A 56,676-nucleotide genomic window follows, 5' to 3' on the forward strand; every position below is an offset into this window, starting at 1 on the left:
GGCTGTTAAAATTCGTCTGGCACGTCACGGTAAGAAGGGTTACGCCTTCTATCACATCGTTGCCGCAGATAGCAGAGCGCCACGTGATGGTAAGTTCATCGAGAAGTTGGGAACCTACAACCCCAACACGAATCCTGCTACGATCGATCTGTGCTTCGAGAAAGCACTGGATTGGTTACAGAAAGGCGCACAACCCACGGATACCTGCCGGGCTATCCTCTCCTACAAGGGCGTTCTCTACAAGAAGCACCTGCTGGGCGGCGTAGCCAAAGGCGCATTCACCGAGGCCGAGGCCGAGGCCCGCTTCAACAAGTGGCTCGAGGCCAAGAACGGCAAGATCGAGGCCAAGGCCAACAAGCTGGCCACCGACGCCAAGTCGGCCGAGAAGGCCCGTCTGGCCGCCGAAGCCAAGATCAAGGAGGAGCGCGCCGCAGCGATCGCCGAGAAGAAGGCCGCCGCTGAAGCCGCAGCCCGCGAAGCCGCAGAGGCCGCCGCTGCCGAAGCGGCTGCAGAGGCTCCCGCAGAGGAGGCTGCCGCCGAAGCTCCCGCCGCCGAATAAGCGAGATCCCGATCCGATAGAAACAGTAGATCGCCCGGTGCGGGGGATTTACTGTTTTTTTTCGTATTTTCACCCCGTAATACCATTTTACCGCAATGACAATTCCCGCAGGCAGAATCACCCGACTTTTCGGCACGGACGGGGGCGTGATGCTCTCGCTCTACCCCGCTTTCCCCGAGGATTTCGACACCGACACGCCGCTCGTCGTCACGATCGACGGGCTGGACGAGCCGCTCTATTGCGACCGGTTCGAACGGCGCGGCGTCTCGGGCGCCGCCGCAGCCTTCGCCGACTTCGACACCGAACGGCGCGCACAGGAGCTGCTCGGGCTCGAATTCCGCATCGACACGGCGGACGGGGAGGAGGACGAGTTCTACCTCGAGGACCTCATCGGATTCGCGGTCGAGGCCGAGGAGGCGGGATCGGCGGAGAAGCGCTCCGGAATCCTCGCGGACTACTACGACAGCGACCTCAACCCGCTCTTCGAGCTGGAGATCGCCGGACGGCGGGTGCTCGTGCCCGCCGCCGAGGAGTTTATCGCACACATAGATTTCGAAGGGCGCACGGTGCACCTCGTGCTGCCCGGGGGACTGCTCGACCTGCAATGACATGGCACACGTGGTGATCGGACTTTCGGGCGGCGTCGATTCTTCGGTGGCCGCCTGGCTCCTCAAGGAGCAGGGGCATGAAGTGACGGGGCTGTTCATGGTGAACTGGCACGACACGACGGGAACGCTCGAGGGCGACTGCCCGTGGCGCGACGACCGGGTTTTCGCCGAACTGGTAGCCCGCAAACTGGACATCCCGCTGCATGTCGCGGACCTCTCCGCGGAGTACCGCACGCGGGTGGTGGACTACATGTTCGCCGAGTACGAACGGGGGCGCACGCCCAATCCCGACGTGCTGTGCAACCGCGAAATCAAGTTCGACGTCTTCCTGCGGGAGGCGCTCGCGCTCGGGGCCGACTACGTGGCCACGGGCCACTACTGCCGCAAGGCCGAGGAGCGGCTCCCGGACGGACGCACCGTCTACCGGCTGCTCGCGGGCAGCGATCCCAACAAGGACCAGAGCTATTTTCTCTGCCAGCTCTCGCAGGAGCAGTTGCGCTACGCCCTCTTCCCGGTGGGCGGCCTGCTCAAGCCCGAAGTGCGGCGCATCGCCGAAGAGCAGGGACTCGCCACGGCCAGGCGCAAGGATTCGCAGGGAATCTGCTTCGTGGGAAAGGTAGATCTGCCGGTCTTCCTCCAGCAGAAACTCGCGTCGAAGCGGGGGAACATCCACGAAATCCTCCCCTCGTGGCCGAAATACCGCAGAAGCGGCCTTCCGGGTGCGGGGCCGGAGCTTCCGGAAACGAGACCTTCGGGAACAGGGGGACCGGAGACAGAGGCAGGGCATCCGGAGGCAGGCCAGACGGCATGGTCCGCCGAACGGCCGGATACGGCGGTCGGTCATACGAGAGCGACGGGAAAGGAGCAACCGACGCGAACGGAGCAACCGGCGGATGCGGCGACGGAAACGGCCGTTCCGGCCGCCGGAGAGGGTACTACGGAGCCGACGGACGCCGAACTGGCCGCATTGGCCGCACCGTGGCGGTACACCGTGCGCGACGGCAAGAAGATCGGCGAACACAACGGCGCGCATTTCTACACCATCGGCCAGCGCAAGGGGCTGGGCATCGGCGGCCGCAGGGAATCGCTGTTCATTCTGGCCACCGACGTGACGCAGAACGTGATCTACGTGGGCGAGGGAGACGCGCATCCCGGTCTGTGGCGTCCCGCGCTGCACATCGCACCCGGCGATGTGCACTGGGTCAATCCCGCCCGGGCGATGGCGCCGGGCGAAAGCCGCCGGTTCCGGGTCCGCATCCGCTACCGCCAGCCGTTGCAGGAGGCGCGGCTCTTCATGCGCGGAAACGGCGTCTATCTGCTCTTCGACACCCCCCAGCGGGGTATCACCCCGGGGCAGTTCGCGGCATGGTACGACGGCGACGAGCTGGTGGGATCGGGGGTGATCGAAGCCTGAGAGAAGCACGGAACCCTCTTTTTTCAGACGCGGCCTACCCGTTTCCACACCCAGCGGAAAGAATAAGCGGCGGCACCTGGCCATAGCCAAATATTACCAAGACATGCATATCCGACATAGAAAAAGTGCGGGGTTCCCGGTTTTGTCCCGTTAAAACGAAGAGCGTATGGCGCAGAAAATATCGCAGGCGACATCAGCCTATGGAATAGACATATCCGACAGGTTCTCCGGACAAGTGGAAAATCCGAAACACCGGGCCAAATACGATCCGAAACACGTCAACGGAATCGCCCGATTCCCCGGCTGCCCGCCGCGCGGTTTCCTGCCCGAAAAATCCCTTTGATCCCCACGGCATGACGCTTCGCCGAACGATACGCCACACCCTCGCGGCAGCCGGACTGCTGCTGGCCGCCGCACAGGCGGCACGCCCCGCAACGGCCGTCCCGCCGTCAGCCGGGGCAGACGGACGATCCGTCCCCGTCCGGGAAGCCGCGGCCGGCCGAACGCCGCAGCGATCCGGCGGCATGCAGAGAGCCGCGACCAGCCGCCCGGCCGACGAAAGGACGGTCGGCATCGCCTTTTACGACGTGGACCGGCTCTACGACACCCTTCCGGCGCTTTTCTACGACGACGAGGAGTACACGCCCCGGGGACGCCTGCGCTGGACGGCCGAACGCTATGCCCGCAAGATCCGCAATACGGCGGCCGTCATCGACTCGATGGCCCTGCCCGTCGTGGCGCTCCGGGGCGTGGAGAACGAACGGGTCGTGCGCGACCTGGCCGCCGCCTGCCGGGGCGACTACTCCTACCTGCACCGCACGCTCAACACGCTCGACGGCCTGGATTTCGCCCTGCTCTACTACGGCGACCTCTTCTATCCCCACTACGCCGAGCCGGGACGCCACTACCTCTACATCGAGGGGACGATGGGGCGCGACACCGTGGGACTGGTCCTGAGCGCCGACACGCGCATGAGCGAATGGGTCGTCCGCGACCTGCGCGCCGAAAGGCCCGGAGCGAAGCTGCTCGTCCTGGGACGCTCCGCATCGCTCGAACCCGCCCGCTACGGACTGCGCGACGCCACGGCACGGGCAGCGCGCGCCGGACGGGGCACGGTCCGCAGCCGCGGACGCTGGGTGATGCGCGACCGCATTCTGGCGGACACGGCCTTCACCGTCGTCGGAGGCGACGTGTTCGCCCGCCGATACCTGCTCGATCCCCGAAGCGGCAGTCCGACGGCCACCTACTCGCGGCGGGTCTATACGGGCGGCTACGGCTATTCGCTTCCGGTGTTCGTCCACATCCGGTGACGGCGGCGCGGCCCCCGGCGCCCCGGAAATTCCGCTCCGTTCCGGTTCCCGGAACGAAAACCGGGCGCATTTTCCGACGAATATTGAAAAAAACGCACGCCGGAGACCCGGAACGTACAATCGTCACGGCAATTTATTTGGAGTTTGCGAAAAGTTTTCTTATATTCGCAATCCCTTTGACGGATAAGAGGTTCCGAAATGCGGTAACGGCGACGTCACCGCAATTTTTTCCGCCTCCGGGCAAGCGGATTTTTTGAAAAACTTTTTAAATTCACATACTAAATCGAAAAATTATGGCAGACGTTAAACGAGTCTACACCTTCGGCAACAAGGAGGCCGAAGGCAACGGCAAAATGCGTGAGTTGCTCGGCGGCAAGGGTGCGAACCTCGCGGAGATGAACCTCATCGGCATCCCCGTTCCCCCGGGCTTCACGATCACCACGGAGGTATGCGCGGAGTATTACAGACACGGCAAGCAGGCCGTGATCGAGATGCTCCGCCCCGAGGTCGAGAAGGCGATGCACAACATCGAACGCCTGACGGGCATGAAGTTCGGCGACGCGCAGACGCCGCTGCTCGTCTCCGTGCGTTCGGGCGCGCGCGCCTCGATGCCGGGCATGATGGACACGATCCTCAACCTCGGCATGAACGACCAGGCCGTGGAGGCCGTTTCGAAACGCACGGGCAATCCGCGCTTCGCATGGGACTCGTACCGCCGTTTCGTGCAGATGTACGGCGACGTGGTGCTGGGCATGAAGCCCGTCTCGAAGGAGGACCACGATCCGTTCGAGGAGATCATCGACGCGCTGAAGGCCAGGCGCGGCGTGAAGAACGACACGGACCTGACCACCGACGACCTGAAGGAACTGGTACGGAGCTTCAAGGAGGCCGTGAAGCGGCAGACCGGCGAGGATTTCCCCGCCTGCCCTTGGGAGCAGCTGTGGGGCGCCGTGTGCGCCGTGTTCGGCTCGTGGATGAACGAGCGCGCCATCCTCTACCGCAAGCTCAACAACATCCCCGCCGAGTGGGGAACGGCCGTTTCGGTGCAGGCCATGGTCTTCGGCAACATGGGTGAGAACTCGGCCACGGGCGTGGCTTTCTCGCGCGACGCCGCGACGGGCGAGAACATCTTCAACGGAGAGTACCTGATCAATGCGCAGGGCGAGGACGTCGTGGCCGGCATCCGCACCCCGCAGCAGATCACGATCGAAGGCTCGAAGCGCTGGGCCAAGGCGCAGAACATTCCGGAGGCGGAGCGCGCCGCGAAATACCCCTCGCTCGAGGAGGTGATGCCCGCGGTCTACAAGGAGCTGGACGAGATTCAGCACCACCTCGAGCAGTACTTCAAGGACATGCAGGACATCGAGTTCACGATCCAGGACGGCAAGCTCTGGATGCTCCAGTGCCGCAACGGCAAGCGCACGGGCGCAGCGATGGTCAAGATCGCCATGGACATGCTGCGCGAGGGGCTGATCGACGAAAAGACCGCCGTGCTGCGCTGCGAACCCGCGAAGCTCGACGAGCTGCTGCACCCCGTATTCGACAAGAAGGCCATCGCTTCGGCGCAGGTCATCACGAAGGGGCTGCCCGCCTCGCCGGGCGCGGCGACGGGTCCCGTGGTGTTCTTCGCCGAGGACGCCGAGAAGGAGCTGGCCAGGACGGGCCAGAAGGCGATCCTGGTGCGCATCGAAACCTCGCCCGAAGACCTGAAGGGCATGCTCGACGCGGCCGGAATCCTCACAGCGCGCGGCGGCATGACCTCGCACGCGGCCGTCGTGGCGCGCGGCATGGGCAAATGCTGCGTCTCGGGTGCCGGCGAGCTGGAGATCGACTACAAGGCCCGCACGATCAAGGTGAACGGCTTCACGGTCAAGGAGGGCGACTGGATCTCGCTCAACGGCTCGACGGGCGAGGTCTATCTGGGTCAGGTGGCCACGAAGGCCGCCGACCTGAGCGGCGACTTCGGCAAGCTCATGGAGCTGGCCGGGAAGTACTCCGTGCTGAAGGTGCGCGCCAACGCCGACACGCCGAAGGACGCCAGGCAGGCCTTCGAGTTCGGCGCCGAGGGCATCGGCCTCTGCCGCACGGAGCACATGTTCTTCGAGGGCGACCGCATCAAGGCCATCCGCGAGATGATCCTCGCCGACGACGAGGCGGGCCGCCGCGTGGCGCTGGGCAAGCTGCTGCCGATGCAGCGGGGCGACTTCGAAGGGCTGTTCAAGGCCATGAACGGATTCCCCGTGACGGTGCGCCTGCTCGATCCCCCTCTGCACGAGTTCGTGCCCCACGACGAGAAGGGACAGCGCGAAATGGCCGCCGAAATGAACGTACCCCTCCAGAAGATCGTCGCCAAGGTCGAGTCGCTGGCCGAGTTCAACCCCATGCTGGGCCACCGCGGCTGCCGTCTGGGCAACACCTACCCCGAAATCACGGAGATGCAGACGCGCGCCATCATCGAGGCGGCGATGAACGTCAAGGCTTCGGGCATGCCCGTACACGTGGAGATCATGGTTCCGCTGGTGGGCAACCACAAGGAGCTGCGCTACCAGAAGCAGATCATCGACTCGACGGCCGAACAGGTCTTCTCGGAGCGCAACGACAAGATCGAATACATGGTCGGCACGATGATCGAAGTGCCGCGCGCGGCTGTCACGGCCAACCAGATCGCCGAGGTCGCCGAGTTCTTCTCGTTCGGCACGAACGACCTGACGCAGATGACGCTCGGATTCTCGCGCGACGACATCGGCAAGTTCCTGCCCATCTACCTCGAGAAGGGCATCCTCAAGAACGACCCGTTCCAGATTCTCGACCGCAACGGCGTGGGCCAGCTCATCCGCGAGGCGGTGTTCAAGGGCCGCGGCACGCGCGAGAACCTCAAGTGCGGCATCTGCGGCGAACACGGCGGCGAACCCTCGTCGGTGGAGTTCTGCCACTACGCCGGACTGAACTACGTGAGCTGCTCGCCCTTCCGCGTGCCCATCGCACGCCTGGCAGCCGCCCACGCAGCGCTCAACCAGAAATAGACGCCGCCGGCACGGACCGGCGCAACGGAAAGGGGTCTGCGGCACGAGTGTTGCAGACCTCCTTTTTTGTGATTCAAAACGCCGGATTCGTTGAATTCATTTGTCCGGGATGAGAATTTTACGTATATTTGTTTGATAAATGATTCGGAGGGAGAGTATTCACAACTTAAACACAAAAAATATGAAAAAGATCATTCTTCTGACCATCGCCGCGCTGTGCGCATTCACCGCGGTTTCAGCACAGGACAAGGGGAATTGGGGAGTAGGGCCGCAAATCGGCATCTACACCAATACGGGAGCCGACGGTGCCATCTTCGGCATCGGCGCCACGGGACGTTACAGCTTCACCGACACGTGGCGCATCCAGCCGTCGCTCACGGCCCTCTGCAAATCGGGCTGCTCGGTGGATATCGCGGCCGACGTGCAGTACCTCTTCGAGGTCGCAAGTTCGTGGGACGTCTATCCGCAGGCCGGTCTGAGCGCCAACGACATCGGCGGCTGGTCGTGCGGCATCAACCTCGGTGCAGGCACGGACTTCAACGTGGCCCGCAACTGGGACCTCTCGGCCGGATTCAAGTGGATGATCCAGACGGCCAAATGGCACAAGAACCCGATCATCATCAACATCGGCGCCACCTACCGCTTCTGATCCGAACGGAGAAAGCGGAGAGACGAACCCCGCATAAAAAAGCAGAGACCGACATCGGTCTCTGCTTTTTCCATTTTCGCCCGGAGCCGAACACCCCGGCTCCCACCGGATCCTCCGTCTCCTACCGGGTCTTGTATCCGCAGCGATACTTGCCCTTGGCCAGATTGAGCAGCTTGCCCTTGAGCAACTGACGGCGCAGCGGCGCGACGCGGTCCGTGAAGACCACACCCTCGATATGGTCGTACTCGTGCTGGATGACCCACGCCTTCAGCCCCGTGAACTCCTCGTCGTGCTCCACGAAATCGGTATCCATGTAGCGCATCCGGATCGAGAGCGAGCGCGGCACGTCGGCATGGATGCCGGGAAACGAGAGGCAGCCCTCGTTGTAGGTCTTCTTCTCGGCCGAGTACTCGTAAATCTCGGGATTCAGAAAGGCCCGTTTGTAGTCGGCGCACGAAGGGTCGTCCTCGGCCCACGGCGTGCAGTCCACGATGAACAGGCGGATGTCCTTGCCGATCTGCGGCGCGGCCAGCCCGACGCCTTCGGCCTCTTCGAGCGTGAGGAACATGTCCTCGGCGAGTTTCTTCACTTCGGGGTAGTCGGGACCGATCTCCCGGCAGCGCTTGCGCAGCACCTCGTCCCCGTATATGACAATCGGATAAATCATAATCTGAAAAACAATCGTATATTGCCTAATTTTATTGTATCGTCCCGTAAAAAACCGCGGCGGCCCGCGCTACGGCTCCGGCCCGGAGCTCGTGCGGCTACCGGCCCCGTCAGCGGGAGGCGGCGGATTCCATATAGCCCTGGAGGATGATCGTCGCCGATATTTTGTCCACCAGCGCCTTGTCGCGGCGGGCCATCCGGCCGATACCGCTGTCGCGCATCGCACGATGCGCCAGCACCGACGTGAAACGTTCGTCGTAGAAGACCACCTCCTTGTCGGGCCAGGCCCGGCGCAGGCGCGCGGCCAGCGGCTCGATGAAACGCCACGTCTCCGAAGGCGTGCCGTCCATCCGCGCAGGCTTGCCCACGACGATCGTGGAGACCTCCTCGCGGGCGAAATAGTCCGCCAGCCACCGCTCCAGCTCCCGGGTCGGCACGGTCTCCAGTCCTCCGGCGATCAGGCGCAGGGGGTCGCTCACGGCGATTCCCGTGCGCTTCGTCCCGTAGTCTATGGCGAGAATGCGTCCCACGGTTCAAAGATTGATTCCCGTCCAATGCTCCGACCGCACTCCCGAAAGCAGCAGGCCGGCCAGCGCCCCCGACACGAAACAGAACCGCGCCACCCGCCGGCGGCTCCGGCACAGACGATCTCCGGAGAAAAAGTCCATTCCCCTTACAGATTCAGCTTTCCGAACAGCCTGCGGTACGAGCACTCCTTCTCGACGAGCGACGGCAGCGCCTCGATCTGCACGCGCTCCTGCTCCATCGAATCGCGGTGGCGGACCGTCACCGTGCCGTCCTCGAGCGTCTGCCCGTCCACGGTCACGCAGAACGGCGTGCCGATGGCGTCCTGACGGCGGTAGCGCTTGCCCACGGAGTCCTTCTCGTCGTAGATGACGTTGTAATCGTATTTCAGCTCATCGACGATCCGCTGCGCCACCTCGGGCATGCCGTCCTTTTTGACCAGCGGCAGCACGGCCACCTTCACCGGCGCCAGCGCGGCGGGCAGACGCAGCACGACGCGCGAATCGCCGCCGTCGAGCGTCTCCTCGGTATAGGCCGCCGACATGACCTGCAGGAACATGCGGTCCACGCCGATCGACGTCTCCACGACATAGGGCACGTAGCTCTCGCCCGTCTCCGGGTCGAAGTACTGGATCTTCCGGCCCGAGAACTTCTGGTGGTTGCCCAGGTCGAAATCCGTGCGCGAGTGGATGCCCTCGACCTCCTTGAAGCCGAACGGGAAGTTATACTCGATGTCCGTGGCGGCATTGGCGTAGTGCGCCAGTTTCTCGTGGTCGTGGAAACGGTAGTTGTCGTCGCCGAAGCCCAGCGCGCGGTGCCATGCCATGCGCGTCTCCTTCCAGCGGTTCCACCACTCCATCTCGGTCCCGGGGCGCACGAAGAACTGCATCTCCATCTGCTCGAACTCGCGCATGCGGAAGATGAACTGCCGGGCCACGATCTCGTTGCGGAACGCCTTGCCGATCTGCGCGATACCGAACGGCAGCTTCATGCGGCCCGTTTTCTGGACATTGAGGAAATTGACGAAAATGCCCTGCGCCGTCTCGGGCCGCAGGTATATCGTCGAGGCCCCTTCGGCCGTCGAACCCATCTGCGTCGAGAACATGAGGTTGAACTGCCGCACGTCGGTCCAGTTGCGCGTCCCGGAAACGGGGCAGGCGATCTCGCAGTCGAGGATGATCTGCCGCAGCCCGGCAAGGTCGTTGGCGTTCATCGCCTCGGCAAAACGCCCGTGCACGGCATTCCGGCGGGCGAGCGTCTCCGCCACGCGGGGCGAGGTCTCGCGGTACTTCGCCTCGTCGAACGCCTCGCCGAAACGCTTGCGGGCCTTCTCGACCTCCTTCTCCACCTTCTCGTCCTGTTTGGCGATCCACTCCTCGATGAGCACGTCGGCACGGTAGCGCTTCTTCGAATCCCTGTTGTCGATCAGCGGGTCGTTGAACGCCGACACGTGGCCCGAAGCCTCCCAGGTTTTGGGATGCATGAAAATGGCGGCGTCGATGCCCACGATGTTCTCGTGCAGCTTGACCATCGAATCCCACCAGTAGCGCTTGATATTGTTCTTCAGCTCCACGCCGTTCTGCCCGTAGTCATAAACGGCGGCCAGACCGTCGTAGATCTCGCTCGAAGGAAACACGAACCCGTACTCCTTGCAGTGGGCGACCAGCTTCTTGAAAAGTTCTTCCTGCGTCATCGTATTTTGGTATTTTACTGATTTTCCGGACTACAAAAGTACAAAATAAATGGATATTCCCTCCCGCCGGCGGAGAATTTATTTCCCGGGGGAAACGACCCCGGAACCGGACGGGTCAGCCGAGAAGCCCCGCGCGCAGGAAGGAGAAATCGCCGCCGCGGGCGATGACGATGTGGTCCAGCAGGCGGATGTCGAACAGCGCCGCGGCACGGGCGATCCGCTCGGTCAGCGCCCGGTCCTGCGGACTGGCTTCGGCCGTTCCGGAGGGATGGTTGTGAATGAGAATGAGCTGCGTGGCGAGCAGCTCCAGGGCGCGCTTGACCACGATCCGGTGATCGACGACCGTTCCCGTCACACCGCCCTGACTCACCCGCTGCCGCTCGATGATCCGGTTCGACGCGGTGAGGTACACCGCCCAGCACTCCTCGTGCGGCAACTGTTCGAGCTGCGGCCGGAACAGCCGCACCACGTCGTCGCTCGTGGCGATGCAGTCGGCCTCCGCGGCACGCTCCGCAACGGCCCGGCGGCCGAACTCGGCGGCGGCGAGCAACAGCCGCGCCCGCCGCAGGCCCAACCCGCCGATCATGCGCAGACGCGCCTCCCCTTCGCCGGCGATACGCGCCAGCGAATCCCCGCAGGCCGCCAGCAGCGCGTCGGCCCGCTGTCCGTCCTCCGTAAGCAGGGTCAGCAGTTCCCGGTCGGTAAGCGCCCCGACTCCCCGCGCAGCCATCTTGTCGGAAATCGTCGTCATAGGTATTCCGTACGCCCGTTCCGGGACTTCGCCCGGAGAGCGTGTCATTTCGTCCCCGTCAGCCGGTCCACCTTGTCGAGCAGCGAGGCGCACTGCTCGTCGGTCATGTACTGCGACACGGAGAAGGCCGCATGCTGCTCGGCCTCCTTCTTCGAGTCGCCCGCACCGTGGCCGACCTCCATGCCGTCCACCAGCACCGTACAGTGGAACACCGGGTGGTTCGGAGCCGCCTCCTTGTCGAAGCCCGTGCGGAACGAGACCTTGTGGCGGTTCTTCTGACACCACTCGATCAGGCGGCTCTTGAAGTCGTTCTCCGATTCGGTGAGCTCCTCGAGGTCGAGCAGTCCGAAGTAGATGCGGTTGATCAGCAGCCGATTGACGAAATCGTACCCCTGATCCAGATAGACCGCCCCCATCATCGCCTCGAAAGCGTCGCCGTAGATATGCTTTTGGGCGATTCCAGCGCCGTTGGCCGAAATCACGTGCGCGTCGAGTCCCAGCTTCACCGCCAGTCCGTTGAGCGACTGCCGCGAAACGATCTTCGAGCGCAGCTTGGTCATGAACCCTTCGTCGCGGTCGGGGTATTCGATGAAGATATAGTCCGAAGTGACGGCCTCGATCACGGCATCGCCCAGGTATTCGAGCCGCTCGTTGTTGATCGAACGGCCGTCCTCCAAAACCAAAGAAGCTGACTTGTGAACCAAAGCCAGCTTGTAGAGTTCGATATTGTGCGGAACGAATCCGAACAAATCGTCGATAATCCTGTAATACGCCTTGTCGGGCCCGAAATTCCGTCTCCACGGACGCAGCAGAAAGTCGATCACGGCGGCGGGACCCTTCGGGCGTTAGAGCTTGCGGAAAATGACCGTCGAGTTGTGGCCGCCGAAGCCGAACGTATTGCTCAGCGCACACTTCACGTCGCGCTTCTGCGCCGTGTTGAGCGTGAGGTTCAGCTTCGAGTCGATCTCGGGATCGAGGTTCTCGCAGTTGATCGTCGGGGGCACGACGCCGTGCGTCAGCGCGAAGATGCAGGCCAGAGCCTCCACGGCGCCGGCGGCACCCAGCAGGTGTCCCGTCATGGATTTGGTCGAGGAGATGTTGATGTCGTACACGTGGTCGCCCAATACGCCAGCGACGGCCTTCAGCTCGGGAATGTCGCCCGCAGGGGTCGAAGTTCCGTGCACGTTCACATAGTCGATCTCCCCGGGGGTGATGCCGGCGTCCTTGATGGCGTCGCGCATCGCCTTCATGGCCCCCTTGCCCTCGGGATGGGGCGCCGTGAAATGGTAGGCGTCGGCCGAAGCGCCTCCGCCCACGATCTCGCAGTAGATCTTCGCCCCGCGCGCCTTGGCGTGCTCGTACTCCTCCAGAATCAGCGCGCCCGCACCCTCGCCGATCACGAAGCCGTCGCGGTCCTTGTCGAACGGACGCGAAGCGTGCACGGGATCGTCGTTGCGCGTCGAAAGCGCCTGCATGGAGTTGAAACCGCCCACCGAAGGCTCGTTCACGGCGGCTTCCGAGCCGCCCGTGACCATCACGTCGGCCTTGCCGTAGCGGATGGCCTCCATGGCGGCGATCATGCCGTGGTTGGACGAAGCGCAGGCCGACACGGTGCAGTAGTTCGGCCCCATGAAGCCGTACTTCATGGAGATGAAACCGGCCGCGATGTCGGCGATCATGCGGGGAATAAAGAACGGGCTAAACCGCGGGGTTCCATCCCCGGCGGCATAGCCCAGACATTCATCGAAGAACGACTTGAGTCCTCCGATACCCGAACTCCAGATGACGCCCACCTGCTCCTTATCGACCTTCTCGAGATCGAGGGCCGAATCCGCCACGGCCTGCTCGGCCGCGATCAGAGCGTACTGGGTGAAAAGGTCGTACTTGCGCACTTCCTTCCGGTCGAAATACCGGGTCGGGTCGTAATTCTTTACTTCACAAGCGAAGCGTGTCTTAAATTTCTCAGCGTCGAAATGAGTAATGGGCGCGGCACCGCTGACTCCCTTCTCCAAATTCGAAAAATACTCCTCAATACTATTGCCGAGCGGGTTGATCGTCCCGATACCCGTAACAACTACTCTTCTTCCTGTCATAAATTTAAGGCTTCTTGCCGTGAAACGAATATGGTAGAAATTATTTCTTGTGCTCCTCGATGTACTTGATAGCGTCGCCGACGGTAGCGATCTTCTCGGCGTCCTCGTCCGGAATCTGGATGTCGAAAGCCTTCTCGAACTCCATGATCAGCTCCACGGTGTCGAGCGAATCCGCACCCAGGTGGTTGGTGAAGCTTGCTCCGGGCACTACCTCCGACTCCTTGACACCCAGCTTGTCGACGATGATCTCGACAACTTTTGATTGAACATCTGCCATAATTTTAAGTTTTTAGTTAAACAATTATTTGGAAATAGCAACTCACATTTCCAGCGTAATTTTGCGCAAAAGTAACACTTTTTTTATTACTTTTGACAAAACGCTGCGATTTTTTGTTCACAATTTTTTCGACATTTAGCACAAAAATTCGCAAAAAACATTCAGAAACAACCGATTATGAAATTACTTCTCATCTCCAATTCGACCAACGCCGGGGAGGAATACCTGCGTTATCCGCTGCCCGAAATCGGACGCTTCCTGCAGGGCGTGCGCGAAATCGTCTTCGTGCCCTACGCCGCGGTCACCTTCTCCTACGCCGAATACGAACGCAGGGTGCAGGCGCGTTTCGCCGAGCTAGGCATCCGCGTCCGCTCGGTGCACCGGGCCGGGGATCCCGCAGCGTTCGTCCGCCGGGCCGAAGCGATCTGCGTGGGCGGCGGCAACACCTTCGCGCTGGCCAGAAAGATGCAGCAGCAGGGGCTGATGCAGGCCATCCTGCGCCGGATCAGGGCAGGCGTGCCCTACGTCGGCTGGTCGGCCGGCAGCAACGTCTGCTGCCCGACGATCTCGACCACGAACGACATGCCGATCGTCCAGCCCGAATCGTTCCGGGCCATCGGAGCGGTGAAGTTCCAGATCAACCCCCACTACCTCGACGCCAATCCCGCGGGACACGCCGGGGAGACGCGCGAGCAGCGCATCCGCGAATACATCGAGGCCAACCCGCGCCGCTGGGTGGCCGGGCTGCGCGAAGGGTGCATGCTGCGTTACGACGGCGGACGGCTGGAACTGATCGGAGGACGGCCGATGCGGATGTTCCGCAAGGGCGTCGAACCGTTCGAAGTGGAACCGGGCGGAGACCTTTCATTCTTATTATAAATAGGTATGATAGCGATGATAGCGGGCCTGGGCCTCATCGGAGGCTCGTTCGCCCTGGCGTTGCGCGACCGTGCGCTCGCCGAAGAGATTCTCGGCGTGGAGAAATCGCCGGAAATCGCCGAGGAGGCGATGCGGCTGGGTCTCGCGGACCGGATCGTGGAATTCGAAGAGGGAATCGCCGAGGCCGACCTGGTGGTGCTGGCCACCCCCGTGGACACCATTCCGATCATGGCCGTCAAGGCGCTCAACCGCGCGACGGACAGGCAGGTGGTCATGGACATGGGGTCGATCAAGGGCGAGTTGTGCGAGGTCGTCTCGATGCACGCCCGCCGCGGACGTTTCGTCGCCGCCCATCCGATGTGGGGCACGGAGTACAGCGGTCCGAAGGCCGCACAGCGGGGCGCCTTCTCGGGCCGGATCACCGTATTGTGCGACACGGAGCGCAGCGACGCCGACGCGGTGGCCCTCGTGGAGCGGATCTTCCGGACGCTGGAATGCCCGCTCGTGTATATGGACCCCGAGGAACACGACCTGCACGCGGCCTACGTGTCGCATATTTCGCACGTCACGTCGTTCGCCCTGGCGCTCACCGTACTCGAAAAGGAGCGCGAGGAACGGCATATCTTCGACCTGGCGGGCGGAGGCTTCGAGAGCACCGTGCGGCTGGCAAAAAGCGCCGCGGGGACCTGGGTTCCGATCCTGCTGCGCAACAAATACAACGTGCTGGACGTCCTGCGCGAACACATCCACCAGTTGCAGATCATGCGGCGCATGATCGAGCGGGACGACGCCGAGGGGCTGACCGAGGCGATGCAGCGCGCGAACTCCATCCAGCGCATCCTCCGGTGACGACGACGGCCGAGACGGGACGCGCGGGCGAACACGCCGCGGCGGAACACCTGCGGCAGGCGGGATACGAGATCCGCGACACGAACTGGCGGGCGGGACGGGACGAGCTGGACATCGTGGCCCTGCGCGGGGAGGTGCTGCATTTCGTGGAGGTCAAGACCCGTCGAGCCGGGTCGCTCACGCCGCCCGAAGCGGCCGCCACGCAGCGCAAGTTCCGCGCCCTGACCCGCGCAGCGGCCCGCTACCTGCGCACCGCCGGATGGCAGGGCGAGGTGCAGTTCGACCTGGCGGCCGTCACGCTGTCGGACGACGGCCGCGCCGACGTGGAGCTCATCGAGCGGGCGATGGAACACCACTGGTGACCTGCGGGCAGCCCCGCCGGCACACGAAGGAAGCGTCCGCAATTTTTGCAAATCCGGCAAATTATGCTATCTTTGCCGGCTGAAAACAAACTCCCTGACACTGAACGCCAAGCGCGGGAAAAGTCCGGGCGGAAACGACAAACCTCAATACCGGCAAACAGCGATGTGGCTCTATAATCTCGGGCTGACACTCTATGTATGGGCCATCCGGCTCGTGGCGCCGCGCCATCCGAAGGCCCGGCTCTGGATCGAAGGACGCAGGGACCTCTTCCGCCGCATACGCGAAGCGGTCGCTCCCGGGGAGCGGATCGTCTGGATGCACGTCGCGTCGCTCGGCGAGTTCGAACAGGGCCGCCCGATCATCGAGGAGCTGCGCCGGAAACACCCCGAATACAAAATCCTGCTCACCTTCTTCTCGCCTTCGGGCTACGAAATCCGGAAAAACTATGCCGGAGCCGACCATATCTTCTACCTGCCGATCGACACCCCGCGCAACGCCCGCCGGTTTCTCGACGCCGTACACCCCGAAATCGCCATCTTCGTCAAATACGAGTTCTGGCTGAACCTGCTCGCGGAACTGCGCCGCCGGCATGTGCGGACCTTCATCGTTTCGGCCATCTTCCGCCGCAATTCGGTCTTTTTCCGTCCCTACGGCGGCATGTGGCGGCAGGCGCTCGAATCGTTCGACGTCCTGTTCGTGCAGAACGAGGAGTCGAAAAAACTGCTGGCGACGCTGGGATTCGACAACGTGCTGGTGGCCGGAGACACCCGTTTCGACCGTGTGGCCGAAATCGCCCGAGCCGCCAAACGCATCGACCTCATCGACCGCTTCAAGGGCGACGCACGCCTCTTCGTGGCCGGTTCGACATGGGGTCCGGACGAGGAGCTGCTCATCCGCCTTGCGAACGACAATCCCGAAATCAAGTTCGTCATCGCCCCCCACGAAATGGACGAGGGCCGCATCGCGCGGCTGATCGCCGAGACGCGGGGCGGGGCGCTGCGTTACACGCAATGCACGCCCCACACGGCTTTCGGGCCGAAGCAGGTGATGATCCTCGACACCGTGGGCCTGCTCGCCTCGGTCTACGGCTATGCGACATGGAGCTATGTGGGCGGCGGATTCGGCGTCGGCATCCACAACACGCTCGAAGCGGCGACCTTCGGACTGCCGGTCGCCTTCGGGCCCAATTACGGGAAATTCAAGGAGGCGCGCGATCTGGTGACGCTCGGCGCGGCCCGCTCCGTCGGCAACTACGAAGAGCTGAACGCCTGGTTCGTCCCCCTGCGCGACAACGAGGAGTTCCTCCAGCGCACCAGCCGCATCGCCAAGGACTACACCACGCGCCACCAGGGCGCCACGGGCATCATCGTCCGGACGATCTTCCAACAATAGCACGCGCGTCGTCCGGGAACTCCGGCACGAATGCGCTTCTCTCCGCCCCGACGACATCCCGAACCGCGGCACAGCCCCGCCGACAGAGAGACACCCCCCGGCCAAATACGGCAATTCCGGCGAACGCATCCTCCCTGCGCACACGGGGACGGACTTCGGAAAAAGCACAAACCCGGCGCCGGGCCCTCCCCGACAGACGCGGCGAGCCGTCATGAACACAGGACAGCCGCCGCAGAGGCGCAAAGCCGGGCGGGTCGCCCTCCGGGATGAAAAGCCGGGTCCCGGGGTCCGGCGATGCAAAGAAACGGCCGGCCCCTGCGGCAGCCGAATGTGCCGCAGGGGCCGGTCGTATCGGAACGCACGGGGCTCGCACCGTCAAATCACTCGTACAGCCGCTCGCAATAGCGTTTCAGCGCCTCCCACTCGTAATAGGGACCGCCGTCGAGCGGCAGCCGGGCGTCGCGCTCGTTGTAAAGCACCCGCACCCGGACATCGCCCGCGGCATTGCGGAAGAAGACGAACTGCACGTTGCCCGCCATCGGCGAAACCTTCTCGATGCTCCAGCACGAGCGCACCTCGTCCACGGAGGCCACCCGCGCCGAGGCGCCCTCCACCTGCAACAGGGCGGCGAGGGGCGTCAGATAGACGTCGTGCCCGAAACGCAGCGAGGCCGCCAGCGGCTCCTTCCCGTCGATCACCCGCCGGGCCGTCTCCACGAAATCGCGGAGCAGCGGCCGGGCCGAGGCCACGACCGGATCGCCGAAACGCAGCGAAGGCCCCATCGTCAGGTAACAGTAGGCGTTCAGACTCTCCCAGAGCGCATAGAGCTCCCCGGGCGTGAAAATATCGTAGAACGCCCACTCGGGACGGTCGATGTCCTGCGCGATGGAGGTCAGCATGAAGAGGTCCCACATGAACCGCTGCGGATCGGCGACCTGCGGGGCTTCGTCCGTAAAGAGCGCCGAAAGAAGCCGCTCGGGATGCAGCCAGGCCCGCTTGGCGCTGTCCGCCACCTCGCGCGCCGCCTTGTCCATATCTTTGTCCCGCTCCCCGTTGGCCAGATAGCTCAGGTCGCGGGCGCTCGCCGTACGGACCATGCGGATCCGGGGATCGAGCTCCTTGAGCCGCTCGTTGAAGGCGGCCATGCTCAGGATGCAGCGCGGCACGAGCGTCGAACGGCTCTCCACCCGGCATTCGCGGCCGTCCGCCGTCGAGAATACCTCGGGATAGGCCGCATACATGCGTTCGGCGATCGCCCGGTGTTCGCGCACCCCGCGCGGCGACAGGTCGCCGTAGCGCCCTGCGGCATCGGCGGCCAGCGCCTCGCCCTTCGCCAGGACGGCCCGGCCCGCCGCCGTCAGCGTCCCCGCCGCCGCAGCCTCGCGCAACGGGACGAGCGGCGCCGTGTAATGCGCTTCGGAGGAGTGGTAGCGGCTGCCGTGGCGGCCGTAATGGCTGATATAGAACGGTACGTATCCCTCCGGAACGGGCTCGGCCTCCGCGGGACGGTATTCGTACGAATGATAGACGCCGGCGGCCCGTTCGGGGCAGTCGGCGATTTCCTCCGGCGCGGTCTGCGCGGCCGCGGCGCCCGCAGTCAGCACACACAATGCCGAAGCGAGGAGCTTCGATGAAAAACGGTTTCCTTTCACGATTTATGCGTCATTATTCCCAGCACGAGCCGGTCGGTTTCATTCATGCCGTCGCGGCCGATGGCCGTCAGATTGCGGATGCACTTGTCCACGTCCTCCTCGATGATCCCCTCCACCGGTGTCACGCAGTGACCGTCCATGGCCATCATCGCCGAGAGCAGAGCCGTCGAGACGCCGCTCGTGAGCTTCATCGCGCAGCTCGGCTTCGCACCGTCGCAGATCATGCCCGTCAGGTTGGCGATCATGTTCTTCACCGCGGCGGCCGCCTCGGCGTATCCGCCGCCCATCAGGTAGGTCACGCCGCAGCTCGAACCCGTCGCGGCGGCCACGCAGCCGCAGAGGGCCGACAGCCGTCCGAGGCTCTGCTTGATGTAGATCACCGTCAGGTGGCTCAGCGTCAGCGCGCGGATCATCCGCTCCTCCGAAGCGTGCGTCTCCTCGGCATAGACCGCCACGGGCAGCGTCGCGGCGATGCCCTGGTTGCCGCTGCCCGAGTTGCTCATCACCGGAATCATGGCCCCGGCCATGCGGGCGTCGCACGCCGCCGAGGTGTAGGAGAGGACGCGGGTGAAGATGCTGTCGCCCATCACGCGGCGTTCGCGGTCGCAGCGGAGCGTCCGTCCCACGCAATGACCGAACTCGCCCGCGAGCGAACGCTCGGCGGCGGCCTTGTTCACGCGGCTCGTCTCGAGAATGAAGCGCAGCTCCTCCGCCGGCGCGGTCATGGCGAAATCCCAGACCCGGCGGAACGTCAGCGGAACTTCCTCCTCGCCCGCGGCGTCCGCGGACGGCGTGCGGCGGTCGAGCAGCGTCTCGCCGTCGCGGGTCACGCTGACGAAACGCGTATGGCCTCCGGCTATGACCGCCGCAGCCGAATGGCCCGCCGCCGCGACCTCGACCTCGATATAGAGTTTTTCGCCGATCGCCTCCTTCAGCGCGATCGCGATACGCCGCTCGTCGATATAGCGCCGCCCCTGTTCCACGGCCTCGGGCGTCACGTCGCGCAACACCTCGAGCCGGTACTCCGAACGGCCCACGAGCGCTCCGAGGGCCACGGCGATCGGCAGGCCGATCATCCCCGTGCCGGGAATGCCCACGCCCATCGCGTTTTTCAGGATATTGGCACTCAGCCGCACGTCGATCCGCTCGGGCCGCACGCCCAGCGTCTCGGCGGCGCGCGCCGTACAGAGCGCCACGGCGATCGGTTCGGTGCACCCGATGGCGGGTACGACCTCCCGGTTCATCAGGGCGACGATCCGCGCCCGTTCTTCCCGGGGCATTGCAGGGGATTCCATAAAAATTCCGGTTCGTTTTGGAAAACAAATGACAACCGCCCACTTCCCGCATTCCGGCCGTCCCCTTCCCGGGTCCCGACGGCCCCGACCGGCAGACACCGCCGGAAACGGCGGCCGTCGGTACGGCGAGGTATCCGATTGCGAAACAAAGATAACGATTTTTCGCTATTTTTGCTCCGAACGAACGACAACAGCGATGGAAAATCCGAAAAACCGCAAATGGCGGGTCGTGCGGAGCGAATACCTCGCCCGCAAGCCGTGGTTCACCGTGCGCCACGAAACGATCTCGCTGCCCGACGGGCGCACGATCCCCGACTACTACGTGTTCGAATACCCCGACTGGGTCAATGTCACGGCCATCGACCGCGAGGGACGCTTCGTGATGATCGACCAGTACCGTCACGGGCTGGGCGAGACCTCCTACGAAATCCCGGCCGGCGTGGCGGAACCCTCGGACGAGACGATGCTCGCCGCGGCGCAGCGCGAACTGCTCGAAGAGACCGGCTACGGCGGCGGCCAGTGGCGGCTGCTGACGACCCTCTGCGCCAATCCCGCCACGCAGAACAACCTGACGCACTGCTTCCTCGCCACGGACGTCGAACGGCTCGGCGCGCAGCGGCCCGACCCGACGGAGGATATCCGCGTGCACCTCTTCTCCCGCGACGAGGTGCTGGAGCTGCTCCGCACCGACCGCATCCGGCAGGCGTTGATGGCCGCACCGCTCTGGCGCTGGTTCGCCGAAGAGGGCATCGTCGGATAACGGCTCCGTGAACCGCGAAGGCCCGCCGGCTTTACGTCCGGCGGGCCTTTCCCGTTTCCGGCGAACGCCCTACCGTCCGACGGTCTGCGCCAGCGCCAGGAAGTAGCGTTCCGGATCGAGCCCGAGGGCTTCGAGCAGCTCCCCGGCGGGCGCGCTGCCGCGCGTGATCGAACGCAACCCGTGCCCGGCCGCATAGAGGTTCACGTTCTCGGCACACCCCGCGGCATCCTGCCCGCAGAGGTAGCGGACCTGTTCGGCCGGGATACTCCGCCCCTCGTAAACCGCCCGGTCGGCGACATAGACCAGATTCAGCGGCGCCGAATAGACGAAGGGCTGCGCCCCCGAGAGTCTGCGGCGATCGCCCTCCAGCACGCGCACGAGCCTGTGCGCCTCCGCATCGTAACGATAGACCCCCTCGGCGAAGAAGACGTAGAGGCGGACCGGGTAGAGCGCCAGCGCCGAAGGTGCCGTCAGACGCCCCTCCTCCGGCCTATTCTCGCCCGCGGCGGCCCATACGATACCCGAAAGCTCCTCGAGCGACAGCGCGCCGGGATTGTACTCGCGCCACGAACGGCGGTTCCGCAGCGCTTCGTCGATCGTCAGGCCGCCCTTCGGCGGCACCTGCACGAGCGCGATCTCTTCGCCGTACCGCACTTCGGTACGGGTTTCGGCGGTCTTCTCCGCCTCCGGGTTCCGGGTGCCTCCGCACGCCGCCAACAGCAGCGCCGCGCAGGCCAGCATTTTCGTTTTCATCCGTATTTCGATATTTACATTACGGACAAATATACGAATTTTTCCTACCTTTGCCTGCACACACCGAACGGATATGCAACCCGAACGCATCTGCACCCTCTTTTTCTCGCCGACAGGCACCTCGCGGAAAACGGCCACAGCCGTGGCGCGGGGAATCGCGGCTCCCTTTGCGGCGACGGCCGACAGCACGGCGACGGACCGCGCCACGGCAACGGCCGACAGCAGCGGCTCGACGGACCCGGCGAACCATGCCGCGGAAGCGAACCGCGTCGCCGCGACGCCGGAGAACGGTCCCATACCCGTACGCGCCCTCGACCTGACGCACGCCGCACCGCGCCCCGAAACGCTGTCAGCGGATACCGTGGCCGTATTCGCCGCACCGGTTTACGGCGGACGCATCCCCCGCACGGCGCTCGAACGCATGGAGGGCATCCGGGGCGAAGGCACGCCTGCGGTAGTGATCGCCGTTTACGGCAACCGGGCCTTCGAAAAGGCCGCGGCGGAGCTGGCGGATTTCGTGCGCGCCCGGGGATTCGTCCCGGTGGCCGCGGCGGCCTTCGTCGGGGAGCATTCGTACAGCACGGAACGCACGCCCATCGCGGCAGGCCGCCCCGACGGGCAGGACCTCGCCGCAGCGGAGGCGTTCGGCCGGGCCGTCCGGCGCAAACTCGCCGGGCAGGGACCCCTGCCGGTCGATGCCGCACGGCTCAAGGCCCCCGGCACGCCGCTCGTCCCGCTGCTGCGTTTCATCCGTTTCGTTCTCGCCTACCGGCGGCGCCAGAAGAAACACCCCGTCGTCCTGCTGCCCGCAGGCAGCGCGGACCGCTGCACGCACTGCGGCCGCTGCGCGGCGGTCTGCCCCACCGGAGCCATCGCCCGCGGCGACGAACTCCGCACCGACGCGGCCCGCTGCATCCGCTGCTGTGCCTGCGTAAAGGGGTGTCCGGTCGGTGCGCGCACCTTCGAAACGCCTTTCGCGGCGGCCCTTTCGCGCAACTTCGCACGCCGGAAACCGCCCGTCACCCTGCTTTGAGACACGACCGACGATGAAAACGCTCCCGATACGCCTCCGCCTCCTGCTCGGCGCCGCCGTGCTGCTGACGGGCTGTTTCGAGAAGAGCGGAACCTACGGTCCCGACCCCGGGGAGGCGATTCTCGCGCTCACGGCGCACGGCTGGGAGACGGAACACCCGGACGGCCCGGGAACGATAAAGGAGACATGGACGTTCCGCCCGATCGGGAACGGCCGCACGGAACTGCTGCGGACGCACGGAGACGGAAGCGAGGAGCGCAGCGAGACGTTCTTCCTGTGGGAATACGTCGGGCCGAATTACAACGTGCTCTACATCGCGGCCGAAAACCTCCGTTCCTGCTACTGGGCCGTCGAGGAGCTGACGCACGGCACGCTAACCGTCCGAAAGAGTTTCATCGACCCCGATCTGGTGACATCGGGGGATTACAGCGAACGCATCCGGTTCTCCGCCGTCCGGTGACGGGCGGCAGGGCGGATTCCGTCCGGTCAGAGCCGTTTCTCGAAGGCCAGCCGCTCGCCGCCGGCATAACGGACCGTTCCGCAGAAACGGAAGCCCTCCTTCTCCAGCAGACGCAGCATGCGGCGGTTGTCGAAATTGGTGTCCACACGGAAAGCGCACACCCCGCGCCGCCGCGCCAGTTCGCCCACACGCCGCAGAAACGCCGTCGCCAGCCCCCGGCCCTGCATCCCGCCGGCCACCGCCAGACGGTGCAGCACGACGTATGCGCCGTCGGTGAGCCAGCGCCCTTCGATTCCGGCATAGGCCGGTTCGCCGTCGAACACCGCGGCACCATAGGCGACCGCCTCCCCTGCCGCGGAGCCGCCCGGCAGCATGTCCGGAAGGGAATCCCGATCCGGCAGCGCACTCCCGGCGGATCCGGCGGCCGGATCCGCCGCCGGAAGCGACAACACGTATCCGTCCCCCCGCCCGATGTCCCGGGCGATATCCGATTCGGCGGGATAACCGTCCTGCCATTGCAGGCTGCCGGCCGCCCGCATCTGCGCCTGCGCCCGGGCGATGATCCGCATGATGCGGGGAATGTCCGCCGCCGCGGCCCGGCGGAACAACAACTGCTCGTTCATGACGGCAAAGATACGAAATTGTCGCGGGGCGTCATCCGGACACGACAAAATTTCCGAACGGGTGACAATTCGTGACATTTCATGACAATCGGTGACATTTCATGCCGTTTTCCGCCCTGGCACGGGATTTGACCTTATCGAGAACGAAGCCGCTCCGCAAGGGGCGGGGTCAAAAAAAGCATGTTGAACCAAAAAACAATAAGGAGGACAAAATTATGATGCCAGTCAGAAGAAATCAGAATTGGTTACCGAGTATTTTCAACGACTTTTTCGGCAACGAATGGGTCGATAAATCGAACGCGACGGCTCCGGCCGTCAATATCCTCGAGACGGAGGACGACTTCAAGGTGGAAGTGGCCGCCCCGGGTATGACCAAACAGGACTTCAAGGTCCATATCAACGAGGACAACGAACTGATCATCTCGATGGAGAAGAAGGCCGAGAACAAGGAGGAGGACAAGAAACGCAAGGGCACGTACCTGCGCCGCGAGTTCTCGTACAGCCAGTTCCAGCAAAGCCTGATCCTTCCCGACAACGTCGAGAAGGAGAAGATCGCGGCCAAAGTCGAGCACGGCGTGCTGACGGTGGAAATCCCGAAGAAAAAGGAGGTTCACGCAACGCCCGCCGCACGACAGATCGAAATCGAGTAAGGCCGCGGCCGATCGGATGCGGGGCGGGGCCGGCAGAAAGCCGGTCCCGCCTTTTTCGCGTCCCGGCGCACGAAATGCGGCGGAGGAAACAGGATAACGAAAAATCCGCTATCTTTACCCCCGATTCCAAACACACAAACTCAAAGACACGAATGAAAGTCGGACTGTTCATTCCCTGCTATATCAACGCCGTCTATCCGCAGGTCGGGCGCGCCTCCTGCGAGCTGCTGCGGCGCGTGGGGTGCGAGGTGGACTACCCACTCGACCAGACCTGCTGCGGGCAGCCGATGGCCAACGCCGGTTTCGAACGGGATGCGGCCGCACTGGCCGAACGCATGAACGCCCTGTTCGGGCGCTACGACTACGTTGTCGGCCCGTCGGCCAGCTGCGTGGTCTTCGTTCGGGAAGGCTACCCGCGCCTGCTGAAGGATTACCGCGAACACGCCTGCGTCGATGCGCGCATCTGGGAGATTTGCGAGTTCCTGCACGACGTGGTGCGGCCCACGCGCCTCGACGCACGCTTCCCCCACCGCGTGAGCCTCCACAACTCCTGCCACGGCGTGCGGAAAATGGGTCTCTCGTCGCCCAGCGAGCTGCACGTCCCTTACAGTTCGAAGCTGCGCGATCTGCTTTCGCTGGTCGAGGGCGTCGAAGTCGCCGAGCCCGAGCGGCGGGACGAATGCTGCGGATTCGGCGGCATGTTCTCGGCCGAGGAGGGGGCCGTTTCGGTGGCGATGGGCCGCGCGAAGGTGCAGCGCCACATGGCCACCGGCGCGGAGTACATCACCGGCGCCGACTCCTCGTGCCTGATGCACATGCAGGGGATCATCGACCGCGAGAAGCTCCCCGTGAAAACCGTTCATATCGTGGAAATCCTCAATTCGAAAGCATGAGCACGCACTCCTTAGCCGCAAAGCGATTCGTCGCCGACGCCGACCGCATGGCGTGGCACGACAGGGCGCTCTACGCCGTACGCGAAAAACGCGACCGGATGATGGAGACGGTCCCCGAATGGGAGGAGCTGCGGCAGCTCTCCTCCGAAATCAAACGCCACACGCTGAGCCGTCTGGGCGACTACCTGCTCGAATTCGAGCGCAACGCCACGGCCAACGGCATCGCGGTGCACTGGGCGCGCGACGCCGCCGAGATGAACGACACCGTATGGCGTCTCGTCCGCGAACACGGCGGACGGAACCTCATCAAGAGCAAGTCGATGCTCTCCGAGGAGTGCGGCCTGACGCCCTTCCTGCGCGAACGCGGCATCGACGCCGTCGAGAGCGACCTCGGCGAACGGATCATGCAGTTGCTCGGTCTGCCGCCCAGCCACATCGTGCTGCCGGCCATCGGTGTACGGCGCGAGGAGGTCGGCGCGCTGTTCGAACGCGAGCTGGGGACCCGGCCGGGCGACAGCGACCCGACCTATCTGACGCACGCCGCACGGCAGGCGCTGCGCGCGAAGTTCCTCGGGGCCGACGTCTCGATGACGGGCGTCAATTTCGCCGTAGCCTCCACCGGAGCGCTGGCCGTCTGCACGAACGAAGGCAACGCCGATCTGGGCACGTCGTTCGCCGACCTGCACATCGCCATCATGGGCATCGAGAAGGTGATTCCCGACATGCGGGCGCTGGCGGTCTTCACGCGCCTGCTGGCCCGCTCGGGCACGGGGCAGCCCGTGACGACCTACACGTCGCTCTACCGCCGTCCCGCACCGGGCAAACGCATCCACGTCATCCTGGTGGACAACGGCCGCTCGGAGTGGCTCGCCGACGCGCGGCACCGCAACATGCTCAAATGCCTGCGCTGCGGCGCCTGCATGAACACCTGCCCCGTTTACCGCCGTTCGGGAGGCTACTCCTACTCGTACTTCATCCCCGGACCGCTGGGCATCAACCTCTCGATGCTGCGCTCGCCGGAGCTCCACCGCGGCAACGTCTCGGCCTGCTCGCTGTGCTACTCCTGCTCGGAGGTCTGTCCGGCGAAGATCGACCTCGGGGAGCAGATCTACATGTGGCGGCAGCAGCTCGACGCGCTGGGGCTGGCCGACCGCACGAAGAAATTCGCCGTGAAAGGCATGGATTTCGTAATGAACGGGACAAGGCGTTTCTACGGCGGCATCGCGCTGGCACGCGCAGCCGGGAAACTGCCGCGCTTCGTCGTCGAGAACGGGCTCAACCCGTGGAGCGCCCCGGGCCGGGCCATGCCGCCCTTCGCGCCGCAGACATTCAACGCGTGGTGGAAAAAGGGCCGCGGCGAATGACGTGCGGAGAGCCTGCGCGTCCCGAATAAAAACGACAACACGATGGACAGCAAGGAAGAGATACTGAAAAGACTCGCGGCCGGACGGCCGGACGAGACACCCTACCCCGAAACCGGATTCACGCCCCAGCGTTTCGACGACCCCGAAGCCATGTTCGCCGAGCGACTCGAAGCGGCCGGAGGCCGGGCCGTCGTCATGCAGCCCGGCGAGACGCTCGACGAGGCCGTGCGGCGCTGCTATCCCGAAGCACGGACGATCGTCTCGGCGATCCCCGGTCTGAGCGTCGCCACGATGAATCCCGACCGCATCGAGGACCCGCGCGAGCTGGTGGATGCGGATCTGGGCGTCGTGACGGGCGCATTCGGCGTCGCCGAGAACGGCGCGGTGTGGATTGCGCAGAACATCCGCCACAAGGCACTCTACTTCGGGGCCACGGCGCTGATGATCGTCATCCCGCGGGATGCCATCGTCGCGACGATGCACGAAGCCGTGCTGCGGCCCGAGGTGGACGACTTCGGCTACGGATGTTTCATGTCGGGCCCGTCGAAAACGGCCGACATCGAGCAGGCGCTCGTCTTCGGCGCGCACGGCCCGATGTCCGTCACGGTACTGCTGCGCTGACACCCCGACGTCCGTCCTTCGCAGGACGGGCGGTTCCGTTTGCGGACCGGCGCCGATTTCTTTGGCGGTTCGGGCGAAAATCGCTATCTTCGCTACGCCCGGCCGGTGCCGGGCCTGCAAAACGGACCGAAGATGATCGAAACCGAACTCTGCGCCTTCTCGCCCGAAGCCTGCCGGACCGCAGCCCGGGCCGGAGTGACGCGCGCCGAACTCTGCGCCTCGCCCTACGAGGGCGGCACGACCCCCTCCGCCGCGGCGATCCGGCTGGCGCGGCGTGTCCCGAACCTGCGGCTGAGCGTGATGATCCGCCCCCGCGGCGGGGATTTCCTCTACACGGACGAAGAGTTCCGCCAGATGCTCGAGGAGGTCCGCTTCGCCCGTGAATGCGGTGCGGACTGCGTCGTCGCGGGACTGCTGACCCCGGACGGACGGGTGGACGAGGAGCGCACGGCCCGTCTGGTCGCGGAGGCCGGCGGAATGGAGGTGACCTTCCACCGCGCCTTCGACATGACGCGCGACTGCACCGAGGCGCTCGAGGCGCTCGTCCGGGCCGGATGCCGCCGGGTGCTCACATCGGGCGGCCGCAACACGGCTCCGGAGGGGCTGGAGACGATCCGCACGCTGGTCGCAGCGGCCGCAGGGCGGATCGAGGTGATGGCCGGCAGCGGCGTAAGGCCCGCGAACGTCCTGAAGATCGCCGCCGCGGGAGTCGATGCCGTACACTTCAGCGCACGGCGCACGGTCGAAAGCCGGATGCGCTTCCGCAACGGCGCGGTCTCGATGGGAGGCATCGCCGGAATCCCCGAATACGCCTCGGTCGGAACCGACGAGGAAACGATACGCGAAATCCTGCGGCGACTCGCCTGAAAAAACGACACGATACCATGAAAAAACTGCTTCTGACGATGCTCTGCATCGCCGGCATCGCTTGCAGCGATGCCGGAATCCCGGACGACGAACAGCGGCGGCTCGACGCCGCGCTGGCCACGACGCCCCGCGCCGATTCGCTCCGGCAGCTTCTCGCTTCGACTCCCCGCGGCGAACGCGCCGCGATGGCCTGGCTCATCGCCCGGATGCCTTGCGGCGACCGCGACACGATGCGTCTCGACCTGCTGCGCGAGAACGTCGCATACGCCTGCCGCGCCCGGGAGGAGTTCCCGTGGACGAAGGCGCTGCCCGACTCGGTCTTCCGGAACGAGGTGCTGCCTTACGCCGTGGTGGACGAGGTGCGCGACGGCTGGCGGCGCGATCTCTACGAACGCTTCGCGCCCCGCGTGGCCGGCTGCCGCGACCTGCGCGCCGCACTCGACACGGTGAACCGCATCCTGCCCGGAGTCGTGGGCGTGGAGTACAACACGCTGCGCGAGAAGACCAACCAAAGCCCCGCGGAGTCGATGCGTCAGGGCATGGCCTCCTGCACGGGACTTTCGGTGCTGCTCGTCGATGCGCTCCGCGCCGTGGGCATCCCGGCCCGTTTCGCCGGCACGGCGGCCTGGCACGACGACCGCGGCAACCACAGTTGGACGGAGGTGTGGATCGACGGCGAGTGGCACTTCACGGAGTTCTACCAGCCCGCGGCGCTCGACCGCGCCTGGTTCCTCGCCGACGCGGGACAGGCCACGCCGGGCGACCGGCAGCATGCCGTCTATGCCGTATCGTTCGCCCCGACGGGCGACTGGTTCCCGATGGTGTGGAACGAAACCTCGCGCGAGGTCCACGCCACGGACGTCACGCAACGCTACCGCGACGCCTACGCCTCCTTCGCCGGCAAGGCGGCCGAAGAGGGCACGCATACGACCGTCACGTTCCGCATGTTCCGCGACCCGCGCCACGCCGCCGCTTCGGGCGACCGCGTGGCGGCCAACGTCGATGTCTTCTGCGGTACGGAGCAGATGGGCGGCGGACGCACGGCCGGACCGTTGCAGGACATGAACGACGCCCTGCGGTTCCTGCTGAAGAAGAACCGCACCTACACGTTCCGCTATGCGAACGCACGCGGCGAGACGACGGAGGTCACGGCCGCGGTGGCCGACGACCCCGTGACCGTGACGGGCTACATGGAGTGATTCCGGAACGGACGGAACACGCACGACGGACACCTCTCCGGAGGTGTCCGTCGTTTCGACCGGCCCGTCCGCCCGCACCGGCCATCCGGAGGCCGAAGAACCGCCGCACATTCACAAAGCGAGGTGGAGAATCGGATGCGGCCGTCCCGACGCATCGAGCGGATCGCGCGACACGACGCGGAATCCGAGCCGCGCATAGAAGCCCGCGGCCTGCGTATTCTCCTCATTGACATCGACACGCCGCACGCCGCAGCGGGCGACGGCATGTTCCACGAGACACCGCCCCAGCCCCCGGCCCCGCAGGTCGGACGCGACGAAAAGCATCTCGAGCATCCCGTCCGCAACGCCCGCGAAGGCGGCGAAACCGCCGCCGGGACGGCGGACGACCCAGAGCCGCACCGCAGACAACGCCCCGCCCCGCACCAGCGAGCGGTAGAAACAGATCTCGTCCGGAGCGAGAAAGTCGTGCGTGGCGCGCACCGACGTCTCCCAAAGGTCGGTCAGCGCATCCAGGTCGGCGGCAGAGGGATTCGGCAAAAATTCGACGTCGTACATCGGTACAAGAGTGTTTGGTTGTATGGGGCAAAGATACGCAAAATCGCGACTTCCGCAACAGGTCAGTGCGCCGCACCGATTCCGGCCAGCGCAGCGACCGTGCAGAAAAGCACCCAATGGCACAGCCTCCGCCAATACCGGGCCGAAGCCCGTTCGCACCGCAGCGCCGCGGGCCATGCCACGCTCCAGCCGCCGTAAACGGCCGTCAGAAAGAGTTCCAGCGGCAGCGAGCGCGGAAGCGCCCCGAACCCCAGCGACAGAAATGCCGCCGCCCCCAGCACGAGGTCCGTCGTAACGAGCTGAAAACCGCAGCGGCCCAGGAGCCATGCGCCGTAAGCCCCGCCGCCGGATTCCCGGCAAGGCCGGGCCTGCGCGTAGAAGCGGCTGCCCGAAACCGTATGGACGAACGAAGCCGCGGCCAGAAGCGTCCCCGCAGCCACAAACCAGCCATTCATACCTATCGCATGTTGAGATAAATCCGATCGGGAAGCCGCCGCAGAATCCATGCGACGAGCCGCCAGCGGCGCGTGACGACCGCCACGGCCTTCCGGCGGCGGATCGCCCGCAGAATCTGCTCGACGACCCGTTCGACGGGCATCACCCAGAAAAGGCCTTCGCCCCGGGCCATCGCCGTCGCCGTGAGACCGGGCCGGACGTCGGTGACGCGGACCGGAATCCGCAACCGGGCGAAACGCTGCCGAAGCCCCTCGGCATAGTTGATCTGGTAGGCTTTCGAAGCGCTGTAAGCCGGGGCGGCGCCGCTGCCGCGCAGCCCTCCGACCGACGTGACGCAGACCAGATGTCCGGCACCCTGCCGCTCGAAGAATCCGCAGGCCCAATCGACCGACGCGGTCCATCCTGCGACGTTCGTGCGGATCGCAGGCTCCTCGAGCGCATAGGCCAGTGCAGGATTCAGCTCCCCCGTACCGGCGCAGACGATGCACAGATCCATGCCGCCCAGCTCCGCGGCGAGGCGCTCCAGCGCGGCTACCGCCTCCGCCGTGCGCGTCAGATCGGCCGCCGCACGGCGGAATGCCGCGGGATTCCCCGCTGCGATCTCATCCAACAGATTCTCCCGGCGGCCGACCAGACCCACCGTATATCCCGCGGACGCCAGCCGCTCCGCGAGGCCGCGCCCGATTCCCGAGGTCGCGCCGATCACAATAGCCCGTTTCATCGCCGCAAAGATAGCTCCGCACGCCGGCATGCGGCTTGATCCGAATCAAGAAATCATCGGATCCGGCGCCGGATACGGCTCAGCGTCTCGGGCCGCACGCCCAGAAAGGAGGCCAGTTCCTGCAACGGCACGAGGTCCAACAGTCCGGGGCAGCGCGCGAGCAGCGCCTCGTAACGCTCCTGCGGCGTCGCGGCATAACGCTGGAGCAGGCGTTCGTAAACCTCGAGGAGCAGGCGCTCGGCCACACGGCGGCCCAGCCGCTCGCAGGCGGCATCGGTGCGGTAGAAGGCCTCGAGCCGGTCGTTCCCGACCGCCAGCACACGGCTGTCGCACATCGCCTCGATCCGGACGAGGGCCGGAGCGGCGTTGCGCATCGAAATATAATCCCCGACGAACTCTCCGGCGAAGGCGAAGCCGACGACGTGCCGGTCCCCCTCGGCCGTCTCGTGAAGATAGCGGAAAGCCCCCTCCTCGACCAGTCCGCAACGACGATTCCGCTCCCCCTGCACGGCGAAGGCATCGCCCGCACGGACGCAGAGCCGACACCCCTCCCGGCGGAAGAACCCGGCCAGCGGGCCGAATTCCCCGGCCGCTATGTGACGGTTGAAAAGCATCTCCGCGACTATTCGTTCCGCCGGATGTCGCGCGGAAGGTAAAACGAACAGAGGTCCGAAACCACGCCCCGATGGTCCTGCACGGCGCGGTGGATCACCCCCTCGAAACGGAACCCGAGCCGTTCGAGCACCCGCCGCGACCGCTCGTTATGCGGATAGCAGGTCGCCGTGACCATCTCCAGCCCGAGTTGCGAGAATCCGTAGCCGACGACCGCCCGCGCCGCCTCGGTCATCAGCCCCCGGCCCCAGCACGCCTCGTCGAGCCAATAACCGAGCATCGCCACGCCGGGGCATTCGCGCTTCGGGTCGGGCAGCAACCCGACCGCCCCGACGAGCCGCCCCGTCCCGCCGTCCGTCACGGCCCACGTCGTCGGCCGGCGGAGGAAGACCTCCTCCAGCACCCGGCGCGACTCCCCGGGGGAAGAGTGCGGCTTCCAGCCCGCATTGTCCCCCAGAAGCGGATTCCGGCAGCAGGCGTACAGCGCCCCGGCGTCGCTCTCGGCGAAGGCGCGCAACAGCAACCTCCGCGTGCACAGGGCGGGAGCCTCCCGCCGCACTTCATCCTGACCCGTCTCCATCATGACACAAATTATAAAGGAAAAGACCGACTCGGAAAACAAAAAACGGCCTGCATTTCTGCAAGCCGTTGATTTTCAAGTGGTACCACCAGGAATCGAACCGGGGACACAAGGATTTTCAGTCCTTTGCTCTACCAACTGAGCTATGGCACCATCCCGATCTCACGGAGTGATCCGTATTATCGTGGTGCAAAGGTAAGCAAAAATTCCGAATCTGCAAGGCCTCCGAAAAAAATTATGCGTTTTTTTCTCCGGCGGATCCGGAAACAAAAAAGGACGGCCCCCACGGGAGCCGTCCGGAAAGCGCACCGGAGACGACGCTACTCGAGAGAAGCCGAACCGTCGTTCAGCACGAAGGTCTCGACGCAGGTTTCGCCGAACCAACGGCCGTCCTCCAGAAGGTAAACCAGCGGGAAGGTGAACGTCCTATCGCCGTCCCACGTACAGACGTCCGTTCCGACGCCGGTAGAAGGAAGATCCGAAACGAGCACCTTGGTTCCGTCGGAATAGTCCTCTCCGACATACTGCGACGTGAGCGAAATCGTCTTGTCGGCGTTGATCGTAAAGAGGATGTTCACGCCGCCGCCCCAATTCGTGAGGCGGAACACGTTGGTTCCCTCGGCCCGTTCGAGCATGACGGTATCGTCCTCGCCTTCCCACCAGAACGTGTAGGTATATACGCCGCCCTGGAGCATCGGCTTGCCGTCGGGGCCCACCACATAGTCCGCATCGGTCAGATCGGTCGAGAGCAGTTTCGAGAAATCCTTCAGCACGTAGCACGGAACCCAGTTGAGCGTCAGGGAGGCGGAGAGCGTGACCGAAGCGTACTTGGAGCCGATCGACGCCGAACTCTCATTTTCCGTCCCGGCGTTATTCACGGAAATCGAGACGGCGTAGGTCACGCCCTTGTCAAACTTCTCCACGTCGAGGACCGAAACCGGAACGATCACCCGATAGTCGCCGTCGGCGAAGGTCACACTCTCGGGAATCCGGAAGAACTTCGCGGCCGCCTCGTCCATCTCGGCCGTAAGACCCACCGTCAGCTCGCCCGCGGCGTCCTGCCGGAAAAGGTCGAGATTGATGGTCTGCGTACCGGTCGCCGAGGCTTCGAAGTTCTCGGAGACGGCGTTCTTGACAAAGTAGGCGGTGCCGGCATCCTCTCCCGAGGTGTCGAACTTCGCAACGATCTGGTCCTGATCGCAGCCGACCGTGGCGAACAACATGCCCAACGCGAAAAGCGATTCGATTATCTTTTTCATATTCAATTCCAATTTTTACAAGTTAGTCCGTTTCACCCTAATCGGCCGTATCGCCGATCGGATTCTGCACGATGTTGGGGTTACCGTCCAGCTCCTTCTGCGGCAACAGCAGGATCCAGGCGAACGAGCCGGGCGATTGCGTGTCGTGATCCGCAATGAGCGAAGCGGGATCGAATTGGGGATTGTCCGCGCTCTCGACGGCCACCCGCTTGAAGCCCTGGCCCAGACGCTTGATATCGAAGATGCGGCCGTATTCACCCCAAAGTTCCAGACGACGCTGGATGAGGATCTCCTCCAGCAGCGAACCGGTCATCGAAGCGCCGTCGCTGCCCGGAGTCAGCCCGTTGATCGCATTGCCGGATTTCTCCGCGCCGGTATAGGACGCATCGCGTTTGGCCATGAGCTTCTGGAGATAGATGCGGGCCTGCGGGTCGTTGCCCTCCTGGCAATAGGCCTCGGCAGCGGTCAGCAGCATCTCCTCGGCACGCATGTAGATATAGTCGCCGAGCCACGAATCGCCCTTGAACTTGAACTTCACCTGGCAATAGCGGATCGCTTCGCCCGAGTCCGCGAAGTCGGCGTTGTCGAAGGTTCCCAGCCACCAGGCGCGGCGGGCGTCGGTCGCATTCATGCGGTTCCAAAGCCACGAAGTGCAGCAGCGGCGGGCCGTCTTGGCATAGCCGTCGTGTCCGGCGTCCATCTGGGCCTGGAACGAAAGATACATGCCGTAATTGTCCGTCGTCTTTACCTCGCCCCACATGACACTCGGCAGGGCCGTGATGTCGTTCATGCCGCCCGTGATCTGCGAAGCGTCGAGCGCCTCGCTGCCGGCATACCCCTTCAGGGCTTCTTCGGCGGCCTTGTAGGCATCCGACCACTTGTGCATCGTCAGCGCGACGCGGGCCTTGATACCGTTGGCCACGTAGTAGTCGATTTCGGTCTTCGAGCTGCGGGCGATTCCGGCTGCGGCAGCCTCTTCGAGCAGGCCGACTCCGGTCGTCAGATCGGGATAGATGACCTCCTCGTAAACCTGTTTGTTCGTCGAACGGGCCGCACCCTTCGTCTCGGAGGTCGTAGGCTCCAGATAGAGGGGTACGCAGAGGTCATCGGGATAATAGTAGTATGCGCGGGCATACACCTGGGCCAGCATGTGGTAGCAGAAGGCCCGCAGCACGTAGGCCTGTCCGAGGATGTTCTTACCCTCGGCGGAGGTCTCCAGAAGTTCGGCCGAACCGATCAGGTTGTTGCACGAATTGATGGTCGTATAGTAGCAGTTCCACGTCGTGGAGCATTGCAGACGCGGATCGTCGAACCAGCTTTTCACGTTGTAGGAGTAGGTCTGCCACATCCAGCCGCTTCCCGAGCCGGACAGCACGTAGTCCTCGGCCAGAGCGTCACCGGTCAGGTAGGTCTCCGTAAGTCCGAACCCGATACCCGAATTGTAGTTGCCCTGCCAGCCGCCCTGTCCCAGTCCGGCCAGCGCACCGGTCAGTGCGGACCGGGCGTTCTCGACGCTGCCGTAAACGACATCGGAGGGAACCTTATCGCCGGGGAAGGTTTCGAGCGCATCTTTCGAGCAGGAGAGCGCGAACGATGCGACGATGCTCAATAAAAGTATTTTTTTCATAGTCTTTGTCTCCGGTTTTAATTAGAATTTAATGTCCAGGCCCGCCACGAAGCTGCGCGAAGGCGTGTAAACGAATCCGGTCGAACCGGTCAGCGTATAGGTCGGATTCATGCCCTTCAGGTGGGTGAAGAGCGCCAGATTGTCCATCGAGCAATAGACGCGCACGCTCTTCATGCCGATATAATTGGCGGCCTTCTCAGGAATCGTGTAACCGATCGTGATGTTCTTGATCGAGAAGTACGACGCATCCACGAGGAAGCGGTCCGACGAAATGCTGCTCGTGCCGACCTCCACACGCGGAACGTCGGTGATGTCGCCCGGCTGTTTCCAGGCGCGCGTCAGGTGCTTGTGGAACGTCTGTCCGTAATAGAACGGATTCATCGTCGAGGAGTAGATCGCCTCGTTGACCTTGCCGCCGATCGAGTAGGTCGTCAGGATCGAGAAATCGAGCCCTTTCCACTGGAACGTGGAACCGATGCTGCCGAACAGGTCCGGAATACGGCTGCCGCAGGTATAACGGCTCGACGAAGCCTCGCTCGTATCGGAAGTGATGTACTCCTCGCGGCGGGTCTCGCCCGTCGTCTCGTCGGTCACGTCCTTATAGGCGTAGTAAAGCGCCGCACCGGTCGCAGGATCTACGCCCGCGAATTTGGACATATAATAGGTATAGATCGGCAGCCCCTCGCGGATAATCGTCGAGCCGTCGATGATCTCGGGCGTTTCGGGCGTCAGTTTGAGCACCTTGTTGCTCTGCGTCGAGGCCATGACGGTCACGTCCCAGCGCATGTCGGGACGCTTGATGAGCATGCCGTTCAGCGTGATCTCCCAACCCGAGTTACGCATCTCGCCGATATTGTCCAGATAGGACTCGAAACCGGACGAGAAGGCCATCGGACGCTCCAGAATCATGTCCATGGTTTTGCGGTTGTAATACTCGATGCTGGCATTGAGCCGGTTGCCGAACAGCGAAGCCTCGATGCCCACGTTCACATTGGAGTTCTTTTCCCACGTCAGGCCGGCGTTCTCGAGCTGCGCCACGGAGAAACCGTAGTCGGTCCCCGTCGAGTTGATGTCGTAGTAGCCCTGCCAGCCGTAGAAATTGTCGTAGCCCGACGAATCGAGGATGCCCTCGTTACCCTGCACGCCGTAGGAGGCCTTCAGCGTCAGGTTGTCCAGCCACGAGAGGTCCCGCATGAACTTCTCCTGCGAAATACGCCACGAAGCGCCGACCGACCAGAAATGGCCCCAGCGCGTGTCGGGGGCGAAACGCGACGAACCGTCGGTTCGCCAACTGGCGTCGATGTAGTATTTGTGGTCAAAACCGTAGTTCAGACGTGCGAAGTAGGACTCGATGCGGTGGTCCTTGGTGAGCGACGAGGCCGAGTTAATCGTGGAACCGACCACCTCGTAGATCCCTTCCACCAGTCCCGAACGGCTGGCCTCGAGATAGTTCTGCTCGTAACTGTAGAACTCGTGACCCAGCAGCGCGTTCACCTCGTGCCGGTCCGCGAAGGTCCGGTCGTAAGTTATCAACTGGTTAAACGTGTAGGTCATGTAACGGTAGTTGTACTTGTAGATCAGACCGCCGTTCGACGCCTGGTTGCCGTGTTCACGGTTGAAATACTGCATGTTGTTCGAAATACTGTAATCCACGCCGAAATTGACCGTGCCTTTCAGTCCCTGAAGAGCGCCGGCGCGTTCGTCGTCGCTGCCGAACGTGAGGTAGGTGCGGGCCGAGAGGCTCTCGGTCGTATTCGTGGTCGGGTCGTCGTAAAAACCGGCGATGGCGTTGCTGTTGTTGTCCTGCGGACGGGTTTCGCCGTAGTCGAACTGCTTTTTGCCGTTGGCGTCGAGCAGGTTGTTGCCGTTCTCGTCCTTCATGTAAACGGGATAGATCGGAGCCATGAGCTGCGCCGTATAGAAGACATTGCTGTTCGAGGAGCCCGTATAACGGTTCGTGTTGGACTTCGCGTGGGCGAAGTTGGCGTTCATACCGCCCTTGAACCAGTGCTTGGGCGTCGTATCGTAGCTCACACGCCCCGTATAACGCTGGAAATTGGTGGTTTTGAGCACACCGTCCTCATCGAGGTAGCTCAATGACATGCTGCCGCGGTGAACGTTGTTGCCGCCCGACACCGAGGCCTGGTATTCCTGCCGGAAAGCGGCGTCCTCGGTCACATTGTCGATCCAGCTCTCGTCCCAGGCCGATTTCGCATCGGCGCGGACCTTGCCCGTCGCGGGATCCACCAGATTGTCCCAACTGTAATTCTTGAAGGGGTTGTAGTTGGCGCCCAGCGTACCGCTCAGACGCGACGACGCGTAGGCGCGGGCCGCAGCGTCGGTATAGCCCGAGGTGAAATAGGCCGTATTGTAGAGCGACTGCCAGTTCAGCTCGACGAATTCGCGCTGATTGACCAGATCGTAGTCGGGAATGGCGCGCGACGAAACGCCGAGCGTGGCCTTGAAGTTCACTTCCACGTTGCCTTCACGGCCGCGCTTGGTGTTGATGACGATGACGCCGTTGGCTCCGCGTGCACCGTACAACGCACCGGCCGAAGCGTCCTTGAGCACGGTGATCGACTCGATGTCATCGGGGTTGATGGCGCTGATCGAACCCGAATAGGCGATACCGTCCACGACGTAGAGCGGCGAAGAGCTGGCGCTGATCGAACCGAAACCGCGAATGGCCACGGTAGCCTCCGATCCGGGCTGGCCGCTGCCCGACGTGGTCTGCACGCCGGCCACCTGTCCGTCGAGAGCCTTCGAGACGTTGGATACCACGCGCTTCTCGAGATTCTCCGACTTGATGACGGCGGCCGATCCGGTGAAGGACTCCTTCTTGGCCGTGCCGTAAGCGACGACGAGCACCTCGTCGATGGCCTTCGTATCTTCGGAAAGTCTGATTTCAACCGAGGTCCGGCCGTTCACGGGAACCGACTGCGTCTGATACCCGATAAACGAAACCTGCAACGTGCCGTCGGCGGGAACCGCCAGGGTGAACCTGCCGCCCGCTCCGGTCGTCGTGCCGACGGTGGAGCCTTCGACCATCACGGTCGCTCCGACGACGGGACTGCCCGCCTGGTCTACTACCGTACCGGAGAGCTGCCGACTCTGGGCCATCGCAAGGAGCATTCCCCCGCCCAGCACGGCAATTAACGATAGTACAAGTTTTCTTACCATAAGCGTTAATTTTAATAATGTTTTTAAAATAAAAAGTTCACCTGCAAAGATCGGAAAAAAGGGTGGTACATGCAAGTAAATTATTAAAGAATTTCCCGTAAATAACATTATTTATAGATATAAGCGACAGCCGATTACGATTTTCTGCGTACCCCCCCCCGAGCGATTACGAATTGTAATGGGACATTCGGGCGTTTTCCGGGTGCAGGCATGCGACGATGCGTCCGGAAAGCCTTTCCGGACGCTCTCCGACAGCCCCGGAACGTTCCGGAGACCCGGTATTCCCATATATATAGGTGGTCAGAGACGATAGCAGACGTCGAGCTGCCGGGAGAGCCGCTCCATGTCCCCTTCGAGCTTGGCGTGGGTGACGGCGGCGTAAATCTGCGTGGTGCGGATGTTCCGATGGCCCAGCAGCTTGCTGATGGTCTCGATGGCGACACCCTGCGACAGCGTGATCGTCGTGGCGAACGTGTGGCGCGCGACATGGAAGGTGACCGGGCGCACGATTCCCGCCTCGGGGAGCAGCCGGCGCAGGCAGGCGTTGCACCAGCCGTTGCTCGGCAGGGCGAAAATCGGTTCGTCGGCCGCGTCCGTCAGGTACCTGGACAGGATGGCGTTCGGAACGGCGAAAAGCCTGACATACACCTCCGAACCGGTCTTGCGGCGTGTCGTGCCGATCCAGAGCTGCCCCTGCGTATAGCGGATATTCGCGGGTTTTAATTGGCGGATGTCGATGTAGGAAAGGCCCGTGAAGCAACTGAACAGGAAGGCGTCGAGCACGAGCCGCTGCGTCCGGTCGGTCGGTGCCAGCAGCATGAGCCGGCGGATTTCCGTCTCGGTGAGGTAGTCGCGCGCCACGAATTCGCTGCGGAGCCTGTATCCGGCGAAGAGGTCCGCGGAGAGCAGGTCGCGGCTGCGGGCCAGCATCAGAATGTGTTTGAACGCGATCATATAGACCCACGCCGTGTTCTTCTTGTGCGGGGATTCCCGGGCGATGTACTGGTGGAATCCGGCGAGAAACCGTTTGTCGAGTTCGCGGAACGGAATGTCCGCGCGGCGGCAGCGCTCGCGGACGTAGGCGGCGAGCAGCCGGTAAACGCTCCGGTACTTGTAATAGGAGGATTTGCTGCGGCTGACGCCGACCATGCGGCCGAACTCCTCGTTGTGCTGCCGGAAAAATGCCAGCAGCGTCTCCTGCTGCCGGTCGTTCCCGAAATACATTTCCCGGACCAGCGCGGGAGTGACCGCGGCCTGCCGGGCCAGCAGCGTTTCATAACACCGTTCGATGCGGCGGCGGACGAGGAGCAGTTTCTCGTTGAGTTCCGAAGCGGCGGCGCTCCGTCCCGCCGCGAGCCCCGTGCGGACGTCCCACAAGGCCGGATCGACGTATGCGCGGACGGCCAGTTGCGCCCGCTCGCCGTTGATCGTGATGCGCGCCATGACCGGCACGTCGCCGTTGCGGCGCGGCGCGGTGCGCTTGATGTAGAAAAGTACCCTGAATGTGTTTCTCATGTTTTCATGACCTTAATCGGTGCGACAATCGCCCGAAGGTAACGATAAAGTAACTTCCGAATGGCGTATCATTGCGACCAATCGACTTATTTCCCGGCGATTGACCTCTTCCGTCCGGTAACTATCTGTCACCGCAACCGTCGTGCCGCAATCGCGCCGGACCGCAAATTCTCCGTTCGGGGCCAATCGGTTGCGGCCCGCAACCGGAAATTTATTCCGATATGGCGCATGTGGTTGATTATAAGATATATGACCGGAAAAGATCGGGCGGATCGCTTTTTATTTTAAAATCTTATTAAAATTAACGCTTATGGTAAGAAAACTTGTACTATCGTTAATTGCTGTACTGGGGGGGGGAATGCTCCTTGCGATGGCCCAGAAGCAGCAGGTTTCCGGTACAGTTACCAATGCTGACGGCAACCCGATCGTCGGTGCTACGGTCGTGGTGGACGGAACCACGACGGGTACGACGACCAACGCCGCAGGCCAATTCAGCCTGCAAGCCCGGAGCGACGGTTACCTGAACGTCTCGTTCATCGGCTACGAGTCGCAGAAAGTGCCCATTGCCGGTAAGACGACGGTCAATATTCAGCTCAAGGAGGATATCACGGCTATCGACGACGTGCTCGTCGTAGCGTTCGGTACGACCAAGAAAGAGGCATTCACCGGATCGGCTTCGGTCATCAAGTCCGAAGACCTCCAGAAGCGTCAGACGACCAACGTGATGAACGCGCTGGTGGGTTCCGTGGCCGGTCTGCAAATGCGCGGCGGCTCGGGCACGCCCGGCTCCGATTCGGGCTCGATCAACATCCGCGGCATCAGCTCGATGTACGCCGACACGGACCCGCTCATCATCGTGGACGGCGCGCCCTACAGCGCCAGCCTGTCGAACATTCCGCAGTCCGACATCGAATCGGTCACCGTGCTCAAGGACGCCGCTTCGGCCGCCCTGTACGGAGCCCGCGGCGCATCGGGCGTAATCATCGTGACGACGAAGCGTTCGCAGGCCCGCGACGCGGTGATCAACGTGGACATGAAGTGGGGCGTGAACTCGCGCGCCGTGCAGGATTACGACGTCATCACCGACCCGGGCGAATACTACGAGGCGGTGTACGCACAGTACTACAACCGCTACTTCTACGGGCAGGGCATGAACGCCACAACTGCCAACGCACAGGCCAATACGGACATGCTCAAGGCACTCGCCTACGACGTTTACACGCGTCCCGACGGCGAGAACCTGATCGGGCTGGACGGCAAGCTCAACCCCAACGCCACGCTGGGCCGCAAGGTGTCGTTCAACGGCACGGACTATTGGATGCAGCCCGACGACTGGACCGACGCGGCTTACAAGAACAGCCTGCGCCAGGAGTACAACGTGAGCGTGAACGGCGGTACGGACAAGGCCACCTACTATACGAGCGTGGGCTATCTGAACGAGGACGGCATCGTGGACAATTCGGGCTACGAGCGTATCTCGGCACGCATCAAGGCGGACTACCAGGCCAAGAAGTGGCTCAAACTGGGAGCCAACGTGGGTTACATCCACTCGTCGCAGGATCTGGACGTCGGTCTGGGTACGAGCACCTACACCAACAACCTTTTCTATTACACCTCGCGCATCGCCCCGATCTACCCGATCTACGTGCGCACGATCGGCGCCGACGGCAAAATCGGCATCAAGCGCGACCAGTACGGCAACAAGGCCTACGACTACGGCGTGGCCGAGACCGGCTACGGCGTGACGCGCCCCTTCTCGCCGCAGGGCAACCCGCTCGGCGAGGCGCGGTACAACAACTACACCTCCATCGGCAACCAGCTCAACGGAACCTTCACGGCCGACTTCGACATCACCGACTTCCTGAAGGTGAACGTCACGAGCACGGCTACGTGGGGCGAGACCTACATCTCCAACTTCCGGAACATGTACTACGGCACGAGCGCCGGCACGAACGGCAGCATCGAGAAAACCGTACAGTCGTCGCTGCGCACGAACAACATCCAGACGATCACCTACTACGATTCGTTCGGCCTGCACAACATCAACGTACTGGCTGGCCACGAATACTACAACGTGAAGACGCGTAACCTCGCGGCCTCGAAGAACGGCATGTTCTCGCCCGACATCCAGGAGCTTTCGGCAGCCGCCACGCTCGCCGACGCGTCGAGCTACACCACGCACTACAACGTGGAGGGCTATTTCCTCAGCGCCCAGTACGACTACAACGGCAAGTACTACGGTTCGTTCTCCTACCGCCGCGACGGCTCCTCGCGTTTCGCACCGGGCCACCAGTGGGGTAACTTCTGGTCGGTAGGCGCGGCATGGATCCTCTCGAAAGAGAACTTCCTCGCGAACGCCAAATGGATCGACATGCTGAAACTGAAGGCCTCGATCGGCCAGCAGGGCAACGACCTGATCGGCGACTACTACTACACCGACCTCTATTCGCTGAGCAAGGTGGACGAGAAGTCGATGAGCGCATCGTTCGCCATCCAGGGCAACCCGGACATCACGTGGGAAACCACGACGAACCTCAACGTCGGCGTAGAGTTCAGCTTCTGGCGCGGACGCCTGTCGGGAGGCATCGACGTTTACCGCAAGAAGACGACCGACCTGCTCTTCTGGCTGTCGCTGCCCGAATCGGTCGGCACGCGCGGCATGTACGGCAACCTGGGCGACATCCGCAACTCGGGTATCGAAATCAACCTGACCGGTACGCTCATCCAGACCAAGACGGTGGACTGGAGCATTTCGGCCAACCTGGCGCACAACTCGACCAAGATCCTGAGCCTGCCCGCCAGCAAACTCACCAAGACCGCTTCGGGCAAGATCGGATTCCAGGAGGCTCCCACGCAGTTCGTGCCCTACTGGTACGAGGTGGGCGGTCCGCTCTACAACGCATACCTGCCCGTCTATGCGGGAACCGACGAGTACGGCCAGGCCATGTTCTACAAGGACGTCATCGAGGACGGCAAGGTGGTGGGCCGCACGACGACCTACGACTTCAACGACGCCACCGAATACGAACACGGCAGCGTGCTTCCCAAGGTCTTCGGCGGTTTCGGCACGAACCTGCGCGTCGGCGACTTCGACCTGTCGCTCACGTTCGACTACCAGATCGGCGGCAAGGTCTTCGACGCAGGCTATGCAGGGCTGATCACCCCCGAAACGGGCGCGGCAGGCGGTACGGCCATCCACAAGGACTGGAAAAAGTCGTGGAGTCCGAACAACACCGACAGCGACATGCCCCGCTGGCAGCAGGGCGACCAGTACGGCGGCGCCAAATCGGACCGCTTCCTGACCGATGCCAGCTACCTCAACTTCCAGTCGTTCTCGCTGGGTTACACGATTCCCGAGCGGGTATTCCGCGACAAGGTGAAGGTGCGCATCTACGCCGCAGGCGAGAACCTCTGGTTCTGGTCGGCACGCAAGGGCCTCGACCCGCGTTACAGCTTCGAGGGAACCGCCTCCACGGGCGTATCTCCCTACTCCCCGATCCGGACCATTTCGGGCGGCGTTCAACTCACGTTCTAATTCAATAAGGAGAGATTATCTATGAAAAAGACCATAAAATTTGCAGCAGCGTTGCTTATCGGCACATCCCTCCTGTCCACCGGCTGCCTGGAGGAGACCTTCCCGCAGCAGGGGACCGTCACCGTGGATCAGGCGGGCGATGCGCCGAACGCCTTCAACAACTTCGTCACGGCCTGCACCTCGACCCTCGCGGGCGAGTTCCTCTACGCCGGAAACGCCAATATGAATGCATACGATTTCGGCTATCCGTCGTTCCTGCTCCAGCGCGACGTCATGGGACAGGACATCGCGCTCGAAGACACGGGATACGAACAGTTCACGACGTGGTACACCTGCGGTGTGGGCCTGGGTCCCGACTACGCCATCTGCCAGGTTCCCTGGACGATCTACTACGGATGGATCAAGAACTGCAACGTGGTGATTTCGCTCGCCGGCGAAAAGCCCGACGAGGAGCATATCGTGGGAGCGGGCATCGCCCATGCCATGCGCGCCTTCTACTACATGGACCTGGCCCGCATGTACGCACCCCAGACCTACAAGGGTCATGAAGACGCCCCGACCGTGCCCATCGTCACGGAAAAAACGACCAACGCGGAAGCCACGAACAACCCGCGCGCTACGAACAAGGAGATATGGGAGGAGCTTATTCTCAAGGACCTCGACAAGGCCGAGAGCTATCTGGCCGACTACAAGCGCACGGACCAGACGACGCCCGACCTGAGCGTGGTTTACGGCCTGAAGGCCCGCGCCTACCTGACGATGGAGAAGTGGCCCGAAGCCGAGGAGTATGCGAAAAAGGCCCAGGAAGGCTATACGATGATGACCGAAGCGGAATACCTCGACCACGACAAGGGCTTCAACACGCCCAACAATTCGTGGATGTTCATGACGAAGTACGACGCCGAGGATCCCAACATCACGCTGAACGACGGCGACTCGAGCTGGGGTTCGCAGATGATGATCGAAATCACCACCTCCAACGGCTATGCGCACGGAGCCGGCACGGTGAAGCGTATCGACGCGCACCTGCTGGAGACCATTCCGCAGACCGACTGGCGCCGCAAGTGCTTCATCGACCCCGAGCTGGACGAGCTCGTAGCCGAAGCGCAAACGGTCGAGGAGCTGAACAAGATCGTCGCCGACTACCTTTCCGACGTCTCGTCCTACCCGGAGACGATCACCTCCACCGCACAGGCTTCGGCCTCGGGCGCCTTCGGCGGCCTGTCGCTCAAGTTCCGCCTGGGCGGAGGCGACGCGGGCCACAGCAACGCGCAGTTCGTCGGATTCGTCGTAGCGGTTCCCCTGATGCGCGTCGAGGAGATGAAGCTCATCGAGGCCGAAGCGGCCGGCATGCAGGACGAGGGACGCGGCAAGACGCTGCTCGAGGCCTTCGCCAAGACGCGCGACCCGCAGTACACGTACAACGACCTGCAATCGTTCCGCGACAACGTCTGGTGGCAGCGCCGCGTCGAGCTCTGGGGCGAAGGCTTTGCGACGTTCGACATCAAGCGCTTCGAAAAGGGCATCACGCGCAGCTACGCCGGCACGAACCACCCGAAAGGCTATCGCTGGAACACGGACGGCGTGCCCGACTGGATGAACCTCTGCATCGTGGGAACCGAGGTGAACTTCAACCAGGCCTGCACGAACAACCCGACTCCGATCCAGCCCACCGAGGACTCTCCGGAGAAAGTATGGTAATTTGTGGAACCGATTAAAGATTCGAATTTTATGATACTGAAAAAATATCTCTATGCGGCGCTGGCAGTCGTGAGCGCGATCGCCCTGGCCGCCTGTTCGGACGACGAGGGAACCGACCCCGGGCACGACAGCGCGCCGGCAGTCACGATCTATTCGTACACTCCCGGGAGCGGATACAATGCCGACGAAGACGTGAAAATACGCATCGCCCCGAACAGCAAGGTCAAGGATATTTACTATCTGAGCGAACTCACAACGGCCAAGCAGGAGTATGTCGCCGAAAACGGGGAAAACGCGTATGCCGACTATGTCGTGGAGAACGGCACGAAGATCGAAAGCGAAGACGATGCCGATCCGGAAGTCACGCTGACCGGATTGCTCGGCAATTACACGATTACGGTGGTCGGCCTCGCAGGAAACGGCAAGAAAGCCGTCGGTTCGACCACTTTCCAGGGGCTGACCTGGACTACAATCACCGGAGGTACGATGACCTACGGAACGCTGGGTCAGATGGGCCTGGGCCCCAACCACGTCGAACTGCAATCCTGCGACTCCGACGACACGCTTTTCCGTTTCAAGGACATGTACGGAAGCGGCCTGCACCTCAAGTTCTCCTTTTACGGTACGAACCAGACCGAGGACGAATCCGGCAACATATACCACTATTGCCGTGTCGCCCAGCAAGATACAGGTCTTTCAGTCAATCCGTACGGAGCCATATCCGTCATAGATGCAGGCTATTACCAGAAAGATGACAGCTACGTCATGGGACAGGGCTTCGACAACCTCTTCTGCACGGAAGGTCAGAACAAGAATCGCGTCTCTCTCTCGAACTTCTATGTGGTCAGTGCGGGACTTCTCGGATACGATCCGGACGTCTTCGTTCCCGACGCGAACTGACAACGGATATTCGCACTCTTACGGAGCCGGCCCTTTGCGGGTCGGCTCCTCGTGTTTTCGGGACGGAAGCCGCCCCGGTTGCACGCTGGCGTTTTTTTTCGTAAATTCGCCGCAGAAACCAAAAAAGACAACGAGATATGGCTATCACGGAAATTCTGCCCGGCATCCATTACGTCGGCGTAAACGACCGCACCACCACCCGCTTCGAAGGGCTCTGGTCGCTTCCTTCGGGGGTTTCGTACAACTCCTATCTGGTCATCGGCGAGAAGATCGCCCTCATCGACACCGTGGAGGAGGCTTTCGGCAGCCGCCTGTTCGAGAACATCCGCGAAGTGATCGGCGAGCGGAAGATCGACTACCTCGTGGTGAACCACATGGAACCCGACCACTCCTCGTCGATCGCGGCCCTGCGGCTGCGCTACCCCGACCTGCGGATCGTCGGCAACGCCAAGACGCTCCAGATGATCGGCGGCTACTACGGCATCGGCACGGGGACGGTCGAGGTCGGGGAGGGTTCGACGCTCGATCTGGGCGGCAAGGTGCTCTCGTTCCACCTGATCCCGATGGTCCACTGGCCGGAGACGATGGTGACGTGGTATGCCGACGAGGGGGTCGTCTTCTCGGGCGACGCGTTCGGCACGTTCGGCGCCCTCGACGGCGGCATCACCGATTCGCAGGTCGAACCGGAACGCTACTGGGACGAGATGCGCCGCTACTACGCCTGCATAGTGGGCAAATACGGCGTCCCCGTGCAGAAGGCGCTGCAAAAGGTCGGCGGGCTTCCGATCCGGACCATCTGCCCGACGCACGGCCCCGTCTGGCAGCGCGAGATTCCCCGCGTGGTAGATCTGTACGACCGTCTGAGCCGCTACGAAGGCGAACCGGGCGCGGTCGTGGCCTACGGTTCGATGTACGGCAACACGGAGCAGATGGCCGAACGCATCGCCCGGGAGCTGGCCGAGGCGGGCGTGCGGCGAATCCGGGTCCACAACCTCTCCTACGCCGATCCGTCGGTCGTGCTGCGCGACGTCTTCCGCTACGACACGCTCGTCGTCGGCAGCCCGACCTACAACGCCGAGCTTTTCCCGCCCGTCGAGCAACTGCTGCGCCGCCTCGAGGCGCGCTGCATCCCGCAGCGCAACTTCGCCTTCTTCGGCTCCTTCACGTGGGCCGCGGCCGCCGTGCGCCGGATGAAGGAGTTCTCCGAGCGCATGAAGTGGGAGCCGGTGTGCGGTCCCGTGGAGATGAAGCAGGGCTACTCGCCCGCGATGATCGACCCGTGCCGCTCGCTCGCCGCCGCCGTCGCCGAACGGGTGCTGCGCAAATAACGGACGCGCCATGATGAGGATCGCCATTGTCGGAACGGGCTACGTCGGGCTCGTGTCGGGGGCCTGCTTCGCGGAGATGGGCCTCGACATCACGTGCGTGGATACCGACCGGAGGAAGATCGCGGCGCTGAACGAGGGCCGGATTCCGATTTACGAACCGGGGCTGGAGGAGATCGTGCGGCGCAATTTCGACGCCGGGCGGCTCCACTTCACCACCGACCTCGCGGCGTGTCTCGGCGAGGTGGAGGTGGTCTTCTCGGCCGTCGGCACGCCGCCCCGGGAGGACGGTTCGGCCGACCTCTCGCAGGTGTTCGAGGTGGCCCGCACCTTCGGCCGTCACATCGGCCGCTACACGCTGCTCGTGACCAAGAGCACGGTGCCCGTCGGCACGGCGGAACGCATCCGGCGGATCGTCGCCGAGGAGCTGGCGGCACGCGGCGCGGAGGTGCCGTTCGACGTGGCGTCGAACCCCGAATTCCTCAAGGAGGGTGCGGCCGTCAAGGATTTCATGTCGCCCGACCGCGTGGTGGTGGGCGTCGAGAGCGAACGCGCCCGGCGGCTGATGGCGCGGCTCTACCGTCCGTTCCTGATAAACAACTTCCGCGTGCTGTTCATGGACATCGCCTCGGCCGAAATGACCAAATACGCCGCCAACGCCATGCTGGCGACGCGCATCTCGTTCATGAACGACATCGCCAACCTCTGCGACCGCGTGGGGGCCGACGTCGAGATGGTCCGCAAGGGCATCGGTTCCGACGCCCGCATCGGCAACAAATTCCTCTACCCCGGCTGCGGATACGGCGGCTCGTGCTTCCCGAAGGACGTGCAGGCACTCGCCTGCACGGCCCGCGAACACGGCTACACGATGCAGGTCGTCGAGGCGGTGGAACGGGTGAACGAGGCGCAGAAAGGGGTGCTCGTCCGCAAGCTCCGCGAACTGCTGGGCGACGACCTGCGGGGACGGCGCATCGCCGTATGGGGCCTCGCGTTCAAGCCCGAGACGGACGACATGCGCAAGGCGCCGGCGCTGACGGCGATCGGACAACTGCTGGAGGCCGGGGCCGAAGTGACGGCCTACGACCCGGTGGCGACGGAGGAGTGCCGCCGCCTGCTGAAGGACCGGCCCGTGCGCTATGCCCGGAACATGTACGACGCGGCCGACGGGGCCGACGCCATCCTGCTGGTCACCGAGTGGAAGGAGTTCCGGATGCCCGACTGGCCGCGGCTCCGCGCGACGATGCGCGGCGACGGAATCGTGGACGGCCGCAACATCTTCGACAAGCAGGAGGCCCTCGCCGCAGGATTCCGCTACCGCGGGATCGGCAAATGACGGGGAGGGGAAGTCCGGAACGTTCCGGTCCGTGCAGGCGGATCCGGTAAAATCCGGTACGGCAGCCGGAAAGGCGGAAACAACCCCGCGGCACAGCGATACGGGGCGACGAAAACGGCTCAGGCTTCGGAAAAACCGAAGCCTGAGCCGTTTTCCGGTCCGGAAGGGAACCGCCTACCGGCGGACCTTGACGATGATCTTGCGGATATGCCCCTCGCCCACCATCGGCGCATGGCCGTCCTCGGGCAGCAGCATCGTGAACTGGCCGGGACGCAGCGTATAGTAGGTCTGCGGCTCGTCGTCGAAGAACTGGATGTCCTTCTGCGTATCGAACGTCCCCAGCGGCTGCCGGAGGTCCTTGCGCTCGCTCCAGCCGAACGACTCCTCCGTACCTGCGACGAGGACCTGAATGTCGATATAGGCGTCGTGCACCTCCAGTTTGGCATCGGGCCTGCGCTTGAGGTCCACGTCCATCACATTGACGAAAATATCCCGTCCGTCGAGTTCGTGGACGCCCGGCTCCATGCCGGTCCAGTCGGTCGAGGCGATGAGCGAGAAGGCCCGTTCGAGCCGCGGGTTGAGCGAATGATACAGCGCGCTGTTTTTCAGAGAATCGAGAATCATGGTATTACAAGTGTTTGCAAACGCCGCCGGAGACCTTTTCCGGACGGCGGAATACAAAGGTAGCAAGATTTTTCGACAACCTGCCGTAAAAATGCTATATTTGTAATACGAACAAAAAATACACACTATGGATTTTACGGACATCGAACTTTCGGGCAAAACCCGCCGCGAGCACGACCTGCTCGGCGAGATGGACATTCCCGTGGAGTACTATTTCGGCGTGCAGACCATGCGGGCCGTGGAGAATTTCCACATCAGCCGCGTGCGGCTCAACTTCTTCCCGCAACTGATCCGCGCCCTGGCCGACGTGAAGCAGGGGGCGGCGGCCGCGAACCGCGATCTGGGGCTGCTGGATCCCGCCATCGCCGACGCCATCACCCGCGCCTGCGAAGAGTTGCGCGAAGGGCGCCTCAACGAACAGTTCGTCGTGGACATGGTGCAGGGAGGCGCCGGCACCTCGACCAACATGAACGCCAACGAGGTGATCGCCAACCGGGCGCTCGAGCTGCTCGGCCACGAAAAGGGCGAATACGCCTACTGCCATCCGAACAACCACGTGAACCTCTCGCAATCGACCAACGACGCCTACCCGACGGCCGTGCGGATCGCGCTGGCGCGCAGCATCGACGGGGCGGTGGCCTCGCTGCGCGAACTGATCGCGGCGTTCCACGCCAAGGGCGAGGAGTTCGCCCACATCATCAAGATGGGCCGCACGCAACTGCAGGACGCCGTGCCGATGACCCTCGGCCAGGAGTTCGAAGCCTACGCCGCGACGCTCACCGAGGAGATCGACCGCCTGCAAACCAACCTGCGGCTCTTCTACGAGATCAACATGGGCGCTACGGCCATCGGCACGGGCATCAATGCCGATCCCGACTATGCGGAGCTCTGCACGAAGCACCTGCGCGAAATCACGGGACTGCCGCTGAGCAAGGCGACGAACATGATCGAGGCCACGAGCGACACGGGCGCCTTCATCATGAACTCCTCGGCGCTCAAGCGGCTGGCCGTGAAGCTCTCGAAGATATGCAACGACCTGCGTCTGCTCTCGTCGGGTCCGCGCTGCGGCCTGAACGAGATCAACCTCCCGCCGCGCCAGCCCGGCTCGTCGATCATGCCCGGAAAGGTCAATCCCGTGATTCCCGAGGTGGTCAATCAGGTCGCCTTCCGCGTCATCGGCAACGACCTGACGATCACGCTCGCCTCCGAGGCCGGACAGCTCGAGCTCAACGTCATGGAGCCGATCATCGTCCACTCGCTCTTCGAGAACATCGAGATGCTGGTCAATGCCATGAACACGCTGCGCGAGAAGTGCGTCGTCGGCATCACGGCCAACCCCGAAGTCTGCCGCCGGATGGTCTACAACAGCATCGGACTCGTCACGGCGCTCAATCCCTACCTGGGCTACGAGACCTCGACGATGCTGGCCAAGGAGGCCCTGCAAACCGGCAAGGGCATCTACGACCTGGTACTCGAACACCGCCTCATGAGCGAGGAGGAGCTGCACAAGGTCCTGCTCCCCGAGAACATGGTGCATCCCCGCAAGAAGATCACCGAGTGATCCGCCTGCGGACGGAAAAACGACTACGGCGGCCTCCGAAAAGGGCCGCCGTAGTCGTTCTTACCGTCGCACCGGGGGCGTTCACGAACTCTTTTTCAGCCGCTTCAGCCGCACGACGACGGGATGATGGTCCGAATACTCGACCGGCAGCACGCCGTAGGCGACGGCCCGGAATTCGTCGGAATAGAGCACGTAGTCGATACGCAGCGTATTGAAAAAACCGCGGTAGGTGTGCGAATAGCCCGACCCGCACCGGCTGAAGGCGTCTTCGAGGCCGGCGGCCATCCGCCGATAGACATACGACACGGGGGTATCGTTGAAGTCTCCGCAGACGATGCGCCCCGTGCGCGTGGCCCCGATCTGTGCGGCGATGCTGTCCACCTGCGCCGCCCGCAGCTCGCTGTTCTCGCGCAGGCGGGTGACGATGCTGCGCAGCTTCACCTCGCGGGCCGTATCCGAAAGGAAACGGCGGGTGGTGATATACTCGTTGTCGTCGGCGTTGATCGCCGTCGAGTGAAGATGGTCGTTGAAGATCCGAACCGTATCGTCGCCGATCAGCACGTCGGCCCACACCGACGAATGGGGCGTCAGCACCGTCTCCGAGCGCAGAATCCGGTACTTGCTCAGGATCGCCAGCCCCGCGTCGTCCGAAGGATCGGGATCCTTCTCGGCTCCGAAACGGGCGCTCTCGTACTCCTCGCCGAGCAGCCGGAACGCCTCGGAGGCCCCGGCCAGCCGCCCGTTGAACTCCTGCAGACAAACGATGTCGGGATTCTGCTCGCGGATCAGCCGCACCACCTCGTCCACGCTGCTCCGCCCCTCCTCGCCGTAGAAACCGCGGACGTTGTAGGTCATCACGCCGAAAGTGCCGCGCTCGGAGATTTTCTCCTCGTAGCTGCGCCGGATTTCGGGCCGCCAGAAGAGCGACACCTTGCCCAGACCCGCCGCCACGAGCAGCAGCATCGCCCCGGCCTGCACCCACCGCCAGCGGATGATCCAGTAGAGCAGCAGTACGACCGAAGCGACGTAAACGCCCGGAGCCGCCAGCCCCAGCACGGGCAGAAACCAAACGCGCCCGGGATTGACATACGGCACGAAATACGTCAGGAGCATGGCCGCCCCCACGGCGACGGTCACCGGCGTCAGCACCCAGTCGAGCACCCGCAGGACGACACTCCGCCGCCCGGCCGCCGGCCGCTCGCCGTAGTCGCTGTAATAGTCGCCGCGCATCTTCTAAAACCGGATCGTTCCGTTACGCTTCCACCACTGCAACAGCAACAGCCCCCACAGCATGCCGCCGACATGGGCGAAATGGGCCACGTTGCCGCCGAATCCCGTCCAGCCCAGGAACAGCTCGATCACGCCGTAAATCACCACGAACCATTTGGCTTTCATCGGAATGGGCGGAATGAGCAGCATGATGACCGCATTGGGATGCATCACGCCGAAAGCCAGCAGAAGCCCCATCACCGCTCCCGACGCGCCGACGAGCTGGATGGGCATTTCGCCCGTCAGGTAGGCCGTCGCCAACTGGATCAGCGCCGCACCAACGCCGCAGACCATGTAGTAGATCAGAAAACGCTTCGACCCCAGCTCGTACTCCAGCGTCCGGCCGAACATCCACAGTGCGAACATGTTGAAGAAGATATGCTCGACGCTGGCATGCAGGAACATGTAGGTGACGAACTGGTAGGAGTGGAACTCGCCGAAGGGCGACGCCCCGAACCAGAGCGCGCAGAAGCGGATGATCTCGTTGCCCACGGGCAGCAGCGCCGTGGCCATATAGACCAGGACATTGATGATTATCAGGTTTTTGACCACCGGAGGGGTCTGAAAATAGCGGTTCATGGAATTTTCTGTCGTCTATCCGTTTTTCAATTTCGTCTTCTGCGGGCGGCCGGGCCCGCACCGATACGGGTGCAAATATAACGATCTTTCGCCATTATCCCAGCTTCGCGCGCAACTCTTCGGGCGTGATCTCCGCCAGAATCGCCTTGCCCGAGGGCGAGAAGCTGACGTTTCCCGTCTCGGCAAGCTGCGCGAGCAGCGCCGCGGCCTCTTCGCGCGACAACACGCGCGGCGTGTTGCGCGCCGCGCCGCGGGCCATGACCGCGGCGACCTTCTCGCGCCGCACGTCGGCCACCGACAAAGGCGTGCGAAAAGCCTGCAACAGCTCGAAAAGCAGCTTGTCCACCGCATCGGGCGGCAGTTCGGCGGGCGTGCCCTTCACCTCGACCGCCCCGTCGCCGCAGAAGCCGATGTCGAATCCCAGCGCGGCGAACTCCACGGCGTTCTCCTCGAGCAGGGCGTATTCGTCGCCCGACAGCTCGAGCCGCTCGGGAAACAGCAACTGCTGGCTCACGGACGAGCCGTTGCCCAGCATCCGGAGGTAATCCTCGTAAAGGATCCGTTCGCGGGCGCGCCGCAGGTCCACGACGACGAAGCGCCCGTTCAGCAACGCGGCGAGGTAGCCGGCCCCCAGCGGCAGCGGGTCCGAGAACTCGGGACGCTCCGGCCCCAGATCGAAACGCTGCTGCTCCGCCCCGGCGGACGACGGAATGAAATCGAGCGCGCTCTCCCCGTCCGTCCCGCCGGATGCGATTTCGAAGCCGCCGTCCTCTCCGGCGATCCCGCCGGAGGGGCTCCCCCCGCCGTATCCGAACCGGTCCGAACCGAAGTCCGCCCCCGACTCGAACTCCTCGAACTCCCCGTCCTGCGGGAGGCGGAACCCGCCCCCTGCGGAGGGCCCCGGCGCGGCAGTACGCACGCCTCCGGCCCGGAATCCCGCTCCGGAGGTGTCCGACACCATGCCGCCGTCGGCATAGGGCACGTCGAAGCCCGTGAAATCGACATTCGGATCGGGAGCCGAAGGGTCGATGTAGGTCTCGCGGAACGGGTTGTAATCCTCGTTGGACATCGCCCGGGGCTCGCTGTATATGGCTCCCCGCTGCAACACGGGAATCTCCACCTGCCCCTCGCGGTCGAAATCCATCATCGGCACGGCGCCCGTCCTGGCCAGCGTCTCGCGCACGGCGGCGTGAACGATCTGCCACACGGCCTCCTCGTCGGCGAACTTCACTTCGGTCTTCTGCGGATGCACATTGACGTCGATGCGGCCGGGGTCGATCGTAAGGTAGAGGAAATAGGAGGGCTGCGAACTTTCGGGTATCAGTTTCTCGTAAGCCTTGAGAATCGCGCTCGTGAGGTACGAACTCTTGAAGTAGCGGCCATTCACGAACAGATACTGCTCCGTGTTGCGCTTCTTGGCCGCCGCCGGGCGGCCGATATACCCTTCGATGCGGGCGATCGAAGTGTCGGCCTCGACGTCCAGCAGGTTCTGCTTGATATGCCGTCCCACGACATCCACGATACGGCCCGCGAGCGATGCGGCCGCAAGCGACAGGATCGGGGCGTCGTTGGCGTACAGTTCGAACGCCACGGAGGGGTTGCACAACGCGACACGCTGGAATTCGGCCTTGATCTGCGACGCCGACGTCGTACCCTTCTCCAGGAAACGGCGGCGCGCCGGAACGTTGTAGAAGAGGTTGCGCACGAAGAACTGCGACCCCACGGGACACATCGCCGGGGTCTGCGCCACGAACTGCCCGCCGTTGATCTCGGTCACGGTCCCCACCTCGTCGCCCTCCTGCCGCGTGCGCAGCTCGACCTGCGCCACCGCGGCGATCGAGGCCAGCGCCTCGCCCCGGAAACCGAACGTGCGGAGCGCATAGATGTCGTCCACCGAACGGATCTTGCTCGTGGCATGGCGGTCGAAGGCCATCCGCGCGTCGATGGGCGACATGCCGCAGCCGTCGTCCACGATCTGAATCAACTCCTTGCCTCCGTCGCGGTAATTGACCTTCACGGAGCGGGCCCCGGCGTCGATGGCGTTCTCCATCATCTCCTTGACCACCGACGAGGGCCGGTTCACGACCTCTCCGGCAGCGATCTGATTGGCGACGACCTCGGGTAAAAGTCTGATCTTGTCGGCCATCTCGCTCACTCCTCGTAATCGTTCGGAACGACCCGTATCGGGGCGTAGGGATCGAACCCGTCCTCCGCCGCCTCGGTATTCGCCGCAGGAGCGGGCTGCGTGGCGGCAGCTTGCAGGAAGACCTCCGCCAGCTTCGGATAGAGCAGGTAGATGAACAGCAGGACCAGCACCGCGGCGGCGGCCATCTTCAGGATGCGGATGCGGCCCCGCTCCTCCTCGCCGGCCCGGTGCGCCGCACGGGCTTCGCGCTGCGTGCGGATGAACTGGCCGGGAACGTATTCGTGCGCCTCATCCCCGGCACGCTCGCCGCGCAGCTCGGCACGACGCTGCTCGCGCGCCTCCTTCTCCGGGTCGTAATACCGCGGAATGTAGTTGAACTTGTTGGCGTGTTTCTTAAAAGGGGTAAAACCTAACATGGTCGATTTTTTTTCAAAGATACGAATATATCCGCGATTTTATTGCCGTCGTGCGGCTCTCTTTTTCCGCAACGCCTCCCCTTTCCCACGACAAGCCCCCGCCGAAGCGGGGGTCTGACGCGCTCCGCCCGCGGACGGAACGGCGGCATGCGGGAAAACGCCCGCAAAGGGAGTCGCGGCGCACGGCATCGCCGCACCCGCCGGAAACGCACTCCGTCATCTACCGGAAGAAATTCTTCATCCGCTCGAAGATGTTCTGGTTCCTGACCGACTCGGCGCGCTGGAACGAGGGCTGCCCGGCGAGCTGCTCCACGATGCGCTTCTCCTCGGCGGTGAGTTTCGCGGGAACGGTGATGTCCACCACGATCAACTCGTCGCCGCGGCCGTAACCGTTCACCTCCGGAAGGCCCTTGCCCGCCAGCCGCAGCACCTTGCCCGCGTGCGTGCCCGGAGCGATCTTGATCTTGGCCCGGCCGTCCACCGTCGGAACCTCGACCGTACCGCCCAAGAGGGCCGTCACGACCGTAATGTTCAGATTGTGGATCAGGTCGTTGCCGTCGCGCACCAGTTCGGCGTCCGGCTCCTCCTCGATGAGCACCTGCAAGTCGCCGTTCACTCCGCCGTGACGCGCCGCATTGCCCTTGCCCGACACCGTGAGCACCATGCCTTCGCCCACGCCGGCGGGAATCTGTATCTCCACCACCTCGTCGCCGCGCACGGCGCCTTCGCCCTTGCACTTGTCGCAGGGGGCCGTAATCACCTTGCCCGTGCCGCCGCACGTCGGGCAGACGCCCTGCGTCTGCATCCGGCCGAAAAAGGTGTTCTCCACGCGCGTCACGTACCCCGCGCCGTTGCAGGTCGCGCACGTCCCGTAGGAGGAGGCGTCCCGGGCCCCCGTGCCGCCGCATTTGTCGCAGGCCACGGTCTTGGTGATCTTGAGCTTCTTCGTCACGCCCGAGGCGATCTCCTGCAACGTCAGCTTCACCTTGATCCGGATATCCGACCCGCGGTTCACGCGACGGCCGCCCCCTGCGGACGAGGAGCGGAACCCGCCCCCGAAGTGTCCGCCGAAGATGTCGCCGAACTGCGAGAAGATGTCCTCCATCGAGAAGCCGCCTCCGAACCCTCCGAAGCCTCCGGCTCCGCCGCCCGCAGCGCCGTTCATGCCGGCGTGGCCGAACTGGTCGTAACGGGCGCGCTTGTCGGGATTCGACAACACGTCGTAGGCCTCCGCGGCCTCCTTGAATTTCTCCTCGGCCTCCTTGTCCCCGGGGTTCTTGTCGGGGTGGTACTTGATGGCCGCCTTGCGGTATGCCTTCTTTATTTCGTCAGCGTTAGCGTTTTTCTGGACGCCCAGCACTTCGTAGTAATCCCTCTTCTCTGCCATGATTCTACTCTCCTACAACGACTTTGGCGAAGCGAAGCACCCGCTCGCCCAGCATGTAGCCCGTCTGAACGACGTCGATGACCTTGCCCTTCTTCTCCTCTCCGGCCGCGAAGCGGGCCACGGCCTCGCAATACTCCGCGTCGAAATCCTTGTCCTTGACCTCGATCTCCGTGA

General features: G+C 63.5%; 54 protein-coding genes and 1 tRNA gene (2 of these 55 only partly in view). 26 read left to right on the forward strand and 29 right to left on the reverse strand.

What is annotated here, in order from left to right:
* The 7 genes from FME97_RS02985 to FME97_RS03015 form a co-directional block, all read left to right on the forward strand.
* A protein-coding gene (locus FME97_RS02985) for a 30S ribosomal protein S16 (RefSeq protein WP_141427802.1) crosses the window boundary here: on the forward strand, positions 1-559 show its 3' portion. 2 nt of this gene lie to the left of the window's left edge; the window shows 559 of its 561 coding nt (coding positions 3-561); its start codon straddles the left edge of the window (only 1 of its three bases is visible, at position 1); it ends in the stop codon at positions 557-559.
* Between the two features lie 95 nt (positions 560-654).
* Positions 655-1,167, forward strand: a complete 513-nt coding sequence (locus FME97_RS02990; RefSeq protein WP_141427803.1) for a ribosome maturation factor RimM — start codon at positions 655-657, stop codon at positions 1,165-1,167.
* Position 1,168: 1 nt separating this feature from the next.
* On the forward strand, positions 1,169-2,581 hold the full coding sequence (gene mnmA / locus FME97_RS02995) for a tRNA 2-thiouridine(34) synthase MnmA (protein ID WP_141427804.1): 1,413 nt from the start codon (positions 1,169-1,171) through the stop codon (positions 2,579-2,581).
* A gap of 166 nt (positions 2,582-2,747) precedes the next feature.
* Positions 2,748-2,924: an XRE family transcriptional regulator gene (locus tag FME97_RS03000; protein ID WP_141427805.1), complete on the forward strand. Its 177-nt coding sequence runs from the start codon at positions 2,748-2,750 to the stop codon at positions 2,922-2,924.
* A 181-nt stretch (positions 2,925-3,105) separates the two neighbouring features.
* Positions 3,106-3,891, forward strand: a complete 786-nt coding sequence (locus FME97_RS03005) for an endonuclease/exonuclease/phosphatase family protein (RefSeq protein WP_141429925.1) — start codon at positions 3,106-3,108, stop codon at positions 3,889-3,891.
* Positions 3,892-4,184: 293 nt separating this feature from the next.
* Entirely contained in the window at positions 4,185-6,914 is a 2,730-nt protein-coding gene (gene ppdK, locus FME97_RS03010; RefSeq protein ID WP_141427806.1) for a pyruvate, phosphate dikinase, read from the forward strand.
* A 181-nt stretch (positions 6,915-7,095) separates the two neighbouring features.
* Entirely contained in the window at positions 7,096-7,563 is a 468-nt protein-coding gene (locus FME97_RS03015; protein WP_141427807.1) for a porin family protein, read from the forward strand.
* Positions 7,564-7,684: 121 nt separating this feature from the next.
* Here FME97_RS03015 and def read toward each other — a convergent pair whose 3' ends face one another.
* The 8 genes from def to FME97_RS03050 form a co-directional block, all read right to left on the reverse strand.
* Positions 7,685-8,230 (reverse strand): peptide deformylase, encoded by a 546-nt coding sequence (gene def / locus FME97_RS03020; RefSeq protein WP_141427808.1) that lies wholly within the window; start codon positions 8,228-8,230, stop codon positions 7,685-7,687.
* Between the two features lie 109 nt (positions 8,231-8,339).
* Positions 8,340-8,759: a Holliday junction resolvase RuvX gene (gene ruvX, locus FME97_RS03025; RefSeq protein ID WP_141427809.1), complete on the reverse strand. Its 420-nt coding sequence runs from the start codon at positions 8,757-8,759 to the stop codon at positions 8,340-8,342.
* Between the two features lie 3 nt (positions 8,760-8,762).
* Positions 8,763-8,897 (reverse strand): hypothetical protein, encoded by a 135-nt coding sequence (locus tag FME97_RS12655; protein WP_262710145.1) that lies wholly within the window; start codon positions 8,895-8,897, stop codon positions 8,763-8,765.
* Between the two features lie 5 nt (positions 8,898-8,902).
* Complete coding sequence (locus FME97_RS03030) at positions 8,903-10,447, reverse strand: glycine--tRNA ligase (protein ID WP_141427810.1); 1,545 nt, start codon at positions 10,445-10,447, stop codon at positions 8,903-8,905.
* Positions 10,448-10,562: 115 nt separating this feature from the next.
* Complete coding sequence (locus tag FME97_RS03035; protein ID WP_232522921.1) at positions 10,563-11,198, reverse strand: JAB domain-containing protein; 636 nt, start codon at positions 11,196-11,198, stop codon at positions 10,563-10,565.
* Between the two features lie 44 nt (positions 11,199-11,242).
* On the reverse strand, positions 11,243-12,007 hold the full coding sequence (gene rnc / locus FME97_RS03040) for a ribonuclease III (protein ID WP_141429927.1): 765 nt from the start codon (positions 12,005-12,007) through the stop codon (positions 11,243-11,245).
* Positions 12,008-12,043: 36 nt separating this feature from the next.
* Positions 12,044-13,291, reverse strand: a complete 1,248-nt coding sequence (gene fabF, locus FME97_RS03045) for a beta-ketoacyl-ACP synthase II (RefSeq protein WP_141427811.1) — start codon at positions 13,289-13,291, stop codon at positions 12,044-12,046.
* 40 nt (positions 13,292-13,331) lie between these two features.
* Positions 13,332-13,568: an acyl carrier protein gene (locus FME97_RS03050; RefSeq protein ID WP_141427812.1), complete on the reverse strand. Its 237-nt coding sequence runs from the start codon at positions 13,566-13,568 to the stop codon at positions 13,332-13,334.
* 177 nt (positions 13,569-13,745) lie between these two features.
* Between FME97_RS03050 and pepE the strand changes: the two genes are divergently transcribed.
* The 4 genes from pepE (at position 13,746) to FME97_RS03070 (ending at position 17,051) form a co-directional block, all read left to right on the forward strand.
* On the forward strand, positions 13,746-14,447 hold the full coding sequence (gene pepE / locus FME97_RS03055) for a dipeptidase PepE (protein ID WP_141427813.1): 702 nt from the start codon (positions 13,746-13,748) through the stop codon (positions 14,445-14,447).
* Positions 14,448-14,453: 6 nt separating this feature from the next.
* Positions 14,454-15,296 carry a prephenate dehydrogenase gene (locus FME97_RS03060; protein WP_141427814.1) on the forward strand — a complete coding sequence of 281 codons (843 nt, stop codon included), beginning with the start codon at positions 14,454-14,456 and terminating at the stop codon, positions 15,294-15,296.
* Positions 15,293-15,658: a YraN family protein gene (locus FME97_RS03065; protein ID WP_141427815.1), complete on the forward strand. Its 366-nt coding sequence runs from the start codon at positions 15,293-15,295 to the stop codon at positions 15,656-15,658. The genes FME97_RS03060 and FME97_RS03065 overlap by 4 nt, the downstream gene beginning before the upstream one ends.
* A 163-nt stretch (positions 15,659-15,821) precedes the next feature.
* Positions 15,822-17,051 carry a 3-deoxy-D-manno-octulosonic acid transferase gene (locus FME97_RS03070; RefSeq protein WP_141427816.1) on the forward strand — a complete coding sequence of 410 codons (1,230 nt, stop codon included), beginning with the start codon at positions 15,822-15,824 and terminating at the stop codon, positions 17,049-17,051.
* 380 nt (positions 17,052-17,431) lie between these two features.
* Here the strand turns inward: FME97_RS03070 and FME97_RS03075 are convergent, their stop codons facing one another.
* The gene (locus FME97_RS03075) at positions 17,432-18,703 is read right to left on the reverse strand and encodes a histidine phosphatase family protein (protein ID WP_317129402.1); all 1,272 of its coding nucleotides are present in this window, start codon (positions 18,701-18,703) and stop codon (positions 17,432-17,434) included.
* A complete protein-coding gene (locus tag FME97_RS03080) occupies positions 18,700-19,983 on the reverse strand; it encodes an L-cysteine desulfidase family protein (RefSeq protein ID WP_141429928.1) in 1,284 nt (427 codons plus the stop codon). Before FME97_RS03080 ends, FME97_RS03075 begins: the two co-directional genes overlap by 4 nt.
* Positions 19,984-20,194: 211 nt before the next feature.
* Between FME97_RS03080 and FME97_RS03085 the strand changes: the two genes are divergently transcribed.
* Positions 20,195-20,758, forward strand: coding sequence for an NUDIX hydrolase (locus FME97_RS03085; protein WP_141427818.1), 564 nt, complete (start codon positions 20,195-20,197; stop codon positions 20,756-20,758).
* Between the two features lie 69 nt (positions 20,759-20,827).
* On the opposite strand, the gene FME97_RS03090 is transcribed toward FME97_RS03085, so the two are convergent.
* Positions 20,828-21,511: a SagB/ThcOx family dehydrogenase gene (locus FME97_RS03090; RefSeq protein ID WP_141427819.1), complete on the reverse strand. Its 684-nt coding sequence runs from the start codon at positions 21,509-21,511 to the stop codon at positions 20,828-20,830.
* A gap of 73 nt (positions 21,512-21,584) precedes the next feature.
* Between FME97_RS03090 and FME97_RS03095 the strand changes: the two genes are divergently transcribed.
* Positions 21,585-22,544: a 4Fe-4S binding protein gene (locus tag FME97_RS03095; RefSeq protein ID WP_141427820.1), complete on the forward strand. Its 960-nt coding sequence runs from the start codon at positions 21,585-21,587 to the stop codon at positions 22,542-22,544.
* A gap of 13 nt (positions 22,545-22,557) precedes the next feature.
* Positions 22,558-23,004, forward strand: coding sequence for a hypothetical protein (locus FME97_RS03100; RefSeq protein WP_141427821.1), 447 nt, complete (start codon positions 22,558-22,560; stop codon positions 23,002-23,004).
* Positions 23,005-23,030: 26 nt separating this feature from the next.
* Here FME97_RS03100 and FME97_RS03105 read toward each other — a convergent pair whose 3' ends face one another.
* Entirely contained in the window at positions 23,031-23,627 is a 597-nt protein-coding gene (locus tag FME97_RS03105) for a GNAT family N-acetyltransferase (RefSeq protein WP_141427822.1), read from the reverse strand.
* A 215-nt stretch (positions 23,628-23,842) separates the two neighbouring features.
* Here FME97_RS03105 and FME97_RS03110 point away from each other — a divergent pair, with 215 nt between their 5' ends.
* The 6 genes from FME97_RS03110 (at position 23,843) to FME97_RS03135 (ending at position 29,221) form a co-directional block, all read left to right on the forward strand.
* Positions 23,843-24,277, forward strand: a complete 435-nt coding sequence (locus FME97_RS03110) for an Hsp20/alpha crystallin family protein (RefSeq protein WP_141427823.1) — start codon at positions 23,843-23,845, stop codon at positions 24,275-24,277.
* Between the two features lie 152 nt (positions 24,278-24,429).
* On the forward strand, positions 24,430-25,170 hold the full coding sequence (locus FME97_RS03115) for a (Fe-S)-binding protein (RefSeq protein WP_141427824.1): 741 nt from the start codon (positions 24,430-24,432) through the stop codon (positions 25,168-25,170).
* Positions 25,167-26,534: a lactate utilization protein B gene (locus FME97_RS03120; RefSeq protein ID WP_141427825.1), complete on the forward strand. Its 1,368-nt coding sequence runs from the start codon at positions 25,167-25,169 to the stop codon at positions 26,532-26,534. Before FME97_RS03115 ends, FME97_RS03120 begins: the two co-directional genes overlap by 4 nt.
* 42 nt (positions 26,535-26,576) lie before the next feature.
* Positions 26,577-27,155, forward strand: a complete 579-nt coding sequence (locus tag FME97_RS03125) for a LutC/YkgG family protein (protein WP_141427826.1) — start codon at positions 26,577-26,579, stop codon at positions 27,153-27,155.
* Between the two features lie 135 nt (positions 27,156-27,290).
* Positions 27,291-28,022 (forward strand): copper homeostasis protein CutC, encoded by a 732-nt coding sequence (locus FME97_RS03130; protein ID WP_141429929.1) that lies wholly within the window; start codon positions 27,291-27,293, stop codon positions 28,020-28,022.
* Positions 28,023-28,039: 17 nt separating this feature from the next.
* Positions 28,040-29,221: a transglutaminase-like domain-containing protein gene (locus tag FME97_RS03135; protein ID WP_141427827.1), complete on the forward strand. Its 1,182-nt coding sequence runs from the start codon at positions 28,040-28,042 to the stop codon at positions 29,219-29,221.
* Between the two features lie 111 nt (positions 29,222-29,332).
* On the opposite strand, the gene FME97_RS03140 is transcribed toward FME97_RS03135, so the two are convergent.
* The 10 genes from FME97_RS03140 to FME97_RS03185 all read right to left on the reverse strand — a co-directional run bounded on the left by FME97_RS03140 (position 29,333) and on the right by FME97_RS03185 (position 39,726).
* Positions 29,333-29,776 (reverse strand): GNAT family N-acetyltransferase, encoded by a 444-nt coding sequence (locus FME97_RS03140; RefSeq protein WP_141427828.1) that lies wholly within the window; start codon positions 29,774-29,776, stop codon positions 29,333-29,335.
* 62 nt (positions 29,777-29,838) lie between these two features.
* A complete protein-coding gene (locus FME97_RS03145; RefSeq protein WP_141427829.1) occupies positions 29,839-30,231 on the reverse strand; it encodes a hypothetical protein in 393 nt (130 codons plus the stop codon).
* Positions 30,232-30,233: 2 nt separating this feature from the next.
* Positions 30,234-30,953: an SDR family NAD(P)-dependent oxidoreductase gene (locus tag FME97_RS03150; protein ID WP_141427830.1), complete on the reverse strand. Its 720-nt coding sequence runs from the start codon at positions 30,951-30,953 to the stop codon at positions 30,234-30,236.
* A gap of 53 nt (positions 30,954-31,006) precedes the next feature.
* The gene (locus tag FME97_RS03155; protein ID WP_141427831.1) at positions 31,007-31,567 is read right to left on the reverse strand and encodes a Crp/Fnr family transcriptional regulator; all 561 of its coding nucleotides are present in this window, start codon (positions 31,565-31,567) and stop codon (positions 31,007-31,009) included.
* A gap of 8 nt (positions 31,568-31,575) precedes the next feature.
* On the reverse strand, positions 31,576-32,148 hold the full coding sequence (locus tag FME97_RS03160) for a GNAT family N-acetyltransferase (RefSeq protein WP_141427832.1): 573 nt from the start codon (positions 32,146-32,148) through the stop codon (positions 31,576-31,578).
* A gap of 77 nt (positions 32,149-32,225) precedes the next feature.
* Positions 32,226-32,298 (reverse strand) — tRNA-Phe (locus tag FME97_RS03165).
* A 167-nt stretch (positions 32,299-32,465) separates the two neighbouring features.
* Complete coding sequence (locus tag FME97_RS03170) at positions 32,466-33,404, reverse strand: hypothetical protein (RefSeq protein ID WP_141427833.1); 939 nt, start codon at positions 33,402-33,404, stop codon at positions 32,466-32,468.
* A gap of 37 nt (positions 33,405-33,441) precedes the next feature.
* Positions 33,442-35,031 carry a RagB/SusD family nutrient uptake outer membrane protein gene (locus FME97_RS03175; protein WP_141427834.1) on the reverse strand — a complete coding sequence of 530 codons (1,590 nt, stop codon included), beginning with the start codon at positions 35,029-35,031 and terminating at the stop codon, positions 33,442-33,444.
* A 21-nt stretch (positions 35,032-35,052) separates the two neighbouring features.
* On the reverse strand, positions 35,053-38,211 hold the full coding sequence (locus tag FME97_RS03180; protein ID WP_141427835.1) for a SusC/RagA family TonB-linked outer membrane protein: 3,159 nt from the start codon (positions 38,209-38,211) through the stop codon (positions 35,053-35,055).
* Positions 38,212-38,511: 300 nt separating this feature from the next.
* On the reverse strand, positions 38,512-39,726 hold the full coding sequence (locus FME97_RS03185; protein WP_141427836.1) for a site-specific integrase: 1,215 nt from the start codon (positions 39,724-39,726) through the stop codon (positions 38,512-38,514).
* Positions 39,727-40,036: 310 nt separating this feature from the next.
* On the opposite strand from FME97_RS03185, the gene FME97_RS03190 reads away from it, so the two are divergent.
* From FME97_RS03190 to FME97_RS03210, 5 genes are all read left to right on the forward strand, one after another.
* A complete protein-coding gene (locus FME97_RS03190) occupies positions 40,037-43,261 on the forward strand; it encodes a SusC/RagA family TonB-linked outer membrane protein (protein ID WP_141427837.1) in 3,225 nt (1,074 codons plus the stop codon).
* 21 nt (positions 43,262-43,282) lie between these two features.
* A complete protein-coding gene (locus FME97_RS03195; RefSeq protein WP_141427838.1) occupies positions 43,283-44,962 on the forward strand; it encodes a RagB/SusD family nutrient uptake outer membrane protein in 1,680 nt (559 codons plus the stop codon).
* A 30-nt stretch (positions 44,963-44,992) separates the two neighbouring features.
* Positions 44,993-45,862: a hypothetical protein gene (locus tag FME97_RS03200; protein ID WP_141427839.1), complete on the forward strand. Its 870-nt coding sequence runs from the start codon at positions 44,993-44,995 to the stop codon at positions 45,860-45,862.
* A gap of 137 nt (positions 45,863-45,999) precedes the next feature.
* On the forward strand, positions 46,000-47,190 hold the full coding sequence (locus FME97_RS03205) for an FprA family A-type flavoprotein (RefSeq protein ID WP_141427840.1): 1,191 nt from the start codon (positions 46,000-46,002) through the stop codon (positions 47,188-47,190).
* A 13-nt stretch (positions 47,191-47,203) separates the two neighbouring features.
* Positions 47,204-48,520: a UDP-glucose dehydrogenase family protein gene (locus FME97_RS03210; protein ID WP_179954831.1), complete on the forward strand. Its 1,317-nt coding sequence runs from the start codon at positions 47,204-47,206 to the stop codon at positions 48,518-48,520.
* 174 nt (positions 48,521-48,694) lie between these two features.
* Here FME97_RS03210 and FME97_RS03215 read toward each other — a convergent pair whose 3' ends face one another.
* Positions 48,695-49,144 carry a YhcH/YjgK/YiaL family protein gene (locus FME97_RS03215; RefSeq protein ID WP_141427842.1) on the reverse strand — a complete coding sequence of 150 codons (450 nt, stop codon included), beginning with the start codon at positions 49,142-49,144 and terminating at the stop codon, positions 48,695-48,697.
* Positions 49,145-49,271: 127 nt separating this feature from the next.
* Here FME97_RS03215 and aspA point away from each other — a divergent pair, with 127 nt between their 5' ends.
* Positions 49,272-50,705, forward strand: coding sequence for an aspartate ammonia-lyase (aspA, locus tag FME97_RS03220; protein WP_141427843.1), 1,434 nt, complete (start codon positions 49,272-49,274; stop codon positions 50,703-50,705).
* An 81-nt stretch (positions 50,706-50,786) separates the two neighbouring features.
* On the opposite strand, the gene FME97_RS03225 is transcribed toward aspA, so the two are convergent.
* The 6 genes from FME97_RS03225 to FME97_RS03250 form a co-directional block, all read right to left on the reverse strand.
* Positions 50,787-51,935 (reverse strand): endonuclease/exonuclease/phosphatase family protein, encoded by a 1,149-nt coding sequence (locus FME97_RS03225; RefSeq protein ID WP_141427844.1) that lies wholly within the window; start codon positions 51,933-51,935, stop codon positions 50,787-50,789.
* 3 nt (positions 51,936-51,938) lie between these two features.
* Positions 51,939-52,553, reverse strand: a complete 615-nt coding sequence (locus tag FME97_RS03230) for a rhomboid family intramembrane serine protease (protein WP_141427845.1) — start codon at positions 52,551-52,553, stop codon at positions 51,939-51,941.
* Between the two features lie 94 nt (positions 52,554-52,647).
* Positions 52,648-54,699 (reverse strand): DNA mismatch repair endonuclease MutL, encoded by a 2,052-nt coding sequence (gene mutL, locus FME97_RS03235; protein ID WP_141427846.1) that lies wholly within the window; start codon positions 54,697-54,699, stop codon positions 52,648-52,650.
* A gap of 5 nt (positions 54,700-54,704) precedes the next feature.
* Positions 54,705-55,115, reverse strand: a complete 411-nt coding sequence (locus FME97_RS03240; RefSeq protein ID WP_141427847.1) for a hypothetical protein — start codon at positions 55,113-55,115, stop codon at positions 54,705-54,707.
* Positions 55,116-55,335: 220 nt separating this feature from the next.
* The gene (gene dnaJ, locus FME97_RS03245) at positions 55,336-56,502 is read right to left on the reverse strand and encodes a molecular chaperone DnaJ (protein ID WP_141427848.1); all 1,167 of its coding nucleotides are present in this window, start codon (positions 56,500-56,502) and stop codon (positions 55,336-55,338) included.
* Positions 56,503-56,506: 4 nt separating this feature from the next.
* A protein-coding gene (locus FME97_RS03250; protein ID WP_141427849.1) for a nucleotide exchange factor GrpE crosses the window boundary here: on the reverse strand, positions 56,507-56,676 show its final stretch. The gene runs 439 nt beyond the window's last position; only the last 170 of its 609 coding nucleotides appear in the window; its start codon lies beyond the right edge, outside the window; the stop codon is at positions 56,507-56,509.

Source organism: Alistipes dispar, assembly GCF_006542685.1.
GTDB classification, from domain to species: domain Bacteria; phylum Bacteroidota; class Bacteroidia; order Bacteroidales; family Rikenellaceae; genus Alistipes; species Alistipes dispar.

What these genes read in the sequence shown, in the direction of transcription:
- FME97_RS03085 (WP_141427818.1), top strand. Translation starts at nt 20,195, where the DNA reads ATGGAAAATCCGAAAAACCGCAAATGGCGGGTCGTGCGGAGCGAATAC.
- FME97_RS03185 (WP_141427836.1), bottom strand. Translation starts at nt 39,726, where the DNA reads ATGAGAAACACATTCAGGGTACTTTTCTACATCAAGCGCACCGCGCCG.
- def (WP_141427808.1), bottom strand. Translation starts at nt 8,230, where the DNA reads ATGATTTATCCGATTGTCATATACGGGGACGAGGTGCTGCGCAAGCGC.
- FME97_RS03155 (WP_141427831.1), bottom strand. Translation starts at nt 31,567, where the DNA reads ATGCTTTTCAACCGTCACATAGCGGCCGGGGAATTCGGCCCGCTGGCC.
- FME97_RS03100 (WP_141427821.1), top strand. Translation starts at nt 22,558, where the DNA reads ATGAAAACGCTCCCGATACGCCTCCGCCTCCTGCTCGGCGCCGCCGTG.
- FME97_RS03095 (WP_141427820.1), top strand. Translation starts at nt 21,585, where the DNA reads ATGCAACCCGAACGCATCTGCACCCTCTTTTTCTCGCCGACAGGCACC.
- FME97_RS03070 (WP_141427816.1), top strand. Translation starts at nt 15,822, where the DNA reads ATGTGGCTCTATAATCTCGGGCTGACACTCTATGTATGGGCCATCCGG.
- FME97_RS03240 (WP_141427847.1), bottom strand. Translation starts at nt 55,115, where the DNA reads ATGTTAGGTTTTACCCCTTTTAAGAAACACGCCAACAAGTTCAACTAC.
- FME97_RS12655 (WP_262710145.1), bottom strand. Translation starts at nt 8,897, where the DNA reads ATGGACTTTTTCTCCGGAGATCGTCTGTGCCGGAGCCGCCGGCGGGTG.
- FME97_RS03180 (WP_141427835.1), bottom strand. Translation starts at nt 38,211, where the DNA reads ATGGTAAGAAAACTTGTACTATCGTTAATTGCCGTGCTGGGCGGGGGA.
- FME97_RS03110 (WP_141427823.1), top strand. Translation starts at nt 23,843, where the DNA reads ATGATGCCAGTCAGAAGAAATCAGAATTGGTTACCGAGTATTTTCAAC.
- FME97_RS03195 (WP_141427838.1), top strand. Translation starts at nt 43,283, where the DNA reads ATGAAAAAGACCATAAAATTTGCAGCAGCGTTGCTTATCGGCACATCC.
- FME97_RS03135 (WP_141427827.1), top strand. Translation starts at nt 28,040, where the DNA reads ATGAAAAAACTGCTTCTGACGATGCTCTGCATCGCCGGCATCGCTTGC.
- FME97_RS03150 (WP_141427830.1), bottom strand. Translation starts at nt 30,953, where the DNA reads ATGAAACGGGCTATTGTGATCGGCGCGACCTCGGGAATCGGGCGCGGC.
- FME97_RS03015 (WP_141427807.1), top strand. Translation starts at nt 7,096, where the DNA reads ATGAAAAAGATCATTCTTCTGACCATCGCCGCGCTGTGCGCATTCACC.
- FME97_RS03200 (WP_141427839.1), top strand. Translation starts at nt 44,993, where the DNA reads ATGATACTGAAAAAATATCTCTATGCGGCGCTGGCAGTCGTGAGCGCG.
- FME97_RS03125 (WP_141427826.1), top strand. Translation starts at nt 26,577, where the DNA reads ATGGACAGCAAGGAAGAGATACTGAAAAGACTCGCGGCCGGACGGCCG.
- FME97_RS03170 (WP_141427833.1), bottom strand. Translation starts at nt 33,404, where the DNA reads ATGAAAAAGATAATCGAATCGCTTTTCGCGTTGGGCATGTTGTTCGCC.
- FME97_RS03035 (WP_232522921.1), bottom strand. Translation starts at nt 11,198, where the DNA reads ATGACGACGATTTCCGACAAGATGGCTGCGCGGGGAGTCGGGGCGCTT.
- FME97_RS03050 (WP_141427812.1), bottom strand. Translation starts at nt 13,568, where the DNA reads ATGGCAGATGTTCAATCAAAAGTTGTCGAGATCATCGTCGACAAGCTG.
- pepE (WP_141427813.1), top strand. Translation starts at nt 13,746, where the DNA reads ATGAAATTACTTCTCATCTCCAATTCGACCAACGCCGGGGAGGAATAC.
- FME97_RS03215 (WP_141427842.1), bottom strand. Translation starts at nt 49,144, where the DNA reads ATGATTCTCGATTCTCTGAAAAACAGCGCGCTGTATCATTCGCTCAAC.
- FME97_RS03225 (WP_141427844.1), bottom strand. Translation starts at nt 51,935, where the DNA reads ATGCGCGGCGACTATTACAGCGACTACGGCGAGCGGCCGGCGGCCGGG.
- FME97_RS03205 (WP_141427840.1), top strand. Translation starts at nt 46,000, where the DNA reads ATGGCTATCACGGAAATTCTGCCCGGCATCCATTACGTCGGCGTAAAC.
- ppdK (WP_141427806.1), top strand. Translation starts at nt 4,185, where the DNA reads ATGGCAGACGTTAAACGAGTCTACACCTTCGGCAACAAGGAGGCCGAA.
- FME97_RS03105 (WP_141427822.1), bottom strand. Translation starts at nt 23,627, where the DNA reads ATGAACGAGCAGTTGTTGTTCCGCCGGGCCGCGGCGGCGGACATTCCC.
- FME97_RS03190 (WP_141427837.1), top strand. Translation starts at nt 40,037, where the DNA reads ATGGTAAGAAAACTTGTACTATCGTTAATTGCTGTACTGGGGGGGGGA.
- FME97_RS03230 (WP_141427845.1), bottom strand. Translation starts at nt 52,553, where the DNA reads ATGAACCGCTATTTTCAGACCCCTCCGGTGGTCAAAAACCTGATAATC.
- mutL (WP_141427846.1), bottom strand. Translation starts at nt 54,699, where the DNA reads ATGGCCGACAAGATCAGACTTTTACCCGAGGTCGTCGCCAATCAGATC.
- FME97_RS03080 (WP_141429928.1), bottom strand. Translation starts at nt 19,983, where the DNA reads ATGCCCCGGGAAGAACGGGCGCGGATCGTCGCCCTGATGAACCGGGAG.
- FME97_RS03160 (WP_141427832.1), bottom strand. Translation starts at nt 32,148, where the DNA reads ATGATGGAGACGGGTCAGGATGAAGTGCGGCGGGAGGCTCCCGCCCTG.
- FME97_RS03210 (WP_179954831.1), top strand. Translation starts at nt 47,204, where the DNA reads ATGAGGATCGCCATTGTCGGAACGGGCTACGTCGGGCTCGTGTCGGGG.
- fabF (WP_141427811.1), bottom strand. Translation starts at nt 13,291, where the DNA reads ATGACAGGAAGAAGAGTAGTTGTTACGGGTATCGGGACGATCAACCCG.
- FME97_RS03060 (WP_141427814.1), top strand. Translation starts at nt 14,454, where the DNA reads ATGATAGCGATGATAGCGGGCCTGGGCCTCATCGGAGGCTCGTTCGCC.
- dnaJ (WP_141427848.1), bottom strand. Translation starts at nt 56,502, where the DNA reads ATGGCAGAGAAGAGGGATTACTACGAAGTGCTGGGCGTCCAGAAAAAC.
- FME97_RS03145 (WP_141427829.1), bottom strand. Translation starts at nt 30,231, where the DNA reads ATGAATGGCTGGTTTGTGGCTGCGGGGACGCTTCTGGCCGCGGCTTCG.
- FME97_RS03030 (WP_141427810.1), bottom strand. Translation starts at nt 10,447, where the DNA reads ATGACGCAGGAAGAACTTTTCAAGAAGCTGGTCGCCCACTGCAAGGAG.
- FME97_RS02990 (WP_141427803.1), top strand. Translation starts at nt 655, where the DNA reads ATGACAATTCCCGCAGGCAGAATCACCCGACTTTTCGGCACGGACGGG.
- FME97_RS03140 (WP_141427828.1), bottom strand. Translation starts at nt 29,776, where the DNA reads ATGTACGACGTCGAATTTTTGCCGAATCCCTCTGCCGCCGACCTGGAT.
- FME97_RS03120 (WP_141427825.1), top strand. Translation starts at nt 25,167, where the DNA reads ATGAGCACGCACTCCTTAGCCGCAAAGCGATTCGTCGCCGACGCCGAC.
- FME97_RS03000 (WP_141427805.1), top strand. Translation starts at nt 2,748, where the DNA reads ATGGCGCAGAAAATATCGCAGGCGACATCAGCCTATGGAATAGACATA.
- FME97_RS03115 (WP_141427824.1), top strand. Translation starts at nt 24,430, where the DNA reads ATGAAAGTCGGACTGTTCATTCCCTGCTATATCAACGCCGTCTATCCG.
- FME97_RS03005 (WP_141429925.1), top strand. Translation starts at nt 3,106, where the DNA reads ATGCAGAGAGCCGCGACCAGCCGCCCGGCCGACGAAAGGACGGTCGGC.
- aspA (WP_141427843.1), top strand. Translation starts at nt 49,272, where the DNA reads ATGGATTTTACGGACATCGAACTTTCGGGCAAAACCCGCCGCGAGCAC.
- mnmA (WP_141427804.1), top strand. Translation starts at nt 1,169, where the DNA reads ATGGCACACGTGGTGATCGGACTTTCGGGCGGCGTCGATTCTTCGGTG.
- FME97_RS03175 (WP_141427834.1), bottom strand. Translation starts at nt 35,031, where the DNA reads ATGAAAAAAATACTTTTATTGAGCATCGTCGCATCGTTCGCGCTCTCC.
- FME97_RS03090 (WP_141427819.1), bottom strand. Translation starts at nt 21,511, where the DNA reads ATGAAAACGAAAATGCTGGCCTGCGCGGCGCTGCTGTTGGCGGCGTGC.